Raw genomic sequence first — 57,671 nt, forward strand, 5'->3', positions numbered from 1 at the left:
GTGACATGTGGAGCTGACGAATACTAATAGATCGAGGACTTAACCATATAATATGTAGCAAATGTTATCTAGTTTTGAAGGAATATGCCTTCATAGTTTGGTGATGATGGCAGAGAGGTCACACCCGTTCCCATACCGAACACGGAAGTTAAGCTCTCTAGCGCCGATGGTAGTTGGGACCTTGTCCCTGTGAGAGTAGGACGTCGCCAAGCAAAAACCTAAGTCGTTTCGACTTAGGTTTTTTTGTGTTTATTTTTATTTATCGAATGTTATAATCCATAAATTTAATAACGCTAAAGACGAAAAAAGAATGAAATAGAGACTGTTTAAAATAATAGCAATGATTTTTTGTGTTCCGGATTTTCCTAATACCGCTAAAGCAATACTTAAAATAGGAAACATTATTTCTATCATAAGTATATATTTTAAATAATGAGATGCTATAAATAAGTATTCAATAATTACAACAATTACTGCGATAGAAAAAATGAATAGGATAATAGCGTAGTTCTTTCTTTCACGTTTATCCTCCTTAGAAATTAAATCGTTATAATAAAAGTTCTATTGATGTGTAGAATACAAGATTGTACATATTGTGATTTAAAACATACTGAAGTACTATATAAACGATTATAAGTAAATAGATCTCTAGAAATATATATTCTAATTCCCTTTTCTTCTTGCATATAGTTGCAATTCTTCTTTTGAATATAACTAAAACACGAACGTTATTGACTACTAATAAAAAAACATTCGATTATTTATTGACATCGTTTATGAAATATTGTTAATATAGCCATAGAAACAATAATATAAGACCTCATATAATCGCGGGGATATGGCCTGCAAGTCTCTACCTAACGACCGTTATTCGTTAGACTATGAGGGAAAGTCACTCGGTATTTTTCTATTCACAAGGGATACGTATGCCTGAGTAGAGCGCTTTCTCTCATAGTAAAAGAGAAACTGTTCTATTTCAGGCTTTTTTTATTTGAATCGGGGGGATTCTAATATGAAATCACTAGTTGGAGTCATAATGGGAAGTACATCAGACTGGGAAACAATGAAATATGCTTGTGACATTTTAGATGAATTAAATATACCGTATGAGAAAAAAGTTGTATCCGCTCATCGGACTCCGGATTATATGTTTGAATATGCAGAGACGGCTCGTGAACGTGGATTGAAAGTTATTATTGCTGGAGCTGGTGGAGCAGCACATTTACCAGGAATGGTTGCAGCGAAGACAAATCTTCCTGTAATTGGAGTTCCAGTTCAATCAAAAGCATTAAACGGCTTAGATTCATTATTATCCATCGTCCAAATGCCAGGAGGTGTTCCAGTTGCAACTGTTGCAATTGGTAAAGCCGGTTCAACGAATGCTGGATTACTTGCTGCACAAATACTTGGATCATTCCATGATGATATACATGATGCATTAGAATTGAGACGAGAAGCGATTGAAAAAGATGTGCGTGAAGGTAGTGAGCTAGTATGACGAGAATCATTTTACCTGGAAAAACAATCGGCATTATTGGAGGCGGCCAGCTAGGAAGAATGATGGCATTGGCAGCCAAGGAGATGGGATATAAAATTGCTGTTTTAGATCCTACAAAGCATTCACCATGTGCACAAGTTGCTGATATTGAAATTGTTGCACCGTATGACGATTTAAAGGCAATTCAGCATTTAGCAGAGATAAGTGATGTTGTCACATATGAATTTGAGAATATTGATTATAGATGTTTACAATGGCTTGAAAAACATGCTTACTTGCCACAAGGTAGTCAGTTGTTAAATAAAACGCAAAATCGTTTTACAGAAAAGAATGCAATTGAGAAGGCTGGGTTACCAGTAGCAACGTATAGATTAGTTCAAAATCAAGATCAGCTTACAGAAGCAATTGCTGAGTTATCATTCCCTTCCGTCTTAAAAACGACGACAGGTGGATATGATGGGAAAGGGCAAGTTGTTTTAAGAAGTGAGGCTGATGTTGAGACAGCAAGAGATCTTGTGGATAAAGCAGAGTGTATTTTAGAGAAATGGGTGCCTTTTGAAAAAGAAGTATCCGTTATTGTGATTCGTAGTGTAAGTGGTGAAACGAAAGTATTTCCGGTAGCGGAAAATATTCATGTAAATAACATTTTGCATGAATCTATCGTTCCAGCTCGTATTACAGAAGAGCTTTCTCAAAAAGCAATTGCTTATGCAAAGGTACTTGCGGATGAATTAAAACTTGTGGGAACACTAGCTGTAGAGATGTTTGCTACAGCTAATGGTGAGATTTACATTAATGAATTAGCACCAAGACCTCACAATTCAGGACACTATACACAGGATGCATGTGAAACGAGCCAATTTGGTCAACATATTCGAGCAATCTGTAATTTACCTCTAGGAGAAACAAATTTGTTAAAACCAGTTGTCATGGTAAACATTTTAGGCGAACATATAGAAGGGGTCCTAAGACAAGTGAATAGATTAACCGGGTGCTATTTACACTTGTATGGAAAAGAAGAAGCAAAAGCACAGCGAAAAATGGGGCATGTTAATATTTTAAATGATAATATTGAAGTCGCTCTAGAAAAAGCAAAGAGTTTGCATATTTGGGACCATCAAGAACAACTGTTGGAGGGAAAAAGATGATTAGTCGTTATACACGCCCTGAAATGGGTGCGATTTGGACGGAAGAGAACAAATTTAAAGCGTGGTTAGAAGTTGAGATTTTAGCTTGTGAAGCATGGGCTGAGCTTGGCGATATTCCAAAAGAAGATGTTAAAAAAATTCGTGAACATGCATCATTTGATATTGATCGTATTTATGAAATTGAAAAAGAAACACGTCATGACGTAGTTGCATTCACTCGTGCTGTATCAGAAACGCCAGCACTAGGCGAAGAACGTAAATGGGTTCATTACGGTTTAACATCTACAGATGTAGTAGATACAGCATTATCTTACATCTTAAAACAAGCGAATGAAATTATATTAAAAGACTTAGAGAACTTTGTAAGCATTTTAGCTAACAAAGCGAAAGAGCATAAATACACAATCATGATGGGAAGAACACACGGTGTTCATGCAGAACCAACAACATTCGGTTTAAAACTTGGTCTTTGGTATGAAGAGATGAAACGTAACGTAGAACGTTTCAAACAAGCTGCTGATACAGTTCGTGTTGGTAAACTATCTGGTGCGGTTGGTACATATGCAAATATCGATCCATTCGTAGAAAAATATGTTTGTGAAAATCTAGGATTAGAAGCAGCACCAATTTCAACACAAACATTGCAACGTGATCGTCACGCACACTACATGTCAACACTTGCATTAATCGCAACATCTATCGAAAAGATGGCAGTTGAGATTCGTGGCTTACAAAAGAGTGAAACACGTGAAGTTGAAGAAGCTTTCGCAAAAGGCCAAAAAGGTTCTTCTGCAATGCCACATAAGCGTAATCCAATTGGATCTGAAAATATGACTGGTTTAGCTCGTGTTATCCGCGGTTATATGATGACAGCTTATGAGAATGTTCCATTGTGGCATGAGCGTGACATTTCTCACTCTTCAGCAGAACGCGTAATTTTACCAGATGCTACAATCGCATTAAATTACATGTTAAATCGCTTTGGTAATATCGTTAAAAACTTAACTGTATACCCAGAGAATATGAAACGCAATATGACAAGAACATACGGCTTAATTTATTCTCAGCGCGTAATGCTTACACTAATCGACAAAGGTATGGTACGTGAAGAAGCTTATGATATCGTACAGCCTAAAGCGATGGAAGCTTGGGAAACACAAGTACAATTTAAAGAGCTTGTAGAAGCTGATGAGCGCATTACAAGCAAGTTAACACAAGAAGAAATTAATGAATGCTTCAACTATGAGCATCATATGCAACACGTTGATACAATCTTTGAACGCCTTGGATTAAACGAAGCGTAAAATTTCATATGGCACAGAATAGAGTCATTCTGTGCCATTCTTTATAAAAACATTATTCACATTTTTCAAACTACAGGGGGCTTGCGAAATGCAAAAGCTAGAATTGCTGTATGAAGGTAAGGCAAAAAGAATTTATCGTACAGAATCAGCAGATATGGTTTGGGTAGAGTACAAAGATAGTGCGACTGCTTTCAATGGGGAGAAAAAAGAGACGATTACAGGAAAAGGTCGTTTGAACAATGAGATTACAACTTTATTGTTCAGAAAGTTACAAGAAGTAGGAATTAAAACACATTTTGTTGAGAAGTTATCTGAAACAGAACAACTTGTTAAAAAAGTGAGTATTATTCCTTTAGAAGTTGTCACAAGAAATGTAATTGCAGGAAGTCTTTCAAAACGATTAGGAATGGAAGAGGGAACTGTACTTGCAGAACCAATCGTAGAATTTTACTTCAAAGATGATAATTTAGGAGATCCGCTTGTAACGGAAGATCATATTCGTGTATTAAACGTTGCATCGCCAGAGCAAGTAAGCGTATTACGAGATATGGCTCTACAAATCAATCAAGTGTTGATTGATCATTTCGCAAGCTGTCGTGTAAGATTAGTAGATTTCAAATTAGAGTTTGGTGTAACGGAAGAGGGAGAAATCATATTAGCGGATGAAATTTCACCAGATACTTGCCGTTTATGGGATGAAACGAGCAATGAGAAGTTTGATAAAGACGTATTCCGTCGCGATCTTGGAAATTTAACAGATGCTTATGAAGAGATTTTAAAACGTTTAGGGGGAATTTCACATGTATAAAGTTAAGGTATATGTAACATTAAGAGAAAGCGTATTAGATCCACAAGGAACAGCGGTAAAAGGAGCACTTCATAGTCTTTCATTCACAGAAGTACAAGACGTTCGAATCGGAAAGTACATGGAACTAACAATTGATAAATCTGTATCTGACTTAGATAGCAAGGTAAAAGAAATGTGTGAAAAACTATTAGCGAACGTTGTAATGGAAGACTTCCGTTATGAAGTTGAGGAGGTTGTCGCACAGTGAAATTTGCCGTAATAGTATTTCCAGGTTCGAACTGTGATGTCGATATGTTCCATGCAATTAAAGATGAGCTTGGCGAAGAAGTAGATTACGTTTGGCACGATACAGAGAATTTAGATGAATATGATGCAATTTTACTACCAGGTGGATTCTCTTACGGTGACTACTTACGCTGCGGTGCTATTTCTCGCTTTGCTAATGCAATGAAAGCAGTACAAAAAGCTGCTGAGCAAGGAAAGCCGATTTTAGGTGTATGTAATGGATTCCAGATTCTTGTTGAATCAGGATTACTACCAGGAGCATTAATGAGAAACGAAAACTTAAAATTTATGTGTCGTACTGTTCAGTTGCGTGTTGAAAATAATGAAACGATGTTTACATCACAATATGAAAAAAATGAAGTAATCAATATTCCAATCGCTCATGGTGAGGGGAATTACTATTGTGACGAAGAGACTCTTAAAAGATTAGAAGAGAATAATCAAATCGCATTCCGTTACGTAGAAAATCCTAACGGTAGCGTTTCAGATATTGCTGGTATTGTAAACGAAAAAGGAAATGTACTTGGTATGATGCCACATCCAGAGCGTGCTGTAGATGAATTACTTGGCGGTGCTGAAGGGTTAAAAGTCTTTCAATCTATCTTAAAACAGTGGAGGGAAACATATGTCGTTAATGCTTGAACCAAATCCAACACAAATTAAAGAAGAGCGTATATATGCGGAAATGGGGCTAACAGACGAAGAGTTTGCCATGGTTGAAAAGATTTTAGGTCGTCTGCCAAATTATACAGAAACAGGATTGTTCTCTGTAATGTGGTCTGAACATTGTAGTTATAAAAATTCAAAACCAGTTCTTCGTAAGTTTCCAACGACAGGTGAGCGCGTTCTGCAAGGACCTGGAGAAGGCGCTGGAATTGTAGATATCGGTGATAATCAAGCAGTTGTATTTAAAATGGAAAGTCATAACCATCCTTCAGCTATTGAACCATATCAAGGAGCAGCAACAGGTGTTGGTGGTATTATTCGTGATGTATTCTCTATGGGAGCACGTCCGGTAGCTCTATTAAACTCACTTCGTTTCGGTGAATTACAGTCACCACGTGTGAAATATTTATTCGAAGAAGTAGTAGCAGGAATTGCAGGATACGGTAACTGCATCGGTATTCCGACTGTTGGCGGCGAAGTACAATTTGATCCATGTTATGAAGGAAATCCACTTGTAAATGCAATGTGCGTAGGTTTGATTAACCACGAAGACATTAAAAAAGGGCAAGCGCACGGTGCTGGTAACACAGTAATGTACGTAGGAGCATCAACTGGTCGTGACGGTATTCACGGTGCAACATTCGCGTCGGAAGAACTATCTGAAAGCTCAGAAGCGAAACGTCCAGCGGTTCAAGTAGGGGATCCATTTATGGAAAAACTTCTTATTGAAGCGTGTTTAGAATTAATTCAATCTGATGCACTTGTTGGAATTCAAGATATGGGTGCGGCTGGTTTAACATCATCATCTGCAGAAATGGCAAGTAAAGCAGGAATGGGTATTGAAATGTACTTAGATGATGTACCACAGCGTGAAACAGGAATGACACCATATGAAATGATGCTATCTGAATCACAAGAGCGTATGTTAATTGTTGTGAAAAAAGGTAGAGAACAAGAAATAGTAGATTTATTTGAGAAGTATGGTCTTGCAGCGGTTACGATGGGGAAAGTAACGGAAGATAAAATGCTTCGTTTATTCCATAAAGGTGAAAAGGTAGCTGAAGTTCCAGCAGATGCTTTAGCAGAAGAAGCACCAATTTATCATAAACCATCAAAAGAAGCAGCATACTTTGCTGAATTCCAAGCAATGAAAATGGAAACGCCAAAAGTAGAAAATTATAAAGAAGCGTTATTCGCTCTATTACAGCAACCAACAATTGCAAGTAAAGAGTGGGTATACGATCAATACGATTACCAAGTTCGTACAAGCACAGTTGTTACACCAGGTTCAGATGCAGCAGTTGTACGTGTACGCGGTACAGAAAAAGGATTAGCAATGACGACAGATTGTAATTCTCGCTACATTTATCTAGATCCAGAAATGGGCGGTAAAATTGCAGTAGCAGAGGCAGCGCGTAATATCGTATGCTCTGGCGGTGAGCCACTTGCAATTACAGATTGCTTAAACTTCGGTAACCCAGAAAAACCAGAAATCTTCTGGCAAATTGAGAAATCAGTAGACGGTATGAGTGAAGCTTGTCGCACATTACAAACACCAGTTATCGGCGGAAATGTATCGATGTATAACGAACGTAGTGGCGAAGCTGTATATCCAACACCAACTGTTGGGATGGTCGGACTTGTACATGACTTAAAACATATAACAACACAAGAGTTTAAGCAAGCTGGTGATTTAGTTTATATAATCGGTGAGACGAAAGCTGAGTTTGGCGGAAGTGAATTACAGAAAATGATTCACGGAAAAATTTTCGGTCAATCACCAAGTATCGATCTAGATGTAGAATTAAAACGCCAAAAACAAGTATTAGAAGCAATTCAAGCTGGTCTTGTTCAATCTGCACATGATGTTGCTGAGGGTGGTTTAGCAGTTGCAATTTCAGAAAGTGCAATTGGTGCTAACGGCTTAGGTGCTACTGTGAAATTAGATGGAGAAGCAACAGCAGCATTATTCGCTGAATCACAGTCTCGCTTCGTGATAACTGTAAAACGTGAAAATAAAGAGGCGTTTGAGAAAACGGTAGAAGCAATCCAAGTTGGAGAAGTAACAAGTACAAATGAAGTAACAATTCATAATGAAGAAAATGAAGTATTACTTACAGCAAATGTAGATGAAATGAGAAAGGCTTGGAAAGGGGCAATCCCATGCTTGCTGAAATAAAGGGGTTAAACGAAGAATGTGGCGTTTTCGGAATTTGGGGGCATGAAAATGCAGCACAAGTTTCATACTACGGATTGCACAGTTTACAGCACCGTGGGCAAGAAGGCGCAGGCATTGTCGTAAATAATGGAGAAAAAATCGTCGGTCACAAGGGGTTAGGTTTAATATCAGAAGTGTTTTCAAGAGGTGAGTTAGAAGGATTAAATGGAAAATCAGCAATCGGGCATGTACGATATGCAACAGCTGGTGGAAGTGAAGTTGCTAACGTTCAACCATTGTTGTTCCGTTTTTCCGATCATAGTATGGCGTTAGCTCATAACGGAAATTTAATTAACGCAAAAATGCTTCGTCGTGAATTAGAAGCAGAGGGAAGTATTTTTCAAACTAGTTCAGATACAGAAGTACTTTTACATCTTATTAAACGTAGTACGAAAGACTCTTTAATTGAAAGTGTAAAAGAGGCTCTGAATAAAGTGAAAGGTGCGTTTGCGTATCTTTTACTAACTGGAAATGAAATGATCGTTGCGTTAGATCCAAATGGATTCCGTCCGCTTTCAATTGGAAAGATGGGGGATGCTTACGTTGTAGCATCTGAAACATGTGCTTTTGATGTAGTAGGTGCAACATACATTCGCGATGTAGAACCTGGTGAATTACTTATCATTAATGATGAAGGAATTCACGTAGATCGTTTCACAAACGATGTAGAACATGCGATTTGTAGTATGGAATATATTTACTTTGCACGACCAGATTCTAATATTGCTGGTGTTAACGTTCATGCAGCGCGTAAAAATATGGGAAAACGTTTAGCAGCGGAAGCTCCTATTGAAGCGGATGTTGTTACTGGTGTACCAGACTCTAGTATTTCAGCTGCGATTGGCTATGCGGAGGCAACAGGCATTCCGTATGAATTAGGATTAATTAAAAATCGTTACGTTGGACGTACTTTTATCCAGCCTTCTCAAGAACTGCGTGAGCAAGGGGTTAAGATGAAGCTTTCCGCAGTAAGAGGTGTGGTTGAGGGGAAACGAGTTGTTATGATTGATGATTCTATCGTAAGAGGAACGACAAGTAAACGAATTGTTCGTATGCTTCGTGAGGCTGGAGCGACAGAAGTTCATGTAAGAATTGCTTCACCACCTCTGAAATATCCATGTTTCTATGGTATTGATATTCAAACGAGAAAAGAATTAATTGCAGCAAATAATACAGTAGAAGAAATCCGCGAAATGATCGGAGCAGATTCTTTAACATTTTTAAGCGAAGATGGATTAGTAGATGCAATTGGACGTCCATATGAAGGGAAATATGGCGGCCTATGCATGGCTTACTTTAATGGGGACTATCCAACAGCTCTTTATGATTATGAGCAAGAGCTTTTAGAAAGTATGAAATAAGAAAAGTGAAAAAAGCTTCTACTTCTTTTGCTGTAGAAGCTAGCTTTTTTCTTAAAACGGCCCGCCCTGGATGGGGAGAAATTAAAAGACGAGGTGTAAATAACGATGGCGAATGCATATAAGCAAGCAGGAGTAGATATTGAAGCTGGATATGAAGCGGTATCTCGCATGAAAAAACACGTACAAACAACTATGAGAAAAGAAGTACTAGGCGGTTTAGGCGGTTTTGGAGGTATGTTTGATCTATCAAAATTTGCATTAGAAGAACCTGTATTAGTATCTGGAACAGATGGCGTGGGAACAAAATTGATGCTCGCTTTTATGGCAGATAAACATGACACAATTGGTATTGATGCAGTAGCAATGTGTGTAAATGATATTGTTGTCCAAGGAGCAGAGCCGCTTTTCTTCCTTGATTATATTGCTTGTGGTAAAGCTGAACCTAGTAAAATTGAAAACATCGTCAAAGGTATATCAGAGGGCTGTCGCCAAGCTGGTTGTGCATTAATCGGTGGAGAAACAGCTGAAATGCCAGGAATGTATTCTACGGAAGAATATGATTTAGCTGGTTTTACAGTTGGGATTGTTGATAAAAAGAAAATTGTAACAGGTGAAAAGATTGAAGCTGGTCACGTGCTAATTGGCTTAGCATCTAGCGGTATTCATAGCAATGGTTACTCTTTAGTACGAAAAGTGTTACTAGAAGATGGAGAACTATCTTTAGAGCGTATTTATGGACGCTTAGAACTACCTCTTGGTGAAGAATTATTAAAACCAACGAAAATTTATGTCAAACCTATTTTAGAACTATTGAAGAAGCATGAAGTATACGGTATGGCGCATATTACAGGGGGCGGATTTATTGAAAATATCCCACGTATGTTGCCAGAAGGAATTGGTGCTGAGATTGAACTAGGATCTTGGAAAATTCAGCCGATCTTCCATTTGCTTCAAGAAGTTGGGAAACTGGAAGAGAAAGAAATGTTCAATATTTTTAACATGGGTATTGGTATGGTAGTAGCAGTGAAGGAAGAAGATGCAAAAGATGTTGTTCGTCTTCTTGAAGAGCAAGGAGAAACGGCTCGCATTATTGGACGTACTATACAAGGAGCTGGCGTTACTTTTAATGGGGGCACAGCACTATGAGTAGATTAGCAGTTTTTGCTTCTGGAAGCGGATCTAACTTTCAATCTCTCGTTAATGCGGTAGAAGAAAAAAGATTGGATGCAGAAATTAGTTTATTAGTATGTGATAAACCAGAAGCACGCGCTGTTGGACGGGCAAATTATCATCATATTCCGTGTTTCGCTTTTTCAGCGAAAGCATATGAGTCCAAAGAAGCGTTTGAAAAAGAGATATTAAAGAAGCTAGAAGAATATGAAGTTGATTATATTATTTTAGCGGGATATATGCGTTTAATCGGGCCGACGTTACTAGAAGCATACGGCGGAAAGATTATTAATATTCATCCATCATTACTACCGAGCTTTCCGGGTAAAGATGCTGTCGGTCAAGCGTTAGAAGCAGGTGTGAAAGTAACTGGAGTAACAATTCATTATGTAGATGCAGGTATGGATACAGGACCAATTATTGCGCAAGAAGCAGTGGTTGTTTCTGAAGGGGATACGAGAGAAAGCTTACAAAAGAAAATTCAGCAAGTTGAACATAAATTATACGTAAATACAGTGAATCAAATTGTTCAGTCTGTGAAAGAAACAACTGTTAACTAACATACAACCAGGGGTGAAGGATAAATGAAAAAGCGTGCATTAGTAAGTGTTTCAGATAAAACAGGAGTAGTAGAATTTGTTAAAGGGTTACTAGAGCAAGGGATTGAAGTTATTTCAACAGGTGGTACGAAAAAGTTACTAGAAGAAAACGGCTTACAAGTAATTGGTATTTCTGAAGTAACTGGTTTCCCTGAAATTATGGATGGTCGTGTGAAAACTTTACATCCAAATATTCATGGTGGTCTATTAGCAGTTCGTGATAATGAAACACATGTAGCGCAAATGAATGAATTAGGTATTCAAGCAATTGATTTTGTTGTTGTTAACTTATACCCATTTAAAGAAACAATCGCTAAGCCTGATGTAACATTTGCTGATGCAATTGAAAATATTGATATCGGTGGCCCGACAATGATTCGCTCTGCTGCGAAAAATCATAAATTCGTATCTGTAATTGTAGATCCAGTAGATTATGATATTGTGTTAGCAGAACTGAAAGAGAACGGTGAAGTAGCAGAGGAAACGAAACGTAAACTAGCAGCGAAAGTATTCCGTCATACAGCAGCGTATGATGCGTTAATTTCTAACTACTTAACAGAGCAAATGGGTGAAGAAAGTCCAGAAACATTAACTGTGACATTTGAGAAAAAGCAAGACTTACGTTATGGCGAGAACCCACATCAAAAAGCAACTTTCTATAAAGCGCCATTCGCAGCAACTTCTTCTGTTGCATATGCAGAACAATTACACGGTAAAGAATTATCGTATAACAATATTAATGATGCAGACGCAGCGCTTAGCATCGTAAAAGAATTTACAGAACCAGCAGTAGTAGCAGTAAAACATATGAATCCATGTGGTGTTGGAGTAGGAACTAATATTCACGAAGCATATACTCGTGCTTATGAAGCAGATCCAGTATCAATCTTCGGCGGTATTATTGCAGCAAATCGTGAAATTGATAAAGCTACAGCAGAAAAGTTACATGAAATTTTCTTAGAAATTGTTATCGCACCTTCGTTTTCGCAAGAAGCTTTAGAAGTGTTGCAAAGTAAGAAGAACTTACGTTTATTAACTATAAATATTGAAAAAGCGACAAGTGCAAGCAAAAAACTAACTTCTGTACAAGGCGGACTTCTCGTTCAAGAGGAAGATACGTTATCATTAGATGAAAGTACAATTTCAATTCCAACGAAACGTGAACCTTCAGAGCGAGAATGGAAAGATTTAAAACTAGCTTGGAAAGTTGTAAAACATGTGAAATCAAATGCAATTGTTTTAGCGAAAGATGACATGACAATTGGTGTCGGTGCGGGACAGATGAACCGTGTAGGCTCTGCAAAAATCGCGATTACACAAGCTGGTGAAAAAGCACAAGGTAGCGCACTTGCATCTGATGCTTTCTTCCCAATGCCAGATACATTAGAAGAAGCAGCAAAAGCGGGAATTACAGCAATCATTCAACCAGGCGGATCGATCCGTGATGAAGATTCTATTAAAGTGGCAGATACGTATGGGATTGCTATGGTGTTCACTGGCGTACGTCATTTCAAACACTAATAGAGGAGTCCGGTCAAGATAACCTTCGCATGTCGTCGTTGCATCGCCAGTGCGGTACTCATGTAGGAAAACTACACTCCGTGTCCTCCTGGCAAATGCGCCTAGACCTGCTCGGTGCTCTTGATCCTCCTTTTTAAACCTTTATTGAGATGGATGTTTAAAAAGTCCGGTCAAGATAACCTTTTATTGATATGAAAAAGCAAACTAGGAGCATAGCTTCTAGTTTGTACTTATTTAATTATTGGGGGATGAAATATGAATGTTTTAGTAATTGGCCGCGGTGGGCGTGAGCATGCTTTAGCTTGGAAGTTTGCACAATCTGCAAAAGTGAAAAAGGTATATGTAGCACCAGGTAATGAAGGTATGCGAGATGTTGCAATACCAGTTGATATTGATGAAAATGATTTTGATGCATTAGTTTTATTTGCCAAAGAGAATAATATTGAGTTAACTTTCGTTGGACCAGAAATTCCACTTATGAATGGAATTGTTGATCGTTTTAAAGAAGAGGGACTTCGCGTATTTGGTCCGAATAAAGCGGCTGCTGTTATTGAAGGTAGTAAAGCTTTTACAAAAGAGCTTATGAAAAAGTATGATATTCCAACTGCGGCGTACGAAACTTTTACCGATTATGAAGAAGCAGTACAGTATATTCAAAAAGTTGGTGCACCAATCGTTATTAAAGCTGACGGATTAGCTGCTGGTAAAGGGGTAACGGTAGCAATGACGCTTGAAGAGGCATTACAGGCTGTGAAAGAAATGCTACAAGATGTGAAGTTCGGCGCGGCAAGTAAGAAGATTGTTATTGAAGAGTTTTTAGATGGACAAGAATTTTCATTAATGGCATTTGTAAATGGAACAACTGTACATCCGATGGTAATCGCTCAGGACCATAAACGAGCTTTTGATGCTGATAAAGGCCCAAATACAGGCGGAATGGGTGCATATTCTCCAGTACCACAAATTCCAGAATCAGCAGTCCAAGAAGCGATTCAAACCGTATTACATCCAACTGCTCAAGCAATGATCCAAGAAAATCGATCGTTTACAGGGATTTTATATGCAGGACTTATTTTAACAAATGATGGTCCAAAGGTAATTGAATTTAATGCACGCTTTGGTGATCCTGAAACAGAAGTTGTATTACCTCGCTTAGAAAACGATTTAGTTGATGTATGTAATGCTGTATTAGATGAAAGTGAGTTAGTGTTAGAGTGGTCAGAGGAAGCAGTAATTGGTGTTGTACTTGCTTCAAAAGGATATCCAGAAGCGTATAAAAAAGGTGAAATTATTACAGGATTAGATCGTTTAGAAGATGCTATTGTCTTTCATTCAGGTACAGCGATGAAGCATGGGGATTTTGTAACAAATGGTGGCCGTGTACTATTTATTGCTTATAAAGCGAAAGACTTACAAGAAGCGAAAGATAGAGTGTACAAAGAAATCGCAAAGATTGAGAGCGATGGCTTATTTTATCGTAGTGATATAGGATATCGTGCGATTGGGCATGAGATTACGCGAAGCTAACATATGTTAGCTTCTTTTTTTATAGGAAATAGAGTATAGTAGGTTGAATCTTTTCAAGAGATTATAAACTATTTGTATCTATATACACTTTTTCTCTACCTGCTTGCATCTTATTTCTCCAATTAATAATAGTAGTATTGAGATGATTAACGTAAGAGCAGCGACAAGGAGTGGGAGGGAAAAACTTTGCATTTTCTCCGCAATAATACCTGTAAAGATTGGACCGATAATTTGGCCAATCCCATAAACACCTGTCGTATAACCAATGATTTTATTACTTTCATTCGGTCTTATTCGTTTTGCTTCTGTAGTTGTTAAAATTGTAATTCCGACGAATGTAGCACCTAGAAGGAATGCACTTAGAAATGCCCCAAAAAGGTTTGGAATAAGGAGTGGAGAAAGTACACTTATAATTTGGAACATATAGGCGGATATAAGAGCTCGTATTGGTCCGTACTTCCGAGCAACAGTGGACCAAAGGTAACTAGATGGGATGACAGCAATACCGACAATAATCCAGCTACAAGATGCATAGAAGGGTGATAGTGTAATTCTTTCTACAATGGTGACAAGGAAGGTCCCTGTAATAATATAGCCAAATCCTTCGAATCCGTAAGCTAAAATAAGCCAAAATAAATCGTTTTTTCTATAAGATGTAGCTTGTATAGTACTTTTTGGTTGCTGTATAGTATGTCTACTATCCTCTCTTAACCATTTCCATACAAGGATAGCTAAACTAAAACTAATAAGTCCTAACCCAATCCATGCACCTTGCCAATTCCAAATTGAGTTGAATAAAGGTGCGAAACTTCCAGAGAAAATAATGCCAATTCCAACACCGCTATAAATCATGCCACCTAGCATGACTTTATTACTTTGAAATAAATAATCTAAAACAATACTAGAGGCAAGAACAAATACAATTGCACTTGTGAAACCACCGATAAAGCGAAGGGGAAACCATAAAAAGATATAAGAGGTTAAGCCCATACAAAGAGTTGAAAGAACATTGAAGAATAAACAGTGGTGTAATATTTTTTCACGATTTTTTATCGTCATGAATCCAATAAAGAATGCCCCAAGTAAATAACCAAGATAATTACTGGACGCTAAATATCCAGCGAGGTCATCTTCTATATGGGCTTGCTTTTCCATAAAAGAAATAATCGGTGTGTAGGCGAACCGACTAATACCCATGACAGCTATTAAAGAACATATCCCAGCTATAATCATTTTCCATGTTTTTGTTTCTTTCATATAATCTCCCTTCTTGAAATATCTTCTAATATATATGATAGAGGAATATATATGGGGCGTAAAATACTGATTTTTTATATGTAATATCAAAATTAATGATATGAACGAAGGGATATGAACGAATGAACTTACAAGATTTTGTAGCTTTTTATATGGTCGCGCAGGAGAAAAGTATTTCAAGAGCAGCTATTCGGTTGAATTTTGTTCAATCAAACATAACAGCAAAAATAAAACGGCTAGAAGCTGAATATGAAACACAATTATTTTATAGGCATCGAGATGGAGTTACATTAACACCAGCCGGAGAAAAGTTGTTAACATACGCTGAAAAAATGATTCAATTATTAAATGAATCAAAAAGGCAAGTGAAACATACAGCGGAGCCTGGAGGAGTATTGAAAATTGGAGCGATGGAAACAGCAGCAGCTGTTAGATTGCCCACGATTTTAGCTAATTATCATATGCGCTATCCAGAAGTGGAAATTATGTTGCAAACGCACAATACGGAAGAATTAACGAAGAAGGTACTCTTATATGAAATAGAGGGGGCATTTGTAGCTGATTGTATAGCTGATCCAGCTTTAGAAAAGATAGAAGTATTCCAAGAGGAAATGATGTTACTTTCAAAGCGGAATGTTTTGTGGGATAACGGATATTCGGAATCGCAGTCTTTTATCGTTTTTCAATCAGGTTGTTTTTATAGAAAAGTTTTAGAAGAATGGTTACTATCTGAAGGGATTGTTCCAAAAAAAATAATGGAATTAAATTCTTTAGACGGTATTATTGGATGCGTAAAAGCTGGACTTGGGGTGTCTATGTTACCACGTGAAGTAGCAGAGCAATTTGATAGCCATAAAGAACTTATTCATACACCGTTAGTACATGAAAACAGGTTTATTCCGACTTATTTTATTTATCGGAAAGATAGTGTGAGAACAGCAGCGTTAAGCAAGTTTATTGATAACTTGCTTTGTATAAAAACAGCCCGCTGAAAATTCAGTGGGCTGTTTGTTCATGCATCTTTATCTTTCTTCAATTTTCCTTTTTGCTTTGCCATTTCTCGAAGTAAATACTCGATGTGTGCATTGACGCTACGAAACTCATCATTTGCCCATTTTTCGATGACTGCGTGTAATTCAGGATCAATACGTAATGGAAAGCTTTTCTTTTTAGCCATAATTACTTATAGCCCTTAGTATAGGCTTCCTGTATTAATAACTGGTTGCGCACCTTTATCTGAAACGATGGCAACTAATAGGTTGTTTACCATATTCGCTTTACGCTCGTCATCTAATTCAAGTACGCCTTCCTCATCTAACATATGGATTGAATCCTTCGCCATCTTCACAGCACCTTCAACAATCTCTTTTCTAGCAGCTAATACCGCTTTTGCTTGTTGACGTTGTAGCATCGCATGGGCAATTTCTGTTGCATAAGCTAAATGTGTTAAACGAGTTTCTAATACTTCTACGCCTGCGATTTCAAGGCGCGCTTCTAACTCACGCTTTAATTCTTCAGAGATTTCTTCAGTATTCCCGCGTAACGTAATGCAAGTTTCATCTTGGAAATTGTCATAAGGATATTTTGTTGCGACGTGGCGGATTGCTGTTTCACTTTGAATTTCTACAAATCGATCGTAATGTTCAACACCGAACATTGCTTTTGCAGAATCAACTACTTTATATACAATAACAGCTGCAATTTCAATCGGATTTCCCTCAACATCGTTTACTTTTAATTTCTTACTATTAAAGTTTTCAACACGTAACGAGACAGTTTGACGGAATGCGAATGGAATTGTTAAAAATAAACCATTTTGACGAATTGTTCCTAAATAATTACCAAAGAACGTAATAACTTTCGCTTGATTCGGTTGAACAATACCGATACCTGTAGCGAGAATTGCCGCTAATATAATAGTTAGTGCTGCTCCTACGAAAATTTCTTGTGCAAGGAAAAATACACCGATAGCAGCTAAAATCAAAATTCCAATAATACCGAGAAAACCATTTACATAAAATACTTGTTTTTCTTTCATATGATCGCCTCCTGATATAAAAATGATATCACTTTTATATCATTTTAAGCAAGGGGTATGCACCTAATTTTCTGAAATTTATTGATTGATATCTTTTATGTACATTTTAAAGTTAGAAATAAGAATATACGTTCTGTTTTATGGTAAAATAAAGAAGACTTAACCGCCCACTGCAGCAGCTAAGTCCCTTTGAGAGCATCTTGCATCGTGACAAATGATTCAAAGCGGTTTTGCCAGGATTATTTCTTCAATCGCTGACTCAATCTCTTTGTCAGAAGCGTCATAACTTCCCTTTGACTTTGGCTTGTCATGAGCGGAAGTTTGATTCACTTCTTCTTTAGCATGTCCTTTTTCAGCAAAATTCATGCCAGGCATTTTAAATGCGCCCATATTCATGTATTTTCCAAATTTCCACGCTTCAACAATAGGGCAGAAGCGAACAATTCCCTCTGCAACTTTCATTGCACCAATCCATAGAAAAATGTTAGACCAAGTGCACCACGGCTTGCGTACAAGTTTAGTTGCACTACATCCGAAGAGGACAAGCCCAAGTGTAATTCGAATTAGAGCGTTTATTGTCCCGATGTTTTGCTTCATTAGAAAAACACTCCTTTTTATGAAAATTGAAATAGTAAATACTACTTCTCTTATTAGTATCCCGTGTGATTTTTGGGATATGTAATCCAACATTTGACGTTGAAAAAGATGTTGGAATCGGCGTGTGTGTCAGTAGCTTTTTTTGTTATAATGAAAGAATGCATAAAAAGAAGGTGAAATTAAATCCTTTTTTTTGAAAAATATTTAATAGCTATTTTAAAAAATCAAGATAAAAACTAACTGTTATTTTAAACAGAACTATAGATATAACTAGAGAAAAGGAAGGGTGTTTTCATGTACGATATTTCCGGATGGAAACATGTATTTAAGCTTGATCCAAATAAGGAGTTAAGCGATGAATATTTAGAAATGATTTGTGAGTCTGGAACGGATGCTGTTATTGTAGGCGGAAGTGATGGAGTTACAATTGATAACGTATTACACATGCTAGTTAGCATTCGTAGATATGCAGTTCCTTGTGTATTAGAGGTTTCTGATGTAGAAGCAATTACACCAGGATTTGATTTTTATTACATCCCAAGTGTTTTAAATAGCCGAAAAGTAGAATGGGTAACAGGTGTTCATCATGAGGCATTGAAAGAATTTGGGGATATTATGGACTGGGACGAAATTTTTATGGAAGGGTATTGTGTTTTAAATCCCGAAGCGAAAGTAGCCCAGCTTACAGATGCGAAATGTGATTTAACAGAAGATGACGTTATTGCATATGCGCGTTTAGCAGACAAGTTATTACATTTACCGATATTTTATTTAGAATATAGCGGTACGTATGGAGATGTTGAACTTGTTAAAAATGTAAAAGCAGAATTGAAACAAGCCAAGTTATATTATGGCGGTGGTATTTCTAATGCAGAACAGGCGAAAGAAATGGCGCAATATGCTGATACAGTAGTTGTTGGAAATATTATTTATGATGATATAAAATCGGCGTTAAAAACAGTTAAAGCAGTAAAAGGAGAGTAGGTGCAGGCGTATATGAGTATGACAGATAAGTTATTAAACGGTTTAAATCCACAGCAACAAAAAGCAGTACAAACAACGAATGGACCACTGCTACTAATGGCAGGTGCAGGTAGTGGTAAGACACGCGTGTTAACACACCGTATTGCGTATTTGCTTGGTGAAAAAGGTGTAGCACCATGGAATGTACTAGCTATTACCTTCACAAATAAAGCAGCTCGTGAAATGCGCGAGCGTATTGATAAACTTGTGGGACCAGAAGCAGAAGATATTTGGATTTCGACGTTCCACTCTATGTGTGTACGTATTTTACGACGCGATATCGATCGTATTGGTATTAATCGTAACTTTACAATCTTAGATTCAGGTGATCAGCTAACTGTAGTCAAAAAAATTATGAAAGAGCGCAATATTGATCCGAAGAAATTTGAGCCGCGCTCTATTTTAGCGGGTATTAGTAATGCAAAAAATGAATTGTTATCTGCGGATAAATATGCAAAAAAAATTACAATGGCTGATCCATATGAAAAATTAACGAGCGATGTATACACAGAGTATCAAAAACGTCTTTTGAAAAATAATTCATTAGACTTTGATGATTTAATTATGACGACGATTCAGCTATTTGAACGTGTTCCAGAAGTATTAGAGTTTTATCAGCGTAAGTTCCAATATATTCATGTTGATGAGTATCAAGATACGAACAAAGCGCAATATCTTCTTGTTAAACATTTGGCAGCACGTTTTAAAAATCTTTGCGTTGTAGGTGACTCTGACCAGTCTATTTATCGCTGGCGTGGTGCAGATATTTCTAACATTTTGTCATTTGAAAAAGACTATGAGAATGCACAGGTAATTTTGTTAGAACAAAACTATCGTTCGTCACAAAATATTTTAAATGCAGCGAATGCTGTTATTGAAAAAAATACGAATCGTAAACCGAAGAAATTATGGACAGACAATCAAGTTGGAAGTAAAATCTCGTATTATCGTGCCGCAACTGAAAAGGACGAAGCATATTTTGTTGCGAAAAAAATTCGTGACGATCTTCAAATGGGGAAACGAAAATACACTGATTTTGCAGTGCTATATCGTACGAATGCTCAGTCTCGTATGGTCGAGGAGATTTTCCTTAAATCTAACATTCCTTACAAAATTGTCGGGGGAACTAAGTTCTACGACCGTAAAGAGATTAAAGATATTTTGGCGTACTTACGTTTAATCGGTAATCCAGATGATGAAATTAGTTTTGCACGTATTATTAACATGCCAAAGCGTGGTATTGGTGCGACTTCTATCGATAAAATTATTAATTATGGTGTGCAAAACGGAATTTCATTAACTGCTGTATTTGATGAGATTGAGCATGTTGGAGTAAGTGCAAAAATTACAAAGGCAGTAAAAGAATTCGCAAGTTTATTACACAACTGGGTAAATATGCAAGAGTATTTATCTGTTACAGAATTAGTAGAAGAAGTTATTGAAAAAACAGGCTATCGCGATATGTTGAAAAATGAGCGTTCTTTAGAAGCGGAAGGTCGTTTAGAAAACTTAGACGAATTCTTATCTGTTACGCAAACATTTGAATCTCAAAGTGAAGATAAGAGCCTTGTTGCATTCTTAACAGATTTAGCACTTGTTGCTGATATTGATCGTGTAGATGAAGACCCAACTGCTGGTGAAGAAGTTATTTTAATGACGATGCACTCAGCAAAAGGATTAGAGTTCCCGGTTGTCTTTATTGTTGGTTTAGAGGAAGGGATATTCCCTCATACTCGTTCTCTTATGGAAGAGGATGAAATGCAAGAAGAACGTCGTCTTGCTTATGTAGGTATTACTCGTGCAGAAGAAGAGTTATATTTATCTAATGCGCAAATGCGTACTTTATTTGGTAGAACAAGTATGAATGCTGCGTCTCGCTTCATTACAGAAATCCCGGCAGAACTAGTGGAATCATTAAATGAAACAGCGCCGAAGCGTGAAAATTCGTTTGGTGCAAAAGGCAGAACAGCAAGTAGCAGTAAAATGACAACGACAACCACAACACGCTCTCGTTCAGCTTTCGCGCGTCCAGCAGCTAAGACGACAGGCGGTGAGCAAATTGGCTGGGCAGTAGGCGATAAAGCTTCTCACCAAAAATGGGGAATCGGTACAGTTGTAAGTGTAAAAGGTGAAGGTGATGCAAAAGAATTAGATATTGCGTTCCCAAGCCCGATTGGTGTTAAACGTTTGTTAGCAAAATTTGCACCTGTGACGAAACAATAGAAAGGAATGAGGATATGTCAAAAGAGATAGCAAAAAAACGTATAGAAGAACTGCGTGATTTGTTAAATACATTTAATTATCAATATCACGTATTAGACAATCCTTCTGTTTCTGATGCGGAATATGACCGTGATATGCAGGAGCTTATAAAATTAGAAGCAGAGAACCCAGAGTTTATGAGTGAAGATTCTCCCTCCGTTCGCGTTGGGGGAACTATTCTTGATATATTTGAAAAAGTAACACATAAGTCACCAATGTTAAGTTTAGGGAATGCATTTAACGAAGGGGATTTGCGTGATTTCGACAGAAGAGTACGTCAAGGAATTGATGGTGCGAATGTAAGATATATATGTGAATTAAAAATTGACGGGCTTGCCGTTTCGCTTCATTATGAAAAAGGACGCTTCATTCAAGGGGCGACACGTGGTGATGGTGTAACGGGTGAAGATATTACTCAAAATTTAAAAACGATTAAAGCTATCCCACTTCGTTTAAATGAAGAAGTAACGTTAGAAGCACGAGGCGAAGCTTATATGCCGAAGCGTTCATTCGTTAAACTAAATGAAGAAAAAGAGCAAAATGGAGAAGATGTATTTGCGAATCCGCGTAATGCAGCAGCAGGTTCAATACGTCAACTTGATCCGAAAATTGCAGCGAAGCGTAACTTATCTATGTTTGTGTACGGTCTTGCGAATGTAGAAGAAAAAACAATTCCATCGCACAGTGAATCGCTTGATTTCTTAGGTGAACTCGGATTTAAGACAAATCCAAATCGCCGTACATGTGAAACAATCGAAGAGGTTATAGCTTATGTAGAAGAATGGCAAGAAAAACGTCCGCATCTTGATTATGAGATTGATGGAATCGTTATAAAAGTAGATGATGTTGCTCTTCAAGAAAGTCTAGGAACTACAGCGAAGAGTCCACGATGGGCGATTGCTTATAAATTCCCAGCTGAAGAAGTTGTAACGAGACTAACAGGCATTGAATTAAGTGTTGGCCGAACAGGGGTTGTAACGCCGACTGCAGAGCTAGAGCCAGTGAGAGTTGCTGGTACGATTGTTCGCCGTGCTTCTTTACATAACGAAGATTTGATTCGTGAAAAAGACATTCGAATTGGTGACTACGTTGTTGTGAAGAAGGCTGGAGATATTATTCCTGAAGTTGTGAACGTTATTTTTGATAAGCGTACTGGTGAAGAAGAAGAATACCGTATGCCAACGCATTGTCCAGCATGTGAGAGTGAACTTGTTCGTTTAGAAGAAGAAGTAGCACTTCGATGTATAAATCCGACTTGTCCGGCTCAAATTCGAGAGGGATTAATCCATTTCGTTTCAAGAAATGCGATGAATATTGATGGACTTGGAGAACGTGTCATTACACAACTCTTTGATGCAGATTATATTCGTACATTTGCTGATTTATATGCATTGACGAAAGAGCAATTATTACAGTTAGAACGTTTTGGTGAAAAATCAGCAACAAACTTAATACAAGCAATTGAAAATTCTAAAGAAAACTCGTTAGAGCGATTATTATTTGGTCTTGGAATTCGCCACGTTGGAGCGAAAGCAGCACGTACATTTGCAGAGCACTTTGAAACGATGGATGAGCTTGTAAAAGCAACAGAAGAAGAACTAAAAGCAATTAATGAAATTGGCGAAAAAATGGCTCAATCTGTTGTGACATATTTTGATAATGAAGATGTATTAGAATTATTACAGCAGTTTAAAGAGTATGGCGTGAATATGACATACAAAGGTATAAAAATTGCAGATTTACAAAATGTTGAATCTTACTTCGCAGGAAAAACGGTTGTTTTAACAGGTAAGCTAGAAGTTATGGGACGAAGTGAAGCGAAGAAGAAGATTGAGGCATTAGGTGGAAAAGTAACAGGAAGTGTTAGTAAGAGTACGGATTTGGTTGTTGCAGGTGAAGCAGCTGGTTCGAAATTAGCACAAGCGGAGAAACATAATGTTGAGGTTTGGAATGAAGAGAGGTTCTTACAAGAGCTAAATAAGTAAGAGGTGCAAACTTACCATGAAAAAAATAGCATTAGCGATATTAAGCCTGGGCCTACTTGTAAGTGGGTGTAGTGCAGGTGCCGACAAAGATGAAAAAGTGGCTGAGAAATCGGGGAAAGCAAAAGAACAATCAGTTGTTCCAAAATACGCTATTTCGGATGAATATTATAAGACGACTATTCCATTTGATGGTGGAAATGCACGTGGTTTAGTGGTGCAAGGGCTAAATAGTCGTCTTGATATAGATGAATTTGAAACAGGATTAATGCGAATTGCAAAAGAATCATTTAATACGAAAGATAATTTTTTAAAAGGCGGAAGTGCTCTAGATACTCAAGTGATACAGATGCTTGTTAAAAGAAAACGTACAGATGCTGAACAAAAGGAACTAGAGGACAAATTAAAAAAAGATGCAGTTAAATTTCCTAATATAGGATTAAACCCTGCATTAGGAACGGGATCCGAATCACTAGAAGTGAAAAATAAAAAAAATCCAATATATATTTCAAATATTTTAGAGCATGATTATTATGTGAAAAAAGGCGATAACAGCGAGGAACGTGTTGGTATGGTAGTTGGATTAGCAATGAATTCTGTTCAATATTTTAACGAAGAGCATGGTTATCCACGTGAAGCTGCCATCCCGGATGAAAAGATGTTAGCTGAAGGGAAAAAAATGGCGCAAGAAATTTTGAAAGTCATACATCAAAAACAACCTGATACAAAAAATATTCCGATAACATTTGCGATTTATCGCCAAGCTCCAAAGTCTTCGCTCGTACCAGGTAACTTTGTTTCTTATGCAAATGTAGAAAAAGGTAGTGAAACGGTTGAAGATTGGAAACAAATTAATGAGAAATACTATTTGTTCCCATCAGAGCAAGCGAAAACAGATAATAAACGTGAAGATCTTGCAAGAGTATCCAACTTTAAGGCAAAACTAAGCGATTATTTCCAAGGCGACTATACAGCTGTTATTGGTACTGGTATGTATAGAGATGATGAATTAAGAGAAATGAAGCTTGATATTCCTGTCCAGTTTAATGGAAAAGCTGAAATAATTGGTTTTACACAATATGTGGCAGGGCTTGTTATGGAATACTTCCCGAATTATATGAAAGTACAAGTAACGATTAAATCTGTAGAACGCCCAGAAGCTATTATTATACGTGAAGCAAAACAAGATGAACCACTTGTGAAAATTTTAGATTAAATATGAAGGCTGTTCCTCTATGGAACAGCTTTTTTTCTTATGTAATTTTGTTATAATTTAAAATGTTGTAAATAATAGGGGTAAGGGGTAAAGTTCATGGAAGAATTAAGTTTTCAAGTCATTATTTTATTAATTGCATTCGGTTTTTTAGCAGCTTTCATTGATTCCGTTGTTGGAGGAGGAGGGTTAATTTCGCTTCCTGCGCTTATGTTTGTTGGCTTATCGCCGGCTTCAGCAATTGCAACGAATAAATTAGCGGCAACAATGGGGACGTTTACGAGTGCGATGTATTTCATTCGATCAGGAAAAGTTGATTTTAAAATTGTAGGAAAGTTAATCCCGTTAACTATTGTTGGAGCTGTTGCAGGTGCTTTAGTAGTAAAATTTATTCCATCGGATATTTTACGCCCATTAGTACTTGTAATGTTGGTATTTATTGCTATTTATATTATTGCAAAAAAGAATTGGGGAAGTGTGTCTACCTATAAGAAGATGACGCAAAGAAAAACATTAATATTTTTCTTTGTTATTTTAATGATAGGATTTTATGATGGATTTTTTGGACCAGGGACAGGGTCATTTTTAATTTTTGCATTTTTATTAATTGGTTTGGATTTTATTCAAGCGGCAGCATCTGGAAAACTTTTGAACTTTGTTAGTAATATTGTATCTTTAATTACTTTTTTATTTTTAGACATAATTCATTTTGAATACGGTATTATCATGGGATTATCAATGATCTTAGGTGCTTATTTGGGATCGAAGTTTGCGGTTCAAAAAGGCGTTGGATATGTAAGGACTTTATTTTTATTGGTTACTATATTATTGATCGGGAAAAATGTTTTGGAATATACTCATATTTTGTAGATTCATACGCATGTATGAATCTCTTTTTTTTATTATATTTTAAAAATTTATTAATTTTTAAAATATAAGTCTAGGAATATTTGAATAAATCTAAATTATCGTGTAGAATAATGTTGTAAAATGTAAACGTTTTTCTAAGGGGAGGCTAAAAAAAATGGTAGTAGCATACAAACATGAGCCATTTACAGATTTTTCAGTGGAGGCTAACAAATTAGCGTTTGAAGAAGGTTTAAAGAAAGTAGAATCTTATCTTGGACAAGACTATCCATTAATTATTGGGGGAGAAAAAATCACTACAGAAGACAAAATTGTTTCTGTAAACCCTGCAAATAAAGAGGAACTTGTTGGTCGTGTTTCAAAAGCAAGCCGTGAGTTAGCTGAAAAAGCAATGCAAGTAGCGGATGAAACATTCCAAACTTGGAGAAAATCAAAGCCAGAAATGCGTGCAGACATTTTATTCCGTGCTGCAGCAATCGTTCGTCGCAGAAAACATGAATTCTCTGCTATTCTTGTAAAAGAAGCAGGTAAGCCATGGAATGAGGCAGATGCTGATACAGCAGAAGCAATCGACTTTATGGAATATTATGGTCGTCAAATGTTAAAATTAAAAGACGGTATTCCAGTAGAAAGCCGTCCAATTGAATATAATCGTTTCTCTTACATTCCATTAGGAGTAGGTGTTATCATTTCTCCTTGGAACTTCCCATTCGCAATTATGGCAGGTATGACAACAGCTGCTTTAGTTTCTGGTAACACAGTATTACTAAAACCAGCTAGTACAACTCCTGTAGTAGCAGCGAAATTTATGGAAGTATTAGAAGAAGCTGGCTTACCAGCTGGCGTAGTAAACTTCGTTCCAGGTAATGGTTCTGAAGTTGGTGACTACTTAGTAGATCATCCTCGTACACGTTTCGTAAGCTTCACGGGATCTCGTGATGTAGGTATCCGTATCTATGAGCGTGCAGCGAAAGTAAACCCAGGCCAAATTTGGTTAAAACGCGTTATCGCTGAAATGGGCGGTAAAGATACAATCGTTGTTGATAAAGAAGCAGATCTTGAATTAGCAGCTAAGTCTATCGTTGCATCAGCATTCGGATTCTCAGGACAAAAATGTTCTGCATGTTCTCGTGCAGTAATCCACGAAGATGTATACGATCACGTATTAAATCGTGCTGTTGAATTAACAAAAGAATTAACAGTTGCTAACCCAGCAGTATTAGGTACAAACATGGGTCCTGTTAATGACCAAGCTGCATTCGATAAAGTAATGAGCTATGTTGCAATTGGTAAAGAAGAAGGTAGAATCTTAGCAGGTGGCGAAGGAGACGATTCTAAAGGCTGGTTCATCCAACCAACAATCGTTGCTGATGTTGCAGAAGATGCTCGCTTAATGAAAGAAGAAATCTTCGGACCAGTAGTAGCATTCTGTAAAGCAAAAGACTTCGATCATGCACTTGCAATTGCAAACAATACGGAATACGGTTTAACAGGTGCTGTTATTACTAACAACCGTGACCATATTGAAAAAGCACGTGAAGACTTCCACGTTGGTAACTTATACTTCAACCGTGGATGTACTGGTGCAATCGTAGGTTACCAACCATTCGGTGGCTTTAACATGTCTGGTACAGACTCTAAAGCTGGTGGACCTGATTACTTAGCACTTCACATGCAAGCAAAAACTACTTCTGAAACTTTATAAGAAATAGTAGAGGAGCTCTTCACAAAATGTGAAGAGCTCCTTTTAAAATTGAAACCCCATATATTACCGTCGTTCGAAGAGAATGAGCTAAAACCTATTAATAGCGGGATAAACATGTAAACAGAAATAAAATAATGAGAAAAGTTGACGTATTAGTCATATTTTTTAGTATTCATTTTGAGAATTTCCTGTATAATACAATTTGAAAGAAAATCTATGGTTCGACAAGGAACACTCCTTTCGGTTTTGCTCACTGAAAGGAGTGTTTTTTTATGTAGCTAAAAATTCTTTCGTGCTTATTACATTTGCATATACGCCATTTAAACTAGCTAAAATTGTATTGTGAATATAAACAGCTGGTATAGTAGCGTTCTTAAAAGAAAGGTCTTTTGTAGCACAAGCATCGTGTATAACGGTACATTGAAAACCAAAATCAAATGCAGCCCTTACTGTAGCATCAATACACATATGAGTCATCATCCCGCATACGACGACATGTTCAATGTCTAAACGCTGTAATTGCTCTAGAAGATTAGTTTCTCGGAAGCTATTTGGATAATGTTTGACTATAACTGTTTCTTCTCTAAGTGGACGTACGCTTTCGTGAATATGTACACCTTCTGTATTAGGTAGGAAAAAAGTAGCGTTATCTTTTATAGCTACGTGTTGGATATGAAAAATAGATTCGCTGTTTGTTCTAAAGTGTTGTAATAACTGATTAGCATATTCGCTTGCTTCTACTGGATTACGCAATTCCATCTTTCCATTTGGAAAATAATCGTTTTGAATATCGACGAGTAAAAGAGCTGTTTTCATATATTTATCTGCCTCCGAGTTTCATATTCAAATAAATTTATTCAATTCGTAGAGAGGATTCTCCTGTTTAAAAATATGAGGAAGAAGAATTTTAAATAACCTTGAAAGTTACTATTTTCTCATGAATTTTCATCTGAAAATTTTAATAAAGGAATAATTAATATTTTTCTAAAAAATGTATTGACTCTTATTATTCTGAGTTCTATAATGAGAATTAATTAAATGACAATTAAATCGATACATTCTTATCCAGAGAGGTGGAGGGACTGGCCCTACGATACCTCAGCAACGGGTTTTTTAATACCGTGCTAACTCCAGCAAGCCATATAAAGGCTTGGAAGATGAGAAGTTGTGAACGAGTACATATAAGTGCTCTCCTTCTTATCTTTATGGTTGATAAGAAGGAGAGCACTTTTTATTTTACCTCGAAAGCTCTACTTCAAGTTTTTACAGCATATAGGAGGGGAAAAAATGATTTCTTTTAACAATGTAAGTAAAGTGTATGAATCAGCTGGGCAATCTGTTCATGCGGTGGAGGATGTAACATTATCAGTTGAGAAAGGCGAAATTTTTGGCATTATCGGTTTTAGTGGCGCTGGAAAGAGTACATTATTACGCTTAGTAAATATGTTAGAGAGACCAACGTCAGGAACGATTGCAATAGATGATAAAGATATTACATCATTATCGACGAAAGAATTACGCAAACTAAGACAAAGAATCGGAATGATTTTTCAAAGCTTTAATTTATTTAATTCAAGAACAGTATTTGGGAATATTGCTTATCCATTAAAGTTAGCGAAATTGCCAAAGAACGAGATAAAGGAACGAGTGAATGAACTGCTGAAGTTTGTAGGGTTAGAAGATAAAGCAAACTATTATCCAGAACAGCTATCAGGGGGACAAAAGCAACGTGTTGGTATTGCTAGAGCACTTGCGACATCGCCAGATATTCTTATATGTGATGAGGCAACATCAGCCTTAGATCCAGAAACGACGACAGAAATTCTAAACTTATTAAAGAAAGTAAATCGAGAATACAATTTAACAATCCTTCTTATTACACATGAAATGCATGTTGTGAAAGAAATTTGTCACCGTGTAGCTGTAATGGAGAAGGGAAAAGTTATTGAAGAAGGAAAACTGTTCGATGTTTTCACGCAACCCAAAACAAAGACGACTCAAAACTTTGTACGTTCTGTTATTAATGATCATTTACCAGAAAGTGTTCTAGCGAAAATTCAAAATGGTGGTCAAATTTATCGTCTAACATTTACTGGTGAGGAGACAGGACAGCCGGTACTATCATATATCGCAAAAAACTATAACGTCGATGTAAATGTACTGTACGGAAATATTATTGAACTTCAAAATGTGCTATTTGGAAATCTGCTTGTAGAATTGCAAGGTGAGCAGAGGGAAATTCAAAAAGCATTACAACATCTAAGACTGCAAGTGCAGCTGAAGGAGGTAGAAGCTCATGCGAGTTGATTGGAGTATATTTTGGCCGCGCATACTAGATGCGACGGGGGATACCCTCTTAATGGTAATTGTAACCCTTATATTCGCTACAATTCTGGGTATACCTCTAGGTTTACTTTTATATGTAACGAGAAAAGGAAACTTTTTAGAAAATAAATGGGTCTTTTCTATTCTTAACATCATAATTAATACAATTCGTCCGGTACCATTCATTATCTTTTTAGTAGCTTTAAGTCCACTAACGAGAAGCGTTATTGGAACGACGATTGGAACAGCAGCAGCAATTTTCCCGATGACGTTAGTCGCATCAATTGGTATTGCTAGAATGGTTGAAACAAATCTTGTTTCCGTTCCGAAAGGAGTAATTGAGGCAGCACAAGCAATGGGCGCCTCGCCAATTAGAATCGTTTTTGAAATCCTTGTACCAGAAGCGTTAGCACCATTAATCTTAGGTGTCACATTTATGACAGTTGGTTTAATTGAATTTTCTGCAGTTGCTGGGCTTGTCGGTGGTGGCGGTCTTGGTGACTTGGCAATGACATATGGTTATCAACGTTTTGATACATCAGTTATGTTTGTAACGGTTGTTTTACTTATTATTCTCGTACAGATAGCTCAAAATTTAGGAAACTACTTTGCGAAAGTCTTGTTACGTAGATCATAAAAAGGAAGAGAGGAAAAGAAAATGAAGAAAATTTTAGCATTTGCATTATCAGCGATTGTAGGAGTCTCAGTATTAAGTGGCTGCTCAAGTGGAGACACGGGTGCAGGAGCGAAAGAAAAAGTAGTTCGCGTCGGTGTAACTGGAACGGATGGAGACGCTTGGGAAATTTTGAAGAAAAAAGCTGAAAAAGAAGGGATCAAGATTAAACTGGTGGAGTTCTCTGATTATACAACTCCAAATAAAGCTTTAGCTGATGGAGATATTGAATTAAACTCATTTCAGCATATTGCTTTCTTAGAGCAATTTAAAAAAGAGCATAAGTTAGATATTACAGCTGTTGGTACAACACAAATTGCGCCAATGGGTTTATACTCTGAAAAATATAAGAAGGCAAATGAAATTCCAGATGGTTCAGAAATTGCAATTCCAAACGATCCAACGAACCAAGCACGTGCATTAAAACTTCTTGATGCAGCTGGAGTATTAAAGCTTAAAAAAGATTTTGGCTTATTTGGAGATCCAAGCGGCATTGCTGAAAATCCGAAGAAATTAAAAATTACACCGGTTATCGCACAGCAAACACCTCGTGTGTTAAAAGATGTAGCGGCATCAGTTATTAATAACGGTGTTGCTGGTCAAGCTGGATTAGATCCAGCGAAGGATCCTATTTTCTTAGAAGATCCAAAGAATGAAAATGCGAAGCCTTATATTAATATTTTCGCAGCTCGTACGAAAGATAAAGATGATCCAACACTGAAAAAAGTAATTGAATTGTATCATTCAAAAGAAGTAACAGATGCAATTAAGAAAGAAACGAATGATGGTTCAATTTCAGTTGATCTTTCACTTGAGGAGCTTGAAAAAATCGTAAAATAATGATTGGGTTTAATGGACTAACAGAAGGAACCCCTCCGCTGTTAGTTCGTTCAACATATAATCTACTTAACAAACGAACCCTAATTCTGTACCTTCCAATTTTGTATAACGTAGAATCCAATGTTTGTTAAGTAGAGTAATGGACCAGGAGTTTTCCTGGTCTTTTTTTATGAATGAAAGTAGCTAGCGAACAGTAAGGTAATCCAAATTATAATGGGATAAGAAAATAAGCTGAAAAGGAGTGTAATTACGAATTGCTTTTGATGAATTAAGTGTTTTTTTGATAAAACAAAGAAAATAGAAAAGAGAGTAATGAAAAATGCTGATATTACGCCGGGGTTATAGGAGCGATAAATGAAAAACAAAATAATATGTTGAACAGAGTTAAAGAAGATGGCCCCTTGTATAAAAATAATCCAGCATATAGAAGACAAGAAGTTAAGTTGATATAGAAAGACGATAAGTAATACAAAGATTGTTAATACGGAAATGGCAATGAAAAATTGTTGGCTAGCTAGTTATAAGGCGGATTGAAAATTGATTAGCAAGGTATTGTGGCATTTGGAAAGCTTCTTCAAGGTTATGAATGAAAAATAATAAGGGAATGATCCAGAGTATAGTAGTGGAATGCTTTTTCATCAACTTACATCACTCCAATAAAGTATAGAAAGCCTAAAAAAGGCCCTCTATACAGATAGTTATTCAATTATGATATTTTTTAAATTATTTTCATGATGCTCTCGTTCTTTCGGATAAGCAGCTAGCTCCTCTTGCAAAATATTTAATATTTGCTTAGCTGATTGCTGGATTGGATTAGGTAGCTCTTCTAATATATGCATCCCGACTTTTACTTTTGTACGAATTACCCTTCGTAGTAGTTCCTCATGCATGCACTACACCTCCAAACCGAATGTTTAGTATATCTTCTTCAAATTTTGCTCCTTGAATAGAAAGGTGTGTTAACGTTTTTGGCAATGTAATATTTCGTTTCACAGAGCCAGCTCGAATAATTAGCTCATCACCTTTTTGATTTAATGAAAGTTCACTTTTGTTTGAGAAGGGAATAGAAAGAATGAAAATATAATCATCGCCATCTTTTCTTACATATTGTGTGCGGCCGTTAAATTTAACTTCAGTAGGACAATGATCAGTTTTAAATAAAGCATCTCCTACACGCTCTAACATAGGTAAACCAACAACTTCTTGTTCAAACATTGGAGCTTCGTAAATAGGAAGTGGATCAAAACTATTTTGAATTAATGTTTTATATTTCTTTTGCGTATCTTTCCATGCTTGAAAATAAGGATCGGTGACGGTGTTAGGGATGACGCGATTAATCATAATGGCATCTACGTTATAATCGTATAAATTTAAATAAGTAAAGCTACGCTGAGCTTCTTTAATGACCATTTTTTCAGGATTTACAACGATGCGGATACTTGTTACTTCTCGGTTTGATAAAATATCTCTCATTTCTCCGAGCTGTTCAAGTGTATTTGTTAATTCGTCCATAATATCGTCGGTTGGAAGAGGGACACCAAGGAGTGGTTGAGCTACAGGACGAACGACTTTTAAAACTTTTCTTTTAATAGGAAACAATTTTTCCATCCACCAGCCGAGCATGTCTGGAAAGCTTAGCATTGCTAATGTTTCTCCTGTTGGAGCACAATCAATAATGATAACATCATATGTGTTTTGTTTATAATAATCGAGTACGCGAAGTAAGCTAATTAAATCTTCCATACCAGGAAACATCGTTAATTCTTCTGTTGTAATATCATCGGCTGCTTTGGAAGTGAAGAGTAGTGTAATATATTTCTGTAATTTTCCCCATCCTTTTTCCATCTCATAAATCGTATTAATTTCTTGTGCCCACAAATTTTCACGAATTTCTAATGGCTCAGAAGATAGCTTTATACCAAATGAATCTCCTAAACTATGAGCAGGATCCGTACTCATGACTAAAGTTTTTAATCCTTGTTTTGCGCTTTGAATTGCTGTTGCTGCTGAAATGCTAGTTTTTCCTACGCCGCCTTTACCTGTATACAAGATAATTCTCATCATTCATATCCCCTTTGTTTCGAATGTCGAATATTACGAGTGTCGAAGTAAATGATTGAATAAAAACCCAGATAGGGTTTTATTCAATCGGAATGTTTTTCATTTTAGGTGTAGAAACCTTTTCTTCTGTTTTTTGCTGTGAGGTAGCAATGTGATTCATAATCTTTTGGAAGATTTGTAGTAAGAATGCTTTTTCTTCTTCTGACAATGCTTCTGTCACTAAGCTAAAGTAATGGGCTGCATTTTGTTTTACCTCTTGAACGAGCATTACGCCGGTTTCTGTTAACCGAATTAATACAATACGTCGGTCGTTTTCATCACGGTAGCGTTCAATATATCCCTTTTTTACAAGGCGATTTACAACGCCCGTCGTTGTACTCATCGGTATATCAAGAAGATCAGCAATTTTTGTCATTGTAATCTCTGTATTTCGTTCCATCCAAAGTAAACAAAATACTTCTGTTTTGGAAAGTGTTAAATCAAGGCTTACCCATTCTTCAGGATAGAAAAGTTTCTTGGCGTTATCTAGCAGTAAGTCTAAAAAATGTTCATATTGCAACAATTAATTCCACTCCCGTATATTTCGAGGTTCGTAATATTTATTTTTATTTTATGCAGAATAGAAATAAATGTCAATCGTTTTGATTGTTTTTTTCAGATTAGGCAGAAAACTTTCTTTAAAATAGTATTCTTTTATGATAGATTTATAAATATAAAACTAGAATTTACATAAAAATCCATCATGGTAAATATACTTATCTATAATGGGTATACAGCTAACGAGGGGGAGAACGATGAGAAGACGTAATACGCAAGCGTTCACGTTTTTAGCATGGACTTCATTTGTTTGTGCGCTTTCAGGTATGCTAATTGGGATTTATACGTTAGATGAAACGCTTAGTGTAAAAGGATACTATTTAATTGGAACATTATTTTTAACGATGTCTTGTTTTGTATTACAAAAAACAATTCGTGATAATGAAGAAGATAACGAGAGATTTCCGAAAAATAAACCGTTAGATAAAGAGTAAATTGTAAAGAAAGGCATTTGCCTTTCTTTTTTTATGTAAAAATGGCGTAAGTACTCTGTGTTGACTTGCTTGAAGTACTGAAAATTTGGTATCATCAATAGTATTGTAGATTGAACGATATATTATGGAGGTGGCCTAGCCGTGTCAAGAATTTCCGTTGAGAATGTAAAGCACGTAGCACATTTAGCACGTCTTGCAATTACTGATCAAGAAGCAGAAAAATTTCAAAAACAACTAGATGCAATTGTTACATTTGCAGAACAGTTAAATGAATTAGATACAACAGATGTAAAACCAACAACTCATGTATTAACTATGAAAAATGTTATGCGTGAAGATGTACCAGAAAAAGGTTTACCAGTCGAAGAAGTATTAAAAAATGCACCGGATCACAAAGATAATCAAATCCGTGTTCCAGCAGTATTAGAATAGAGGAGGGGAATTTCGATGTCATTATTTGATCATTCAGTATCAGAGTTACATAAGAAGTTAAACAACAAAGAAATTTCCGTTACGGATTTAGTAGAAGAATCTTACAAACGTATTGCGGATGTTGAAGATAACGTAAAAGCTTTTCTTACATTAGATGAAGAAAATGCACGCGCAAAAGCGAAAGAATTAGATGCAAAAATCGGCGCTGAAGATAATGGTTTATTATTCGGTATGCCAATTGGTGTAAAAGATAACATTGTAACTAACGGTCTTCGTACAACTTGTGCGAGCAAAATGTTAGCAAACTTCGATCCAATTTATGATGCGACAGTTGTGCAAAAGCTAAAAGCTGCTGACACAATTACAATCGGTAAATTAAACATGGACGAGTTCGCAATGGGTTCTTCAAATGAAAACTCAGGATTCTACGCTACGAAAAACCCATGGAACTTAGATTACGTTCCAGGCGGATCTAGTGGTGGTTCTGCAGCAGCTGTAGCAGCAGGAGAAGTACTATTCTCTCTAGGTTCTGATACGGGTGGTTCTATCCGTCAGCCAGCTGCATATTGCGGTGTTGTAGGTTTAAAACCAACTTACGGACGCGTATCTCGTTACGGATTAGTAGCATTCGCATCTTCACTAGACCAAATCGGACCGATTACACGTACAGTAGAAGACAATGCATACTTATTACAAGCTATTTCAGGTATTGACCGCATGGATGCAACTTCTGCAAACGTTGAAGTTGGAAACTATTTAGCTGGTTTAACAGGCGATGTTAAAGGTTTACGCATTGCTGTACCGAAAGAATACTTAGGCGAAGGTGTTGGCGAAGAAGCTCGTGAGTCAGTACTAGCTGCTTTAAAAGTATTAGAAGGTATGGGCGCAACTTGGGAGGAAGTATCTCTTCCACACTCTAAATACGCTCTAGCAACGTATTACTTACTATCTTCTTCTGAAGCATCTGCTAACCTTTCACGCTTTGATGGCGTGCGTTACGGTGTTCGTTCTGATAATGTAAATAACTTATTAGACCTTTACAAAAACACACGTAGTGAAGGTTTCGGTGATGAAGTTAAACGTCGTATTATGCTTGGTACATTTGCTCTTAGCTCTGGTTACTATGATGCATATTACAAAAAAGCACAACAAGTACGTACATTAATTAAGAACGACTTTGAAAATGTATTTGCTAACTATGATGTTATTATTGGACCAACAACACCAACTCCGGCATTTAAAGTGGGAGAAAAAGTTAACGATCCAATGACAATGTATGCAAATGACATTTTAACAATCCCAGTAAACTTAGCGGGTGTTCCAGCGATTTCAGTTCCATGTGGATTCGGTGCTAACAACATGCCACTTGGTCTACAAATCATTGGTAAACACTTCGATGAAGCGACAATTTACCGCGTTGCACATGCATTTGAGCAAGCAACAGACTATCATACAAAAAAAGCAAGTCTGTAAGGAGGCGAGCATAGATGAATTTAGAAACAATTATTGGTTTAGAGGTTCACGTTGAGTTAAAAACAAATTCGAAAATTTTCTCTGCGAGTCCAACAGAATTCGGAGCGGAGCCAAATACACAAACAAGTGTAATTGACTTAGGATACCCAGGGGTACTTCCTACTTTAAATAAAGAAGCAGTTAACTTTGCAATGAAAGCTGCAATGGCATTAAACTGTGAAATCGCAACGGAAACGAAGTTTGACCGTAAAAACTATTTCTATCCAGATAACCCGAAAGCTTACCAAATCTCTCAATTTGATAAGCCAATTGGTGAAAATGGTTGGATTGAAATCGAAGTAGACGGTAAAAAGAAACGTATCGGTATTACACGTCTTCATTTAGAAGAAGATGCTGGTAAATCAACGCATACAGCTGATGGTTCATTAGTAGACTACAACCGTCAAGGTATGCCTTTAATCGAGATCGTATCTGAGCCAGATATGCGTACGCCAGAAGAAGCATATGCATACTTAGAGAAGTTAAAATCAATTATTCAATACACTGGTGTATCTGATTGTAAGATGGAAGAAGGTTCCTTGCGTTGTGATGCGAACATTTCTCTTCGTCCAGTTGGACAAGAAAAGTTCGGTACAAAAGCGGAACTGAAAAACTTAAACTCATTCACTTACGTACAAAAAGGTCTTGAGCATGAGCAAGTGCGCCAAGAAAAAGAATTGTTATCTGGTGGCATCATCCAACAAGAAACACGTCGTTATGATGAAGCAACGAAGAAAACAATCTTAATGCGTGTGAAAGAAGGATCTGACGATTACCGTTACTTCCCGGAGCCAGACTTAGTTGAACTTTACATCGATGATGAGTGGAAAGAAGCAGTTCGAGCTTCTATTCCAGAACTTCCAGATGCACGTAAAGCTCGCTACGTTGCAGAACTAGGCTTACCAGCTTATGATGCACACGTGTTAACATTAACGAAAGAGATGTCTGATTTCTTTGAAGCAACTGTTGCAGACGGTGCTGATGCGAAATTAACATCGAACTGGTTAATGGGTGAAGTACTTGCATACTTAAACAAACAACAAAAAGAATTAAAAGACGTTGCATTAACGCCTGCTGGTTTATCTAAAATGGTTCAATTAATTGAAAAAGGTACAATTTCTTCTAAAATCGCGAAGAAAGTATTTAATGAATTAATTGAAAAAGGTGGAGACCCAGAAGAAATCGTTAAAGCGAAAGGTCTTGTTCAAATTTCTGACGAGGGTACACTTCGTAAAGTTGTAACAGAAATTCTTGATAATAATGAGCAATCTATCGAAGACTTTAAAAACGGTAAAGACCGTGCAATTGGCTTCTTAGTTGGTCAAATTATGAAAGCTACAAAAGGACAAGCAAATCCACCGCTTGTTAACAAAATCTTACTTGAAGAGATTAATAAGCGATAATAGTAGTGACTTTTAAAGATTAAGCAGAAAAACACCCGTACATGGGTGTTTTTCTAGGTTAATCAAACGTTTGTTTAAATGAGACAAAATCGTTTAAACAAACGTTTGATTAACTGTCAAAAGTGGAAAAATGTTTGTATAGCAACTATGGTATGATAGTTGCAAAAAGGTGGGAATAATGATAAATCTAAACATAGAGGTTTTTTTCATCTCATGAAATAATAGATAGTTATTATTCGTTATATGTAAATTTTTATGGAAGAATGGATAGAAATAAAGTGAAACTTTAATCAGTAGGAGGTTCATCCAACACTGATTATTAGCCCTCACCAATCGGGCATTTACTGCCCGCAAATAGCGGGATAAATTTTTGGGTCAAATAAAAAAACCATTGAAATGAATATTTACTTTTGATGGACTACACGAATCGGGTTCTTACTGCCTGTTTGAGCGGGATAAAAGAAGGATAGCAAGATGAGAGGAGGTAGGCATGGGAATACTGAATAGAAGTTCAGTATGTTCTTTTTCGATACATAAAGAAATTTCCTGTGCTAATAAATGATGAAGCGAGCAAGAATTATTTATAATCCTACTTCTGGGCGTGAGCTATTTAAGAAGAGCTTACCAGAAGTATTACAAAAATTAGAACAAGCTGGCTATGAGACATCTTGTCATGCGACAACGGGTCCTGGAGACGCTACTGTGGCGGCGAGGCAAGCTGCGGATCGTAAGTTTGATGTTGTTATTGCGGCTGGTGGCGACGGTACGTTAAATGAAGTAGTAAACGGTTTAGTTGGGCATGAATTCCGTCCGAAATTTGGAATTATTCCAGTTGGAACGACAAATGACTTTGCACGTGCGATTGGTGTACCTCGTTCTATTGAAGAGGCAGCAGATATTATTTGCGAAGGAAAAACAGTGCCATTAGACCTTGGTAGAGCGAACGATACATATTTTATTAACATCGCTGGTGGCGGTCGTATTACAGAATTAACATACGAGGTACCGAGTAAGTTAAAGACAGTATTAGGACAACTTGCTTATTACCTAAAAGGTATCGAGATGTTACCATCATTACATCCAACATATGTTGAAATTGAGTATGATGGAAAATTACTACAAGAAGAAATTACAATGTTTTTAATTACGAATACTCGTTCAGTAGGTGGATTTGAAAAGGTAGCACCGTATGCATCTATTAACGATGGGTTATTTGATCTATTAGTACTGAAAAAAGGTTCTATCGCTGATTTGATTAAAGCAGCAACACAAGCACAACGTGGTGAACATATTAACAATCCAAAAGTGTTATATACACAAGCGAACCGAATTAAAGTACATTCACCAGATAAACTAATGATTAATTTAGATGGTGAGTATGGTGGAGATGCACCGATGGAATTCGAAAATATATATCATTGTTTAGAACTATTTGTTCCTGAACATCAAGAGGATGCCCTGTAAAGGCATCCTTTTTTACTTTGTTAAAATGAATTGTAAATTGGGAGTTAGTTTGATTTTTATGGTATTTTTACAATTCTTTTATTTTACATCCATATTTTATTGATACACTGGAGGAGATAAGAAACGAGAGGTAGGATGCTATGGAGAAGGTAAAAGCAATACTATTTGATAAAGATGGGACATTAATGGATTTTCATTCAATATGGATAAAAGTAGCTGAAGAACTTGTAGCTGAATGTATAAGTTTATATCATTTACCAAGTACAATAGGGCAGACCTTATTAGAAGAGATTGGTGTAGAGGGAGCATTTGTTAATCCGAGGAGTGCAATAGCTGCTGGAACAAGCCTTGATGTAGCGAAGGGGCTTTGTAATTATATTGAGTCTGCTAGAGAAGAAGAGATGCATCATTGGGTAAGTGAGAAGTTATTTTCCCTTATGTATGAGTATCGTTCGCATATGAAAATGACAGCGGATTTACCGAAAGTGTTACAGGCATTAAAAGATAAAGGATTTATATTAGGGGTTGTCACGGCGGATGATTTTGCACCAACAGAATTATTTTTAAAACAATATAAGTTGGAGAACTTTTTTGATTATATTATAGCCTCGGATACATTCCCTGCGCAAAAACCAGATAAAAAGATTATAGAAGTGTTTTGTGAGAAATTTAATTTAGAATCATGTGAGGTTGCGGTTGTTGGAGATACGCCAACGGATTTACATTTAGCTAAAAATGGCGGTGATTGCTATGCAATTGGAGTCCTTTCTGGTACGGGGGATCGTCCAACATTAGAACCACTTGCTGATTTAGTGTTAGATTCTGTTGGGGAGTTTATTTCTCAATCGGGTGAGTTTTTCTGGGAGAAAGAAAAGTCTAATGTGTAAGGAAAATAAGTCTATAAAGACTCTTAATGAGTCTTTATAGACTTATTTTTTATGCCTGGATACAAAGAATATAGGATAAATGCTAGAAAAGAAAGTTGGCATATATTTTGCAATAAGAAGAGAAAACAATGTAAAGAAAAGGATGGGGTACGCAATGAACGCAAAAAAATTTGCTAAAGTAAATGAACAAATTCCAGGACCGAAAGCGGCATCTTTATTGGAACGCCGTCAAAATATAGTACCAAAAGGAGTAAGTAACGGCATCCCAACGTTTGTACAATCTGCAAATGGTGCTCTTGTAACAGATGTTGATGGTAATCAGTACATTGATTTTGCAGGAGCAATCGGGACAATTAACGTAGGACATTGTCATCCAACGGTTAAAGAGGCGCTCCATAAACAAGTCGATCAATACATTCATACTGGATTTAATGTCATGATGTATGAGCCATATATTGAATTAGCGGAAAAGCTTGCGGCATTGGCACCAGGAAGTTTCGATAAGCAAGTCCTATTTTTAAATAGTGGTGCAGAAGCAGTTGAGAACGCGGTGAAAATCGCTCGTAAATATACGAAGAGACCTGGTATTATCGCATTTTCTAAAGGTTTCCACGGGCGTACATTAATGACAATGACGATGACAAGTAAAGTGAAGCCATATAAATTTGGGTTTGGTCCCTTTGCTCCAGAAGTATATAAAGCGCCATTTCCATACGAATACCGTCGCCCAGAGGGATTAACGGAAGAGCAATATGATGATTTTATTATTGAAGAGTTTAAGAACTTCTTCATATCGGAAGTAGCACCAGAAACAATTGCAGCTGTTGTAATGGAACCTGTTCAAGGGGAAGGTGGATTTATCGTCCCAAGTAAGAAATTTGTTCAAGAAGTACGCCGCATTTGTTCAGAGAACGGCATCTTATTTGTAGCGGATGAAATACAAACAGGCTTTAGTCGTACAGGAAAATATTTTGCAATTGATCATTATGATGTCGTTCCAGATTTAATTACAGTGTCTAAATCATTAGGGGCTGGTGTACCGATAAGTGGTGTCATTGGACGTAAAGAAATTATGAATGAATCTGCACCAGGTGAACTCGGTGGAACGTATGCAGGAAGTCCATTAGGATGTGCGGCTGCCTTAGCTGTTCTCGATGTAATAGAAAATGAGAAATTAAATGATAGAGCGATAGAATTAGGAAAAGTCGTAATGAACCGATTCGAAGAGATGAAAAATAAATATCATTGCATCGGTGATGTGCGTGGGTTAGGAGCAATGTGTGCATTTGAGGTCGTTCAAGATCGTAAGACGAAAGCACCTGACAAAACGTTAACGGCTAATCTATGTGCAGAAGCAAATAAGCGCGGGTTACTGTTATTATCAGCAGGAACATATGGAAATGTTATCCGTGTGTTAATGCCTTTAGTTATTACAGATGATCAACTTGAAGAAGGTTTAACAATAATTGAAGAATCATTGCAAGCTTGTTATGAGCAAACGAACATCGCTCGCGTTTAAAAACGGAAGTATAAATAGCAAACATTCTAGCTGACTCTATATTAAATGCAGAAAATTCACTTTATAATAAAGGTAGTGAAGTGGAACGATGGATTTGAAGTTAGGGGTGGCTAGGATGGTTGCAGAAAAGGAACGAGTGTTAATGGATTTAAAAGATGTATTTGAATATGCGTTTGACGAAATTTTTGTTACAGACGAGCAAGGGATCGTTGTGCGTGTAAATAGTACATGTGAAAGGCACTACCAACTAGCTGCCGAAGAGTTAGTGGGTAAGCATGTAAAAGAACTACAAAAGGATGGAATCTTTTATCCATCAGCGACATTAGAAGTGATTGAAAAAAAGAGGCCAATTGAACTCGTTCAAACTACAAAATCAGGAGAGTATTTACATGTTCGTACAAGGCCTGTTTTTGATGATGAGGGAAATTTAAGAAGAGTGATTAGTTATTCTCGGGACCTTACTGAACTCTATCAATTACGTCAAAAGGTAGAGGAAATGGATAATCAGCTAAAAACATATAAAAAAGAATTAAGAGAAACATATGAGCATGAAGGACTGATTTTTAAAAGTCTAGCTATGCAAAAAATAGTCGATACAATCAAAAAAGTATCTGTAGTGGATAGTACTGTTCTCGTTTTAGGCGAGACTGGAGTAGGAAAAAGTCGATTAGTACGCCATTTACATGAAGTGAGTCACCGTAAGAATGAAAGTTTCAATGAAGTTAATTGTGCGGCATTGCCAACTAATTTAATTGAATCGGAGCTTTTTGGATATTCAGGTGGATCTTTTACAGGTGCGAATCGTGAAGGGAAAAAGGGACTATTAGAATCCGCGCATAAAGGAACTCTTTTTTTAGATGAAATCGGTGAAATGCCGCTTGAAATTCAAGCGAAGCTTTTGCAAGTATTGCAAGAAAAAACATTTCGTCCTATAGGCGGAAGAGAATTAAAAAAAGTAGATGTTCGAATTGTGGCGGCAACAAATAGAGATTTAAGCGAGATGGTGAAACAAGGAACATTTCGGAAAGATTTATACTATCGTCTGAATGTCATTCCAATTGCAATTCCCCCGCTTAGGGAAAGAACAGAAGATATTTTACCGCTTATTTATCATTACTTGCAGCACTTTAATAAAAAGTACGGACGTGATGTGAAACTAGCACCGGGTACATTACAAATGTTTGTCGGATATCCGTGGGAAGGAAACAATAGAGAGATAGAGAATGTAATTGAGAGAATTGTTATTACTGTCGATGATGTTGTAACGGTAGAGGATTTGCCACTCTCTATGCAAGAGGCTGCAGTTGAACAATCGGGGCAAAGCCTTTATAAAATGCTGGAAGAGGTAGAGAGAAATATTATTCTTAAAGCGTATAAAACGTATGGATCAAGTTATAAAGTGGCTGAGTTTTTGCAAATTAGTCAATCTGCTGCTACTAGGAAAATTAAGAAGTTCATAGAGGAGGAAGAAAACATTGGATAAAAAGGCGACTTTCGTGAGTATAGATAAAAAGGCGATGTATATAAATGGTGAGTGGATTACACTACAAGAACAAATTGAAGTAAATAATCCTGCGACGAAGGAAATATTTGCAACTGTACCAAAAGGCGGAGTAACAGAGGCAAAGCAAGCTGTTGATGCTGCGCATGAAGCTTTTAAAACGTGGTCTAAGTTAACGGCAGCAGATCGTGCCACGAAGTTAAAAAAGTGGTTTACGCTTATTGATGAAAATAAAGAAGAGATCGCAGCGATTATGACGAAGGAACAAGGGAAGCCGTTTGCAGAAGCGCTTGGTGAAGTAAATTATGCAAACAGTTTTGTTGAATGGTATGCAGAAGAGGGGAAACGCGTATATGGTGAAATGATTCCTGCTGCTCATCCGAATAAGCGCATTTTAGTTATGAAGCAACCAGTTGGCGTTATGGCAGCTATTACACCTTGGAACTTCCCAGCTGCTATGATTACGAGAAAGGTAGCCCCAGCGCTTGCAGCAGGCTGTACAGCCGTTGTGAAACCGGCAAGTCAAACGCCATTAACTGCATTGAAATTAGCTGAATTAGCCCATGAAGCAGATATTCCAAAGGGCGTAATCAATATCGTAACAGGTAGTGCAAAAGCAATTGCTGATACATGGATGGAAGATGGTCGCGTTCGAAAAGTGTCCTTTACAGGGTCAACGGAAATCGGGAAAGAGTTAATGGCTAGTGCGGCGCAAACGATGAAAAAAGTTTCGCTTGAGTTAGGGGGACACGCTCCGTTTATCGTAATGAATGATGCAGATTTAGATAAAGCAGTAGAAGCGGTGATTGGTTCGAAATTCCGTAATGCAGGACAAACGTGTATATGTACAAACCGAGTATTCGTTCAAGAAGAAGTATACGAAGTATTTGTAGAGAAGTTCCAAAAGGCAGTAGGGCACTTGAAAGTAGGAGACGGTTTCGGTGACGGAACGACTGTCGGGCCACTTATTGATGAGAATGCAGTTTCAAAAGTACAAGAACATATTGAAGATGCTATTCAAAAAGGTGGAACAGTTTTATATGGTGGTCAAAAGGTCGCAGAGTTAGAGGGACATTTCATTCAACCGACTGTAATTGGGTTGGCAAATGATACGATGCTTTGTATGAATGAAGAAACATTTGGGCCAGTGGCACCAGTTGCGAAATTTAAAACAGTTGATGAAGTAATCGAACGTGCAAATAATACACCATACGGTTTAGCTGCGTATATTTTCACGAAAGACATTAGCCAAGCATTCCAAATTAGTGAAGCGTTAGAGTACGGTATTATCGGTCTAAACGATGGTTTTCCATCAGTTGCACAAGCACCATTCGGTGGATTTAAAGAAAGTGGTATCGGCCGTGAAGGAGGCCATTTCGGCATCGAGGAATATTTAGAAATTAAATATATTTCATTAGGACTATAAGTAGTATACTAGAATCTCTATAAGGTAACAGAGAAGGAGATTCTAGTATGGTATATTGGCTATTATTACTTGTTACAATTATTTTTGAAGTAGCTGGAACAATCGCAATGAAACTATCAAATGGTTTAACAAAGCTCGTTCCAAGTGTACTTATTTTCGTATTTTATGGAATTTGTTTCAGCGTATTTGCTATCGTCGTTAAAAAGATTCATTTAAGTATTGCTTATGCCATTTGGTCTGGCGTTGGAACGTTACTTATTACAATCATTAGTGTGTACTTTTTTAAAGAGCATATTAGCTTATTCCAAGCATTTTGTATTCTCTTTATTGTTTTGGGTGTCATTGGTCTTAAGGTTTCATCGGCATCATGAAAGCTATCTTTTGTAGAAGATAGCTTTTTTCTATTTGTGCAGTTAGCAATTAATACGACAAAATATGACAAGAAAGAGTAAAGCGTTTTGTTATGATACATATGAAATATTGTCTTATGTGGAGGAAAGAGTATGTTAAAAAAGGTGAGTCAAATTGTTTTAATTTTTGGCATAGCTTTTAGTTTAAGTGCTTGCACTGAGACTAAAGATAGTAATGAAAGTAAACAAGAAGATGTTCAAGATAAAGTGTATAAAATAGGGGAGACAGTAGACGTAGATGGTTTGCAAGTAACTATCGATTCAGTTAAATTAGGATATCTGGATTATGATGAGGATAAAAAGAAAGAAGAGATTTTGGGGGTTATTTTCAAAGTGGAAAATAATAGTAAAAAGGAAATACCTTTTGCATTTTATGAATTTGAGATTACCGATAAGAAAGGTACAAGATTTAAAGAATATAATAACCCTGATAGCTTTATTAGTAAAAAGTTAGCACCAGATGAAAAAATTCAAGATATCATGCTATTTGACGTAGCGAAAGAAAATACGTATATCGCTACGTATAGACCGGAGTTTACGCGTGAAAATAGAACGATAAAATTTGAATTGAAACCAAATAAATAAAAAACACATTGGATTATCCAATGTGTTTCTTTATGGTAATTAATTTAAAACGCCCAGTTACCTTTACGGAAGATAGGCTCATGTCTGCCATCAGCTGTAATACCATCGATATCAAGCTCAGCGGATCCAATCATGAAGTCGTTGTGTGTAATACTAGCGTTTGCGCCGTTTTCAGCAAGTTCTTCTTTAGACATTGTTTTTCCGCCAACTAAGTTAAATGCATAAGCATTTCCGATTGCAAGGTGGCAAGATGCATTTTCGTCAAATAGTGTATTGTAGAATAAAACATTTGTGTTTGAAATTGGTGAGTCATGAGGTACTAAAGCTACTTCTCCTAAGAAGTGAGAACCTTCATCTGTTTCTACTAAATGTTTTAAAGCTTCTTCACCAGCTTCAGCTTTATAGTCTACGATACGTCCGTTTTCAAATGTTAACGTGAAATTATCGATAATATTACCTGCAAATACTAACGGTTTTGTACTAGAAACTTGGCCGTTTACACCTGTTTTAAGTGGCATTGTAAATACTTCTTCAGTTGGAATATTAGCCATAAATGGTACGTTCTTTTCATTTAAGCTACCAGCACCAGCCCATACATGTTTTTCTGGAAGTTCGATTGTTAAATCTGTTCCAGGACCTGTATAGTGAAGAGCTTTATAATGCTTTTCGTTTAAGTAATCCACTTTTGTATGTAATGTTTCATCATGTTCTTTCCATGCTTCTACAGGATTTTCTAAATCAGCACGAGTAGCTTTGAAAATAGCATCCCATAACTTTGCTTCTTGTTCTTCTGGCGCTACGTCAGGGAATACTTTCGCAGCCCATTCTTTCGTAGGAACAGAAATTACACACCAGCTTACTTTATCGGCTTGTACGTAATCACGGTATACTTTCATCGCTTCTCCAGCTACTTTATGAGCTGTTGCGATACGTGTTGCTTCTACACCTTTTAATAAATCAGGGTTTTCTGCATAGATAGACATAAATGCAGCGCCTTCTTTTGCTAATTCTTCACGAGCATGTGCTTTCCAAGAAGGGAATTCAGAGAAAGCTTCTTCAGGAGCTAGATCGAACTTTAAGCGTGTTAACGTCTCATCATTCCAATCCACATATACGTGTTTTGCACCAGATTTATATGCTTTCTCTGTAACGAGGCGTACAAATTGTACAGCTTCAAGAGGTGCACTAATTGATAAAGTTTGTCCAGGTTGAATATTAACACCAACATTAACTGCAAGAGCAGCATATTTCTCTAACGTTTGTTCAAATGACATATGTATAATCTCCTTTAATTTGAAAGATTTCTTACTATATATAATACAAGAAAATTCTAAAAATATATATAAATATAAAGTAAAAAGAGAGCTCAAAATGTATTGAGCTCTTACATTTACTTAATTGAAGAAGCAAACTGCTCTACAGTCGTTGTATGGTGTATACGAACGCGCTTCATCTTTAACAATTCATCAGGTTCACCCTTCGTAATGAATTGCCCAGGCTTTGTCGTCGTCGCAAATTGATAATACTTCTTCGTTTCTGCAACAACCTTATCATCTACATGACCGAATGGATAAGCAATCGCGATAACAGGCTTACCTGTTATTTTTTCTAGCTTTTCTTTTGAACCTTTTAACTCTTCCTCATAGTTTGTAATTTTCGGCAAGTCTGCATGTGTTGCAGTATGAGATTGCACCGAGAAAATGCCGGAATCAACCATTTCTTTTATTTCAGAAGTAGACAATGCTCCTTCTACATCAACGTTATCAACAATCATATATTCTGTTGCTGCCGGTTTAAAAGTATCATCTTTTAGCTTTTGTAAAACGCGAAATGCATTCATATTATTTTTCATACCGTCATCAAATGTAACGAAAATCGGCTTATTTACTTTATTTATATCGCCCCAGCGTTCAAACGTTAACAGCGTATAACCATTGTCCTTTAAATGTTTCATTTGTGCTTCAAAGTTAGCTGGTGATACGAATAAGTCTTTAATACCTTGACCATGATAATCATCAATTGCGTGATACATAAGAACAGGAACCTTTTGTTCGAAAGTAATAGTAGATTTCGTAAGCGGGATTGTTTTCCCATCTTCTTTCATTCCTATTGCTTCAATTTGGAACTCACCGCGTTTTCCTCCAAATTCCTTTATATCAAAAGGAAGTGTGAATTGTTTCTCTTTTTCTTTAGAAGAAAAAAATTTAGCACTTTCCTTGCCATCAGCTGTGCGCCAAATTTTATATTGTACTTCATTTAAAGAATCTTTTATGTCTGTAATATGAATACTTGTGTTTGTAGATTCGTGTGTAACTGCATTATATGAGATTTTACCTTGTTCTTGCACAGTCTCTTCTTGTTTCTTAATCCCTTGAGCCGTTTTCTCTTTTTTAGGTTCTGGACTTACATTGTTAGTATTACAGCCTGCTAGAATGGCAGACGTACATAAAGCAATTGCTGCGTATTTTCTCATGAAAATCACCTTCTATTGTGTAGTATGTTGCATATTGACATTAAAATCCCCACCGCTATAAGAGTGGTGGGGATATACCCTTGTTCATCATATCATTTGAAGAAAATGAGGGGAATATGATTTTTAGGAGGCTATTAAGGTAATAGATTAGTGACTTTGAATAGATGTATTTTTTTGTTTCTTATTAGAATTAATAATAATATAACCGACTACAAAGATAAGAGGAATAACGAAGACATAGATAGGCATTCCCCATACATAATAGCTTTTCAGCGTTAAGACTAGTAAATGTAAGAAATCGAAAATTGCGTGGGCTTTCATAATATCCTCCAATGGTTTTTTGAAAATTATAACATTTTAAACTTGTTATTTGTATAATATGGAAAGTGATTTAAGCTAATTTTAAAGTAAGAAGAAGACTTATTAATATGCAATTTCGCATACAGATATGGATTTTATTAAAATATAAAGATTTTATACTATAATAAAAACCGCTATAAAACTAAGTAAGAATAATGTATGGAGTGGAGAATAGAAATGAAATATAAAAAAATAATATATATCTTTTTCATTTCACTATTTATAGTTGGTTGCCAAAGTGAAGTGAGTAAAGCGAATAGTGTGGAAGAGTATATTCCATCGCATCTTATGAATGCGGAAGTGACGGCGGATATCATGACACTAGAGATGGATCGTGATACACGTAAAAAAGTAGAGGTTATTACTAAAAAGATGAGTGATCATGTGAAGAATGATAAAGAGTGGTACGTAAACTACATATCAGGGCATATAGATAAACAGGTGAAGCCGTATCATCCTAACTTTGGTATTACAGAAGAAGAATATAACTTTTTTAGAAACGCCGTTGAGAATAGTAGTTTATCTAATACAAGTGATGGAAAACTTCAATTTAAGCAAAAAAGTAACCATGAAATTGAAATTGTTTCAAGTAGAAACCTAGAACTATTCCAGCATCTGGTAATTGATACAGAGAAGAATATAATAAAAACTTCTTTTGGAGAATGTCAGTATGTTGGAGAAATAAAGCCATCTTCAGAAAAAAGAATATTAGGTCGAGTAAATGGCAAACAATGGATGTTACAAAAAGAAAATTTAATCTATTTATTCTCTTTAGGAAAGCTTGAAGGAGAAGATAAATCTGTTATGGTTATTTCAGTAAAAGGCATACACGAAGGAAAACTTATTAGTAACGAGGAAGTAGTCGAATTCCGTTCGATTTCATAAAGAATCAAAAAAATCACCTTACTCGTTAAAGTAAGGTGATTTTTTATTAAATAAACAATCCAGCGATTGTCGCAGATAAAATAGAAGCAAGTGTTGATGCAAATAGCATTTTCCAACCAAATTTAGAAACAACGCTTCCTTGTTTTTCAGAAAGGGCACGGATTGTACCAACGATTGCACCAATTTGGCTAATACTTGCGAAGCTAATTAAGAATACTGTAACGATTCCAACTGTACGTGGAGCTAATGTTGTAGCTGTGTCTTTTAAATCAAGGATTGCTACAAACTCATTTAAAACAATCTTCGTACCCATAATACCACCAGCTGGGATAATATCTTGAGTTGGAATACCCATTAAGAATGCGAATGGAGAAAGTACGTAACCGAAGATTTGTTGTAAAGTAACAGCATGTCCCATTGCGCCTGAAGCTGCACTAATTACGTAGTTTACAACTTCCATCACACCGATAAAGGCGATCATTAATGCGGCAACGATACCAGCGACTTTTAAACCATCAAGCGCACCGTTAATCATTGCGCCGATAAAGCTGTCTCCGAATAGAGTTCTATCAAATTTCTGAATCACTTCATCTTCTTTTTTCGTATCAACTGGTGTTAATAACGAACAAACGATTAAGCTTGAGAATAAATTTAGCGGAAGAGCTGCTAGCACGTATTTTGCATCTAACATCATTACGTATGATGCTGTAACAGAAGCAGAAACGGAGCTCATCGCAGAACAACAAATGATAAACATACGGTTTTTATTGAAATGCTGTAAATCGTTTTTAATAACGATTAACGCTTCACTTGAACCGAAGAATACAGAGTTTACTGCGTGGAATGACTCAACGCGTGGTAAACCAGTAATTTTTGAAATAGCACCGCCGACAACGCGAACGATGAATGGTAAAACACCTAAATAACTAAAGATTGAAAGTAGTGCTGAGAAAAATACGATAATTAATAATACGTTTAAGAAAAAGACAAAATCTCTGTGAATTCCATTAAAGAGAAAATCGACACCTGTCGTACCAAGTTTAATTAGTTTGTTGAAAACTTTACTAATGAAAATAATGATTTGTTGACCAATCTTTGTAGCAAACATAAACCAACCGATTAAAATTTGGAAACCAATCATAATTGCAATTGCACGGAAGTTGATTTTACTTTTGTTGTTTGACAAAGCAAAACATAAACCTAACACGGCAAGAATACCGATAATGCTCATTACATATTGCATGTAGTTGCCCCTTTCAGAAGTTCGTATAAAGTTTGTACATAAAACGCTCGTTATATTACTAAAAATAAAAGAACGAGGTTTTATGTCATACGTAAGATGTCTGACCTTTTAGAAAAATAAAAATAAAAAAAGACCCATATGGATTCACTTTCATCTATGAGAGAAAGCTAATCAATATGAGTCCTTTTTTGCGCATAGGCTAATATTCATTAGTTTTCCCCATAGTCCAGCAATTTAAGGTTGCCGGGTAGAAACTCTCGATCCATATTATCAAGTATATATGAGGTAACATCGTCCGTATTAAATTAGTAGTAGCGTAACATTAACAGAGAAGTATCGTCAATAGCTTTTTTTCTTCCAATAGAAAAAGACCATATAAGTATGATAAAATGTAACGCAGTGTTATGAAAAAGAGAGGTCGGAAAATGAGTACTAAAATGACGCCACCAGTTGAGAAAAACGAGTTTATAGATGTAGTATTTGAAGATTTAACACATGATGGTGCCGGTGTTGCGAAAGTAAAAGGCTATCCTATTTTCGTTAAAAACGGATTACCAGGTGAAGAAGCGCAAATTAAAATTATTAAAGTGAAGAAAAACTTCGCATTTGGTCGTTTAATGAAGCTTCATACAGAAAGTCCATATCGTAAAGATGCTGAATGCCCAGTATATAATCAGTGCGGCGGTTGTCAGCTTCAGCACTTAACTTATGAAGGACAATTACAAGCGAAAGAAAAACAAGTACGTGACGTTATGCAGCGTATCGGAGGACTAGCTGATGTTCCTGTTCATCCTGTACTTGGCATGAAGAATCCGTGGGTATACCGTAATAAAGCACAAGTACCAATCGGAGAACGTGAAGGCGGACTTGTAGCTGGTTTCTATCGCCAAGGAACGCATGACATCATTAATATGGAATCATGCTTAATTCAGGCAGAAGAAAACGATACATTAATTCAAGAAGTAAAACGTATTTGTGAAAAGCACGGTATCACTGCGTACAACGAAGAGCGTAACAAAGGAACACTTCGTCACGTAATGGCTCGTTACGGGCAAGTAACAGGGGAAATTATGCTTGTCTTCATTACGCGTACAGCAGAATTGCCGAACAAAAAAGCAATCATTGAAGAAATTGCAGCGAAATTCCCAGAAGTAAAATCGATTGTTCAAAACGTAAATACGAAGCGTACGAATGTAATTTTCGGAGACAAAACGACAGTACTGTACGGATCAGAATATATTTATGACTTTATCGGTGACATTAAATTTGCGATTTCAGCACGTTCATTCTATCAAGTAAACCCAGAACAAACGAAAGTGCTATACGATAAAACGTTAGAATACGCAAAATTAAATGGTAACGAAACAGTAATCGATGCCTATTGCGGAATCGGATCAATCTCGTTATTCCTAGCGCAAAAAGCGAAAAAAGTGTACGGCGTTGAAATCGTCCCAGAAGCAATTGAAGACGCAAACCGAAACGCAGAACTAAACAACATGACAAACGCTGAATTTGGCGTAGGAGAAGCAGAAGTAGTCATTCCAAAATGGTACAAAGAAGGCGTAATCGCCGACACAATGGTCGTAGACCCACCGCGTAAAGGCTGTGATGAAGCATTACTAAACACAATCATCGACATGAAGCCAAACCGCGTCGTATACGTATCGTGTAACCCAGCAACATTAGCACGTGATTTAAAAGTACTAGAAGAAGGCGGATATAAAACACAGGAAGTACAACCTGTTGATATGTTCCCGCATACGACGCATGTGGAGTGTGTGGCTTGGCTTAAGTTAGTATAATAGGAAAGCAGTTGATATAGGGGAAATCTATACCACCTGCTTTTTGGTTTACAAAAATACCATTCATAAGCGATTTTAGTTAAAATAAATATTGCTGATTTTCACAAATTATAAATTGAGATTTTGAAATTGTATTCATAGTGAGAGGATTTGAATTTGAAATGATAGATAATTTTTGGCGTGAATTACCACGACCATTTTTCGTACTTGCACCAATGGAAGATGTGACAGACGTTGTTTTCCGTCACGTAGTAAGTGAAGCAGGTCGTCCGGACGTATTCTTCACAGAGTTTACAAACTCGGATAGCTATTGTCATCCAGAAGGTATGAAAAGTGTACGTGGCCGTTTAATTTTTACAGAAGACGAACAGCCGATAGTGGCACATATTTGGGGAGACAATCCCGAATACTTCCGTCAAATGAGTATTGGTATGGCAGAACTAGGATTTAAAGGCATCGATATTAACATGGGTTGCCCAGTACCGAACGTTGCATCAAGAGGAAAAGGTAGTGGCCTTATTCTACGTCCAGACGTTGCGGCAGAACTTATCCAAGCAGCAAAAGCGGGCGGACTACCTGTCAGCGTAAAAACACGACTTGGCTTTAAAGAGTTAAGCGAGTGGGAAGATTGGTTAACGCACATTTTCAAACAAGATATTGCAAACCTTTCTATTCACTTACGTACAAGAGAAGAAATGAGCCAAGTAGATGCGCATTGGGAACTAATTCCGGAAATTAAAAAATTACGTGACCGTATCGCACCAAATACGTTAATAACAATCAATGGAGACATCCTTGATCGTAAAATGGGGCTGGAACTTGCTGAAAAATACGGCATTGATGGCGTAATGATCGGACGAGGCATCTTCAAAAATCCATTTGCTTTTGAAAAAGAGCCAAGAGAGCATAGCAGTAAAGAGCACCTAGATCTTTTAAGACTACAACTTGATCTTCAAGATCAATATGCAGAAGTACTGCCACGCTCAATCACAGGGCTTCACCGCTTCTTCAAAATTTATGTAAAAGGCTTCCCTGGAGCTGCTGAATTGAGAAATCAATTGATGAGTACGAAATCGACTGATGAGGTGCGTGCTTTGTTGGATAAGTTTGAGGATAGTGTTGGTGTGGCTCAGGATAGTGAGACGGTTTAACTTTTAAGCAGTTAAATCATTTCATGTATGACATGAGTGAGTTGAAAATAAGCGTAGAGCTGGAAAAGAACAGTGTATTTGAGAAATCAAAGCACTGTTTTTTTCTTTTAGTTAATGTTAAGAGAGAAATCTTTTTATAGGCATATAAAAAACACGTAAGAGCTGTGTAGATACAATGATAGAGAAAAGTTCGGGTAAGACTATAAAACATATCTTTAAAATGTTAAAGTATTAATTTAGCGGATAATAACTAAAAGGTTAGATTAAACATGATAATTTAAAGCACGTTATAGGATAAACTTTAACTGCTGAATAAATAATCAACATTTCAGGAGGAAACCCAATGGCAATGAGCAACAACGATATATTAAAAAGAGTACGATACGCTTTAGACATAAGAGATATAGATATGGTAGAAATCTTTAAACTTGGCGGGATGGAAGTAACGAAAGAAGACGTAGTTGATATGCTTACAAAAATAAAGAGGGCTCCTCAGCATGAAGCTGAAAATGATGAGGTAGCTGAAGATGAGTACGTATTAACATGCGATATGATGATGTTAGAGGCATTTTTAAATGGATTTATTACTTTAAAAAGAGGAAAGCAAGATCCGAAACCAGGGCAGCCTGCACCTGTACAGAGCAAGGAGAGTGCCAATAACCTTCTTCTAAAGAAAATGAAAATCGCACTATCTTTAACGAGTGAGGATGTACTTGATATATTAGATAGCGTAGGCGTTACGGTAACAAAAGGAGAGTTAGGCGCTCTATTAAGAAAAAAAGGTCATAAAAATTACAAAGAGTGCGGCGATAGATACGCAAGGAATTTCATTAAGGGATTAGGTGTAAAGTATAGAGGGTGATAAGCTTGCTAAAGCAGTAAATGATATAATAGGTAGAGTAGGACGTTCGTATCCTACTCTTTTTTATTTGTAAAAATACTATGCTAGGTGATGAAATGGTACATACATATTTAGGTGAGACAATTAATTTTCATATAACTTATAAGAAGAAAAAGTCCGTGCGTCTTTTTGTGGATTCGTATGGAAATGTGGAAGTGCAGGCTCCGAAAGGAACACCTGTTGAATACTTAGTCCAGTTGCTAGAGGAGAAGTGGGATTGGATTCAGACAACACGTAAGGAAATGGCGGAGCGAGCGCATGGACCACAGGAAAAGGATTATGATCAAGGAGAGGGCTTTTTGTATTTAGGGAATACGTATCCGATACAGATTTCCCAAGATGCAAGCATTGAGCAAGACAATGCGATTTTTGAAGGGGATAAGTTACATATTTATGTAAAAGAGCTAAAGGATGAGAAAATACAGCAAGCTTTAAAACGATTTTACTATAAGCAGTGTAAGTCATTAGTAGAGAAGAGTATTAAAGCGCATCAAAGTAACTTTAAAACAAAACCACGTTCTATTCGTATTACAGATAGTAGTCGTACTTGGGGTACTTGCGATTCGAATTTACAACTAACATTCAATTGGAAGCTAGCAATGGCACCACAGCGAGTAATTGACTATGTAGTTGTTCATGAAATGTGTCATATGGTTCATTTAAATCATGATCGATCTTTTTGGCGTCTTGTCGGGAAGATAATGCCTGATTATAAAGAAATGGAGAATTGGTTAGCGTTATCTAGTTGGAAGATGACGGTTTAGGAAGGGATATCGATTTTTGTCTGTAAATCGATATTTCTTGTCGAATCGTTGATATATTGTGAGTTTTGATAGATATATTTTAAAAATCGTTGATATATTGTAAGTTATGATAGATATATTCGAAAAATCGTTGATATAATTTCATTTACTACAGGATTGTTCAACAAATCGAAAAGAGAAGAGGTCACAGCAGACATCTCCTCTTTTCGAGTATATAGATTATCGCCCAAACTTCACAATGAAAGTATCTGCTGTTTTCTCCATCTCATACCCGAGATACCCCTCCGAAAGCAAAGCCTGCTGTCCACTAGCATCACTCATTAGAATACTTTGAATATCCGTCCAATCGCTTTCTTTATCTCCGCGCAATTTCTTCACAAAAACATACCGCAGACTACCACCATACTTCTCCTTTAGTGCAGCAATCGCCATCCCTTGCGCAAACTTATCCTTCAAACTCGGGATGTTAAAAGGAGCAACGGTGCAGCATACATAATCATATTTGCTATCTTCTTTTTGTAATTCGTCCATGATGACGTTTGCTAATATTTTTTGCATCCCATTTCCTCGGCAGTTCGGATGAACGTTTGAGATTTCTTGATAGATAACGCGGTGTAGTTCACTTTCTGGCAAACCAATATCGAGCCCTAAATGTTCATCATCGATAGGAGGGACGAGTAGAGCGCGAAATGCGATGAGTTCGTTTTCGATAAAAGCACCGATCATCATGCCGTTTCCTTCTAGAATGTATTGAAATTCTTCTAACGATAGTGGTTGTAAACGACTTTTATCTTCTAGTGCTTCAACTACAATGTTTTGTAGTGATAAAATTTGTTCGATGTGCTCTAGTGATAGTAATGTAACGTGAAATGGATTGTTATTTTGTTTTAATGTTCCTTCGTATAGAACCGCCATATGATAGTCCTCCTTTAGCTTACAACGTCTTGAAAGACGGTGAGTTCTTGTAATGTATCTTCGTTTATTTCAATGCCGAGTCCAGGCTTTTCGTTTAAGCGAATGAATGGTACGTCGTAATGTAAGTTTCCGATGTCTTTTGTGAATTTTAATGGCCCTGTTAGCTCTACGCTCGTAATGATTTTCTTTGAGAAAGCGACATGGAATCCTGCGGAAGAGGCAACAGATGATTCGACCATTGATCCCACTTGGCATTCAATGCCTGCCATTTCTGCTTGATGAGCGAGCTTTACAGCTGGATATATGCCGCCGCATTTCATTAGTTTTATATTTACTTTATCAGCAGCTTCTAATTTAATAATTTGGCGCATTTCACGAGAACTTTTTAATCCTTCATCAATCATAAGCGGGAGGTCTGTTTTAGAACGAATATGAGCCATGGCATCAATATCGTCCGCGATAACAGGTTGTTCAATCCAGTCAATGTTTAAATGTCCTAATGAACGTAGTGCTGTTAATGTGTTTGCGCTATTTTTCCAGCCTTGGTTTACATCAACGCGAATAGCGATGTCATTTCCTACACGTTCTCGTACAGCTTCAATACGTTTTACATCTTCTTTTACATTTGTACCAACTTTCATTTTGAAAGATTGGTAACCTTTTTGAATCATAGAAGCAGCTTCTTCAGCCATGTTTTCTGGATCGGCAATACTTAAAACGTGAGTGACAGGGAATTCTTCATGGTAGCGCCCGCCAATTAATTGATATACAGGTTGATTTAGTTTTTTGCCCATTATATCAAAACAAGCAATATCAATTGCGGCTTTCGCTGTTGGAACACCGTAAATTGTATTGTCCATCATGTCGTGTATTTTTTCGATATTCATTGGATTTTGCCCGATTAGAGCAGGGGTTAGCGTATGTTTTAAAGTATGGAAAGTACTTTCCCATGATTCACCTGTGACGTGATCATCAGCAACGCCTTCACCGTAACCGATAATACCTTCATCCGTTTCCATTTTGACGATAATAGAGGGCATATCAGAATAAGAGCCATAACTAATAACAAACGGATTGCGAAGCGGTAAACGAATTGCGTAAAGATGAATAGCTGTAATTTTCATTGAATAGAAACCCCTTCCTGTTTACAATAGTTTTATAGATTTGATATAGTTGACGTTAAATAGTCGTTAATTAATGATAAGGAGTTAGAGAAAATGATGATAAAAATTGCAGTTGTCGGTTCAAAGGAATTTATGGACAACCTTTTTCCCATTGCTCAAAAATTAGAAGGAATAGAAATTGATCCATATATTTACCTTCATCCGGCGGAATCTTCTGAACTATTAAAGTGTTTAAAGCCTTGTGATGTCATCTTTTTCTCAGGTGCTTTACCTTATTATATGGCAAAAGAAATAAGAGAACAATTACGAATTCCAAGTATATACTTACAGCAAGACGAGACAACTGTCGCATCTTCAATTCTTTCTATCATGTATCATCAAAGTATTCAACCACATAACATTTCCATCGATTTAGTAGACCGCTCTTTTATTACAAATGTGTTCCATGATATCGGTATAAAAGAAAGCCCGCAAGTGTTGGATTATGAAAATATGCTGTGGAGTAAAGATGAGATAAATAGAGTTATCGATTTTCATGTAGCTAAATATCAATCTGGAGAGGCTCATTTAGCTTTAACTAGTATTCACGCTGTTTACGACGAGCTTCAAAAAATAGGTGTTCCTTCAGAGCGTATGATTGATCCAACACAATCCATTATACATGGGCTAAAAGATGCAAAAATAAAAGCTGAGTTAGCAAAAAGCTATTCAGCTACTGTTGGTGCTTGTATTATTTCTTCCTTAGAATTACGAACGAGTTTGCTTGAAAAACTAGATGTCATTTCAAAAGAACTACGTGGTTCATTTAAACAAGTGGATGAAATGACATGCATTTTGTATACAACTCGTGGTGATATCGAATCAATTATTAAAACAAATGCGATAGATAACTTGTTTGCGAGCGTAGAAGGAACGATAGCTATTGGATTTGGTTA

53 protein-coding genes, 1 rRNA gene, 2 pseudogenes and 3 riboswitches (1 of these 59 running past the window's edge) are annotated in these 57,671 nt (G+C 36.7%); of the genes and pseudogenes, 40 read left to right on the forward strand and 16 right to left on the reverse strand.

Annotated features, from left to right (window positions below):
• Positions 1–96 precede the first annotated feature (96 nt).
• Positions 97–212 (forward strand): 5S ribosomal RNA (rrf, locus tag CQ064_RS16750).
• 43 nt (positions 213–255) lie between these two features.
• On the opposite strand, the pseudogene CQ064_RS16755 reads toward rrf, so the two are convergent.
• A pseudogene (locus CQ064_RS16755) lies at positions 256–521 on the reverse strand (hypothetical protein).
• 279 nt (positions 522–800) lie between these two features.
• A riboswitch (purine riboswitch) is annotated at positions 801–902 on the forward strand.
• A 110-nt stretch (positions 903–1,012) separates the two neighbouring features.
• On the opposite strand from CQ064_RS16755, the gene purE reads away from it, so the two are divergent.
• From purE to purD, 12 genes are all read left to right on the forward strand, one after another.
• The gene (purE, locus tag CQ064_RS16760) at positions 1,013–1,498 is read left to right on the forward strand and encodes a 5-(carboxyamino)imidazole ribonucleotide mutase (RefSeq protein WP_000839367.1); all 486 of its coding nucleotides are present in this window, start codon (positions 1,013–1,015) and stop codon (positions 1,496–1,498) included.
• Positions 1,495–2,646, forward strand: a complete 1,152-nt coding sequence (gene purK / locus CQ064_RS16765) for a 5-(carboxyamino)imidazole ribonucleotide synthase (protein WP_000196767.1) — start codon at positions 1,495–1,497, stop codon at positions 2,644–2,646. The genes purE and purK overlap by 4 nt, the downstream gene beginning before the upstream one ends.
• Positions 2,643–3,950, forward strand: a complete 1,308-nt coding sequence (gene purB / locus CQ064_RS16770; protein ID WP_000625682.1) for an adenylosuccinate lyase — start codon at positions 2,643–2,645, stop codon at positions 3,948–3,950. Before purK ends, purB begins: the two co-directional genes overlap by 4 nt.
• Before the next feature lie 88 nt (positions 3,951–4,038).
• Positions 4,039–4,758, forward strand: coding sequence for a phosphoribosylaminoimidazolesuccinocarboxamide synthase (gene purC, locus CQ064_RS16775; protein ID WP_001170549.1), 720 nt, complete (start codon positions 4,039–4,041; stop codon positions 4,756–4,758).
• A complete protein-coding gene (purS, locus tag CQ064_RS16780; protein WP_000278823.1) occupies positions 4,751–5,005 on the forward strand; it encodes a phosphoribosylformylglycinamidine synthase subunit PurS in 255 nt (84 codons plus the stop codon). The genes purC and purS overlap by 8 nt, the downstream gene beginning before the upstream one ends.
• Positions 5,002–5,685 carry a phosphoribosylformylglycinamidine synthase subunit PurQ gene (gene purQ / locus CQ064_RS16785; protein ID WP_000666785.1) on the forward strand — a complete coding sequence of 228 codons (684 nt, stop codon included), beginning with the start codon at positions 5,002–5,004 and terminating at the stop codon, positions 5,683–5,685. The genes purS and purQ overlap by 4 nt, the downstream gene beginning before the upstream one ends.
• Positions 5,669–7,888, forward strand: coding sequence for a phosphoribosylformylglycinamidine synthase II (gene purL / locus CQ064_RS16790; RefSeq protein WP_000055559.1), 2,220 nt, complete (start codon positions 5,669–5,671; stop codon positions 7,886–7,888). The genes purQ and purL overlap by 17 nt, the downstream gene beginning before the upstream one ends.
• Positions 7,873–9,288 (forward strand): amidophosphoribosyltransferase, encoded by a 1,416-nt coding sequence (purF, locus tag CQ064_RS16795; RefSeq protein ID WP_000879026.1) that lies wholly within the window; start codon positions 7,873–7,875, stop codon positions 9,286–9,288. Before purL ends, purF begins: the two co-directional genes overlap by 16 nt.
• 105 nt (positions 9,289–9,393) lie before the next feature.
• Positions 9,394–10,434, forward strand: coding sequence for a phosphoribosylformylglycinamidine cyclo-ligase (gene purM, locus CQ064_RS16800; protein ID WP_001262441.1), 1,041 nt, complete (start codon positions 9,394–9,396; stop codon positions 10,432–10,434).
• Complete coding sequence (gene purN, locus CQ064_RS16805) at positions 10,431–11,018, forward strand: phosphoribosylglycinamide formyltransferase (protein ID WP_000088590.1); 588 nt, start codon at positions 10,431–10,433, stop codon at positions 11,016–11,018. The genes purM and purN overlap by 4 nt, the downstream gene beginning before the upstream one ends.
• A 24-nt stretch (positions 11,019–11,042) precedes the next feature.
• The gene (purH, locus tag CQ064_RS16810) at positions 11,043–12,578 is read left to right on the forward strand and encodes a bifunctional phosphoribosylaminoimidazolecarboxamide formyltransferase/IMP cyclohydrolase (RefSeq protein WP_000745408.1); all 1,536 of its coding nucleotides are present in this window, start codon (positions 11,043–11,045) and stop codon (positions 12,576–12,578) included.
• A 255-nt stretch (positions 12,579–12,833) separates the two neighbouring features.
• Complete coding sequence (gene purD, locus CQ064_RS16815) at positions 12,834–14,105, forward strand: phosphoribosylamine--glycine ligase (RefSeq protein ID WP_001101929.1); 1,272 nt, start codon at positions 12,834–12,836, stop codon at positions 14,103–14,105.
• 78 nt (positions 14,106–14,183) lie between these two features.
• Here purD and CQ064_RS16820 read toward each other — a convergent pair whose 3' ends face one another.
• Positions 14,184–15,362 (reverse strand): YbfB/YjiJ family MFS transporter, encoded by a 1,179-nt coding sequence (locus tag CQ064_RS16820; RefSeq protein WP_000665322.1) that lies wholly within the window; start codon positions 15,360–15,362, stop codon positions 14,184–14,186.
• Between the two features lie 122 nt (positions 15,363–15,484).
• On the opposite strand from CQ064_RS16820, the gene CQ064_RS16825 reads away from it, so the two are divergent.
• The gene (locus CQ064_RS16825) at positions 15,485–16,354 is read left to right on the forward strand and encodes a LysR family transcriptional regulator (RefSeq protein ID WP_001053119.1); all 870 of its coding nucleotides are present in this window, start codon (positions 15,485–15,487) and stop codon (positions 16,352–16,354) included.
• Positions 16,355–16,374: 20 nt separating this feature from the next.
• Here the strand turns inward: CQ064_RS16825 and CQ064_RS16830 are convergent, their stop codons facing one another.
• From CQ064_RS16830 to CQ064_RS16840, 3 genes are all read right to left on the reverse strand, one after another.
• Positions 16,375–16,539: a type II toxin-antitoxin system antitoxin gene (locus tag CQ064_RS16830; RefSeq protein ID WP_001085171.1), complete on the reverse strand. Its 165-nt coding sequence runs from the start codon at positions 16,537–16,539 to the stop codon at positions 16,375–16,377.
• Positions 16,540–16,554: 15 nt separating this feature from the next.
• Positions 16,555–17,400 (reverse strand): SPFH domain-containing protein, encoded by an 846-nt coding sequence (locus CQ064_RS16835; protein WP_000660675.1) that lies wholly within the window; start codon positions 17,398–17,400, stop codon positions 16,555–16,557.
• Positions 17,401–17,619: 219 nt separating this feature from the next.
• Entirely contained in the window at positions 17,620–17,997 is a 378-nt protein-coding gene (locus tag CQ064_RS16840; RefSeq protein ID WP_000812340.1) for a YgaP family membrane protein, read from the reverse strand.
• A 294-nt stretch (positions 17,998–18,291) separates the two neighbouring features.
• Here CQ064_RS16840 and pcrB point away from each other — a divergent pair, with 294 nt between their 5' ends.
• From pcrB to pruA, 6 genes are all read left to right on the forward strand, one after another.
• On the forward strand, positions 18,292–18,981 hold the full coding sequence (gene pcrB / locus CQ064_RS16845) for a heptaprenylglyceryl phosphate synthase (RefSeq protein WP_000272109.1): 690 nt from the start codon (positions 18,292–18,294) through the stop codon (positions 18,979–18,981).
• Between the two features lie 12 nt (positions 18,982–18,993).
• Positions 18,994–21,243, forward strand: a complete 2,250-nt coding sequence (pcrA, locus tag CQ064_RS16850; protein WP_002094226.1) for a DNA helicase PcrA — start codon at positions 18,994–18,996, stop codon at positions 21,241–21,243.
• Positions 21,244–21,257: 14 nt separating this feature from the next.
• Positions 21,258–23,267: an NAD-dependent DNA ligase LigA gene (ligA, locus tag CQ064_RS16855; protein ID WP_000031419.1), complete on the forward strand. Its 2,010-nt coding sequence runs from the start codon at positions 21,258–21,260 to the stop codon at positions 23,265–23,267.
• Between the two features lie 16 nt (positions 23,268–23,283).
• A complete protein-coding gene (locus CQ064_RS16860; protein WP_000717010.1) occupies positions 23,284–24,480 on the forward strand; it encodes a CamS family sex pheromone protein in 1,197 nt (398 codons plus the stop codon).
• Between the two features lie 96 nt (positions 24,481–24,576).
• Positions 24,577–25,347: a TSUP family transporter gene (locus CQ064_RS16865; RefSeq protein ID WP_000391979.1), complete on the forward strand. Its 771-nt coding sequence runs from the start codon at positions 24,577–24,579 to the stop codon at positions 25,345–25,347.
• A gap of 154 nt (positions 25,348–25,501) precedes the next feature.
• Entirely contained in the window at positions 25,502–27,049 is a 1,548-nt protein-coding gene (gene pruA, locus CQ064_RS16870; protein WP_000259555.1) for an L-glutamate gamma-semialdehyde dehydrogenase, read from the forward strand.
• A 270-nt stretch (positions 27,050–27,319) separates the two neighbouring features.
• Here pruA and CQ064_RS16875 read toward each other — a convergent pair whose 3' ends face one another.
• Positions 27,320–27,865, reverse strand: a complete 546-nt coding sequence (locus CQ064_RS16875; protein WP_000844913.1) for a cysteine hydrolase family protein — start codon at positions 27,863–27,865, stop codon at positions 27,320–27,322.
• 242 nt (positions 27,866–28,107) lie between these two features.
• A riboswitch (SAM riboswitch) is annotated at positions 28,108–28,213 on the forward strand.
• A gap of 123 nt (positions 28,214–28,336) precedes the next feature.
• On the opposite strand from CQ064_RS16875, the gene CQ064_RS16885 reads away from it, so the two are divergent.
• Genes CQ064_RS16885 through CQ064_RS16895 form a run of 3 tightly spaced genes read left to right on the forward strand, consistent with a single transcriptional unit; the run spans position 28,337 to position 30,887 of the window.
• Positions 28,337–29,356 (forward strand): methionine ABC transporter ATP-binding protein, encoded by a 1,020-nt coding sequence (locus tag CQ064_RS16885; RefSeq protein ID WP_000622973.1) that lies wholly within the window; start codon positions 28,337–28,339, stop codon positions 29,354–29,356.
• Positions 29,346–30,011, forward strand: coding sequence for a methionine ABC transporter permease (locus tag CQ064_RS16890; RefSeq protein ID WP_001261865.1), 666 nt, complete (start codon positions 29,346–29,348; stop codon positions 30,009–30,011). The genes CQ064_RS16885 and CQ064_RS16890 overlap by 11 nt, the downstream gene beginning before the upstream one ends.
• Before the next feature lie 21 nt (positions 30,012–30,032).
• Positions 30,033–30,887: a MetQ/NlpA family ABC transporter substrate-binding protein gene (locus CQ064_RS16895; RefSeq protein WP_000721610.1), complete on the forward strand. Its 855-nt coding sequence runs from the start codon at positions 30,033–30,035 to the stop codon at positions 30,885–30,887.
• 167 nt (positions 30,888–31,054) lie between these two features.
• On the opposite strand, the pseudogene CQ064_RS16900 reads toward CQ064_RS16895, so the two are convergent.
• From CQ064_RS16900 to CQ064_RS16915, 4 genes and pseudogenes are all read right to left on the reverse strand, one after another.
• Positions 31,055–31,526 (reverse strand): annotated as a pseudogene (locus tag CQ064_RS16900) (HXXEE domain-containing protein).
• A 59-nt stretch (positions 31,527–31,585) separates the two neighbouring features.
• Entirely contained in the window at positions 31,586–31,777 is a 192-nt protein-coding gene (locus tag CQ064_RS16905) for a DUF3926 domain-containing protein (RefSeq protein WP_000544108.1), read from the reverse strand.
• Positions 31,770–32,951, reverse strand: a complete 1,182-nt coding sequence (locus CQ064_RS16910; protein WP_002182396.1) for an ArsA family ATPase — start codon at positions 32,949–32,951, stop codon at positions 31,770–31,772. Before CQ064_RS16910 ends, CQ064_RS16905 begins: the two co-directional genes overlap by 8 nt.
• 76 nt (positions 32,952–33,027) lie before the next feature.
• Positions 33,028–33,510, reverse strand: coding sequence for a MarR family winged helix-turn-helix transcriptional regulator (locus CQ064_RS16915; protein ID WP_000942494.1), 483 nt, complete (start codon positions 33,508–33,510; stop codon positions 33,028–33,030).
• Between the two features lie 232 nt (positions 33,511–33,742).
• On the opposite strand from CQ064_RS16915, the gene CQ064_RS16920 reads away from it, so the two are divergent.
• The 11 genes from CQ064_RS16920 (at position 33,743) to CQ064_RS16970 (ending at position 45,118) form a co-directional block, all read left to right on the forward strand.
• Positions 33,743–33,979 carry a YiaA/YiaB family inner membrane protein gene (locus tag CQ064_RS16920; protein WP_001254393.1) on the forward strand — a complete coding sequence of 79 codons (237 nt, stop codon included), beginning with the start codon at positions 33,743–33,745 and terminating at the stop codon, positions 33,977–33,979.
• Positions 33,980–34,120: 141 nt separating this feature from the next.
• On the forward strand, positions 34,121–34,411 hold the full coding sequence (gatC, locus tag CQ064_RS16925; RefSeq protein ID WP_000086999.1) for an Asp-tRNA(Asn)/Glu-tRNA(Gln) amidotransferase subunit GatC: 291 nt from the start codon (positions 34,121–34,123) through the stop codon (positions 34,409–34,411).
• 15 nt (positions 34,412–34,426) lie between these two features.
• Complete coding sequence (gene gatA / locus CQ064_RS16930) at positions 34,427–35,884, forward strand: Asp-tRNA(Asn)/Glu-tRNA(Gln) amidotransferase subunit GatA (RefSeq protein WP_000051443.1); 1,458 nt, start codon at positions 34,427–34,429, stop codon at positions 35,882–35,884.
• Between the two features lie 14 nt (positions 35,885–35,898).
• The gene (gatB, locus tag CQ064_RS16935) at positions 35,899–37,326 is read left to right on the forward strand and encodes an Asp-tRNA(Asn)/Glu-tRNA(Gln) amidotransferase subunit GatB (protein WP_001047685.1); all 1,428 of its coding nucleotides are present in this window, start codon (positions 35,899–35,901) and stop codon (positions 37,324–37,326) included.
• A 558-nt stretch (positions 37,327–37,884) separates the two neighbouring features.
• Entirely contained in the window at positions 37,885–38,790 is a 906-nt protein-coding gene (locus CQ064_RS16940) for a diacylglycerol kinase (protein ID WP_000977679.1), read from the forward strand.
• A gap of 140 nt (positions 38,791–38,930) precedes the next feature.
• Positions 38,931–39,677, forward strand: a complete 747-nt coding sequence (locus CQ064_RS16945; RefSeq protein WP_000416662.1) for an HAD family hydrolase — start codon at positions 38,931–38,933, stop codon at positions 39,675–39,677.
• A 154-nt stretch (positions 39,678–39,831) separates the two neighbouring features.
• Entirely contained in the window at positions 39,832–41,196 is a 1,365-nt protein-coding gene (gene gabT / locus CQ064_RS16950; RefSeq protein WP_000992190.1) for a 4-aminobutyrate--2-oxoglutarate transaminase, read from the forward strand.
• 115 nt (positions 41,197–41,311) lie between these two features.
• Complete coding sequence (locus tag CQ064_RS16955; protein ID WP_000225138.1) at positions 41,312–42,679, forward strand: sigma-54 interaction domain-containing protein; 1,368 nt, start codon at positions 41,312–41,314, stop codon at positions 42,677–42,679.
• The gene (gene gabD, locus CQ064_RS16960) at positions 42,672–44,123 is read left to right on the forward strand and encodes an NADP-dependent succinate-semialdehyde dehydrogenase (protein WP_000358134.1); all 1,452 of its coding nucleotides are present in this window, start codon (positions 42,672–42,674) and stop codon (positions 44,121–44,123) included. The genes CQ064_RS16955 and gabD overlap by 8 nt, the downstream gene beginning before the upstream one ends.
• 47 nt (positions 44,124–44,170) lie before the next feature.
• Positions 44,171–44,494 (forward strand): DMT family transporter, encoded by a 324-nt coding sequence (locus CQ064_RS16965; protein WP_000263262.1) that lies wholly within the window; start codon positions 44,171–44,173, stop codon positions 44,492–44,494.
• A gap of 132 nt (positions 44,495–44,626) precedes the next feature.
• Entirely contained in the window at positions 44,627–45,118 is a 492-nt protein-coding gene (locus CQ064_RS16970; protein WP_000915103.1) for a DUF4352 domain-containing protein, read from the forward strand.
• A gap of 44 nt (positions 45,119–45,162) precedes the next feature.
• Here the strand turns inward: CQ064_RS16970 and CQ064_RS16975 are convergent, their stop codons facing one another.
• The 3 genes from CQ064_RS16975 to CQ064_RS33635 form a co-directional block, all read right to left on the reverse strand.
• The gene (locus CQ064_RS16975; protein ID WP_000007372.1) at positions 45,163–46,392 is read right to left on the reverse strand and encodes an aminopeptidase; all 1,230 of its coding nucleotides are present in this window, start codon (positions 46,390–46,392) and stop codon (positions 45,163–45,165) included.
• Positions 46,393–46,508: 116 nt separating this feature from the next.
• Complete coding sequence (locus CQ064_RS16980) at positions 46,509–47,591, reverse strand: polysaccharide deacetylase family protein (RefSeq protein WP_001233710.1); 1,083 nt, start codon at positions 47,589–47,591, stop codon at positions 46,509–46,511.
• Between the two features lie 147 nt (positions 47,592–47,738).
• Positions 47,739–47,912, reverse strand: a complete 174-nt coding sequence (locus tag CQ064_RS33635; RefSeq protein WP_000643594.1) for a hypothetical protein — start codon at positions 47,910–47,912, stop codon at positions 47,739–47,741.
• Positions 47,913–48,128: 216 nt separating this feature from the next.
• On the opposite strand from CQ064_RS33635, the gene CQ064_RS16985 reads away from it, so the two are divergent.
• The gene (locus CQ064_RS16985) at positions 48,129–48,836 is read left to right on the forward strand and encodes a hypothetical protein (RefSeq protein WP_000875605.1); all 708 of its coding nucleotides are present in this window, start codon (positions 48,129–48,131) and stop codon (positions 48,834–48,836) included.
• Between the two features lie 46 nt (positions 48,837–48,882).
• Here CQ064_RS16985 and CQ064_RS16990 read toward each other — a convergent pair whose 3' ends face one another.
• The gene (locus CQ064_RS16990) at positions 48,883–50,079 is read right to left on the reverse strand and encodes a NupC/NupG family nucleoside CNT transporter (protein WP_001200491.1); all 1,197 of its coding nucleotides are present in this window, start codon (positions 50,077–50,079) and stop codon (positions 48,883–48,885) included.
• Between the two features lie 202 nt (positions 50,080–50,281).
• Positions 50,282–50,383, reverse strand: a riboswitch (purine riboswitch).
• 121 nt (positions 50,384–50,504) lie between these two features.
• Between CQ064_RS16990 and rlmD the strand changes: the two genes are divergently transcribed.
• The 4 genes from rlmD to CQ064_RS17010 all read left to right on the forward strand — a co-directional run bounded on the left by rlmD (position 50,505) and on the right by CQ064_RS17010 (position 54,697).
• Positions 50,505–51,881 carry a 23S rRNA (uracil(1939)-C(5))-methyltransferase RlmD gene (gene rlmD, locus CQ064_RS16995; RefSeq protein ID WP_000105021.1) on the forward strand — a complete coding sequence of 459 codons (1,377 nt, stop codon included), beginning with the start codon at positions 50,505–50,507 and terminating at the stop codon, positions 51,879–51,881.
• Positions 51,882–52,042: 161 nt separating this feature from the next.
• Positions 52,043–53,032 carry a tRNA dihydrouridine synthase gene (locus CQ064_RS17000; RefSeq protein ID WP_000566700.1) on the forward strand — a complete coding sequence of 330 codons (990 nt, stop codon included), beginning with the start codon at positions 52,043–52,045 and terminating at the stop codon, positions 53,030–53,032.
• A gap of 343 nt (positions 53,033–53,375) precedes the next feature.
• Complete coding sequence (locus tag CQ064_RS17005; protein WP_001251731.1) at positions 53,376–53,894, forward strand: YehS family protein; 519 nt, start codon at positions 53,376–53,378, stop codon at positions 53,892–53,894.
• A gap of 95 nt (positions 53,895–53,989) precedes the next feature.
• Positions 53,990–54,697, forward strand: coding sequence for a M48 family metallopeptidase (locus CQ064_RS17010; protein WP_000233754.1), 708 nt, complete (start codon positions 53,990–53,992; stop codon positions 54,695–54,697).
• A 219-nt stretch (positions 54,698–54,916) separates the two neighbouring features.
• Here the strand turns inward: CQ064_RS17010 and CQ064_RS17015 are convergent, their stop codons facing one another.
• Complete coding sequence (locus CQ064_RS17015; RefSeq protein WP_000279914.1) at positions 54,917–55,612, reverse strand: hypothetical protein; 696 nt, start codon at positions 55,610–55,612, stop codon at positions 54,917–54,919.
• Positions 55,613–55,626: 14 nt separating this feature from the next.
• Complete coding sequence (locus CQ064_RS17020; protein ID WP_000704494.1) at positions 55,627–56,736, reverse strand: mandelate racemase/muconate lactonizing enzyme family protein; 1,110 nt, start codon at positions 56,734–56,736, stop codon at positions 55,627–55,629.
• Positions 56,737–56,829: 93 nt separating this feature from the next.
• Here CQ064_RS17020 and CQ064_RS17025 point away from each other — a divergent pair, with 93 nt between their 5' ends.
• Positions 56,830–57,671, forward strand: partial view of a hypothetical protein gene (locus CQ064_RS17025; RefSeq protein WP_000972797.1) — the 5' portion only. 430 nt of this gene lie beyond the right edge of the window; 842 of the gene's 1,272 nt are visible here — the first part of the coding sequence; the start codon lies at positions 56,830–56,832; its stop codon lies beyond the right edge, outside the window.

It is taken from the genome of Bacillus sp. MYb78, from assembly GCF_002975115.1.
Taxonomy (GTDB): Bacteria; Bacillota; Bacilli; order Bacillales; family Bacillaceae_G; genus Bacillus_A; species Bacillus_A cereus.

Bases quoted from the DNA above. Each gene is read 5' to 3' on its own strand.
- purE (WP_000839367.1), top strand. From the start codon at position 1,013: ATGAAATCACTAGTTGGAGTCATAATGGGAAGTACATCAGACTGGGAA.
- purK (WP_000196767.1), top strand. From the start codon at position 1,495: ATGACGAGAATCATTTTACCTGGAAAAACAATCGGCATTATTGGAGGC.
- purB (WP_000625682.1), top strand. From the start codon at position 2,643: ATGATTAGTCGTTATACACGCCCTGAAATGGGTGCGATTTGGACGGAA.
- purC (WP_001170549.1), top strand. From the start codon at position 4,039: ATGCAAAAGCTAGAATTGCTGTATGAAGGTAAGGCAAAAAGAATTTAT.
- purS (WP_000278823.1), top strand. From the start codon at position 4,751: ATGTATAAAGTTAAGGTATATGTAACATTAAGAGAAAGCGTATTAGAT.
- purL (WP_000055559.1), top strand. From the start codon at position 5,669: ATGTCGTTAATGCTTGAACCAAATCCAACACAAATTAAAGAAGAGCGT.
- purF (WP_000879026.1), top strand. From the start codon at position 7,873: ATGCTTGCTGAAATAAAGGGGTTAAACGAAGAATGTGGCGTTTTCGGA.
- purM (WP_001262441.1), top strand. From the start codon at position 9,394: ATGGCGAATGCATATAAGCAAGCAGGAGTAGATATTGAAGCTGGATAT.
- purN (WP_000088590.1), top strand. From the start codon at position 10,431: ATGAGTAGATTAGCAGTTTTTGCTTCTGGAAGCGGATCTAACTTTCAA.
- purH (WP_000745408.1), top strand. From the start codon at position 11,043: ATGAAAAAGCGTGCATTAGTAAGTGTTTCAGATAAAACAGGAGTAGTA.
- purD (WP_001101929.1), top strand. From the start codon at position 12,834: ATGAATGTTTTAGTAATTGGCCGCGGTGGGCGTGAGCATGCTTTAGCT.
- CQ064_RS16820 (WP_000665322.1), bottom strand. From the start codon at position 15,362: ATGAAAGAAACAAAAACATGGAAAATGATTATAGCTGGGATATGTTCT.
- CQ064_RS16825 (WP_001053119.1), top strand. From the start codon at position 15,485: ATGAACTTACAAGATTTTGTAGCTTTTTATATGGTCGCGCAGGAGAAA.
- CQ064_RS16830 (WP_001085171.1), bottom strand. From the start codon at position 16,539: ATGGCTAAAAAGAAAAGCTTTCCATTACGTATTGATCCTGAATTACAC.
- CQ064_RS16835 (WP_000660675.1), bottom strand. From the start codon at position 17,400: ATGAAAGAAAAACAAGTATTTTATGTAAATGGTTTTCTCGGTATTATT.
- CQ064_RS16840 (WP_000812340.1), bottom strand. From the start codon at position 17,997: ATGAAGCAAAACATCGGGACAATAAACGCTCTAATTCGAATTACACTT.
- pcrB (WP_000272109.1), top strand. From the start codon at position 18,292: ATGTACGATATTTCCGGATGGAAACATGTATTTAAGCTTGATCCAAAT.
- pcrA (WP_002094226.1), top strand. From the start codon at position 18,994: ATGAGTATGACAGATAAGTTATTAAACGGTTTAAATCCACAGCAACAA.
- ligA (WP_000031419.1), top strand. From the start codon at position 21,258: ATGTCAAAAGAGATAGCAAAAAAACGTATAGAAGAACTGCGTGATTTG.
- CQ064_RS16860 (WP_000717010.1), top strand. From the start codon at position 23,284: ATGAAAAAAATAGCATTAGCGATATTAAGCCTGGGCCTACTTGTAAGT.
- CQ064_RS16865 (WP_000391979.1), top strand. From the start codon at position 24,577: ATGGAAGAATTAAGTTTTCAAGTCATTATTTTATTAATTGCATTCGGT.
- pruA (WP_000259555.1), top strand. From the start codon at position 25,502: ATGGTAGTAGCATACAAACATGAGCCATTTACAGATTTTTCAGTGGAG.
- CQ064_RS16875 (WP_000844913.1), bottom strand. From the start codon at position 27,865: ATGAAAACAGCTCTTTTACTCGTCGATATTCAAAACGATTATTTTCCA.
- CQ064_RS16885 (WP_000622973.1), top strand. From the start codon at position 28,337: ATGATTTCTTTTAACAATGTAAGTAAAGTGTATGAATCAGCTGGGCAA.
- CQ064_RS16890 (WP_001261865.1), top strand. From the start codon at position 29,346: ATGCGAGTTGATTGGAGTATATTTTGGCCGCGCATACTAGATGCGACG.
- CQ064_RS16895 (WP_000721610.1), top strand. From the start codon at position 30,033: ATGAAGAAAATTTTAGCATTTGCATTATCAGCGATTGTAGGAGTCTCA.
- CQ064_RS16905 (WP_000544108.1), bottom strand. From the start codon at position 31,777: ATGCATGAGGAACTACTACGAAGGGTAATTCGTACAAAAGTAAAAGTC.
- CQ064_RS16910 (WP_002182396.1), bottom strand. From the start codon at position 32,951: ATGATGAGAATTATCTTGTATACAGGTAAAGGCGGCGTAGGAAAAACT.
- CQ064_RS16920 (WP_001254393.1), top strand. From the start codon at position 33,743: ATGAGAAGACGTAATACGCAAGCGTTCACGTTTTTAGCATGGACTTCA.
- gatA (WP_000051443.1), top strand. From the start codon at position 34,427: ATGTCATTATTTGATCATTCAGTATCAGAGTTACATAAGAAGTTAAAC.
- gatB (WP_001047685.1), top strand. From the start codon at position 35,899: ATGAATTTAGAAACAATTATTGGTTTAGAGGTTCACGTTGAGTTAAAA.
- CQ064_RS16940 (WP_000977679.1), top strand. From the start codon at position 37,885: ATGATGAAGCGAGCAAGAATTATTTATAATCCTACTTCTGGGCGTGAG.
- CQ064_RS16945 (WP_000416662.1), top strand. From the start codon at position 38,931: ATGGAGAAGGTAAAAGCAATACTATTTGATAAAGATGGGACATTAATG.
- gabT (WP_000992190.1), top strand. From the start codon at position 39,832: ATGAACGCAAAAAAATTTGCTAAAGTAAATGAACAAATTCCAGGACCG.
- CQ064_RS16955 (WP_000225138.1), top strand. From the start codon at position 41,312: ATGGTTGCAGAAAAGGAACGAGTGTTAATGGATTTAAAAGATGTATTT.
- CQ064_RS16965 (WP_000263262.1), top strand. From the start codon at position 44,171: ATGGTATATTGGCTATTATTACTTGTTACAATTATTTTTGAAGTAGCT.
- CQ064_RS16970 (WP_000915103.1), top strand. From the start codon at position 44,627: ATGTTAAAAAAGGTGAGTCAAATTGTTTTAATTTTTGGCATAGCTTTT.
- CQ064_RS16975 (WP_000007372.1), bottom strand. From the start codon at position 46,392: ATGTCATTTGAACAAACGTTAGAGAAATATGCTGCTCTTGCAGTTAAT.
- CQ064_RS16980 (WP_001233710.1), bottom strand. From the start codon at position 47,591: ATGAGAAAATACGCAGCAATTGCTTTATGTACGTCTGCCATTCTAGCA.
- CQ064_RS33635 (WP_000643594.1), bottom strand. From the start codon at position 47,912: ATGAAAGCCCACGCAATTTTCGATTTCTTACATTTACTAGTCTTAACG.
- CQ064_RS16985 (WP_000875605.1), top strand. From the start codon at position 48,129: ATGAAATATAAAAAAATAATATATATCTTTTTCATTTCACTATTTATA.
- CQ064_RS16990 (WP_001200491.1), bottom strand. From the start codon at position 50,079: ATGCAATATGTAATGAGCATTATCGGTATTCTTGCCGTGTTAGGTTTA.
- rlmD (WP_000105021.1), top strand. From the start codon at position 50,505: ATGAGTACTAAAATGACGCCACCAGTTGAGAAAAACGAGTTTATAGAT.
- CQ064_RS17000 (WP_000566700.1), top strand. From the start codon at position 52,043: ATGATAGATAATTTTTGGCGTGAATTACCACGACCATTTTTCGTACTT.
- CQ064_RS17005 (WP_001251731.1), top strand. From the start codon at position 53,376: ATGGCAATGAGCAACAACGATATATTAAAAAGAGTACGATACGCTTTA.
- CQ064_RS17010 (WP_000233754.1), top strand. From the start codon at position 53,990: ATGGTACATACATATTTAGGTGAGACAATTAATTTTCATATAACTTAT.
- CQ064_RS17015 (WP_000279914.1), bottom strand. From the start codon at position 55,612: ATGGCGGTTCTATACGAAGGAACATTAAAACAAAATAACAATCCATTT.
- CQ064_RS17020 (WP_000704494.1), bottom strand. From the start codon at position 56,736: ATGAAAATTACAGCTATTCATCTTTACGCAATTCGTTTACCGCTTCGC.